This window comes from Candidatus Dormiibacter sp. (assembly GCF_050999135.1).
Taxonomy (GTDB): Bacteria; Chloroflexota; Dormibacteria; order Dormibacterales; family Dormibacteraceae; genus Dormiibacter; species Dormiibacter spiritus.
In genome coordinates, this window is the sequence record NZ_JBPCPN010000004.1 from 1 (window position 1) to 45362 (window position 45362).

At 67.5% G+C, this 45362-nt stretch carries 47 protein-coding genes and 1 pseudogene; 20 read left to right on the plus strand and 28 right to left on the minus strand.

Annotated elements, in window-relative coordinates:
• Nucleotides 1–171 precede the first annotated feature (171 nt).
• The gene (locus ACR2MZ_RS00985) at nt 172–729 is read left to right on the plus strand and encodes a YceI family protein (RefSeq protein WP_434003213.1); all 558 of its coding nucleotides are present in this window, start codon (nt 172–174) and stop codon (nt 727–729) included.
• Nucleotides 730–791: 62 nt separating this feature from the next.
• Here the strand turns inward: ACR2MZ_RS00985 and serC are convergent, their stop codons facing one another.
• The 3 genes from serC to ACR2MZ_RS01000 are packed head-to-tail and all read right to left on the minus strand — an operon-like array spanning nt 792 to nt 3361.
• Nucleotides 792–1925, minus strand: coding sequence for a phosphoserine transaminase (serC, locus tag ACR2MZ_RS00990; RefSeq protein WP_434003214.1), 1134 nt, complete (start codon nt 1923–1925; stop codon nt 792–794).
• Nucleotides 1926–1973: 48 nt separating this feature from the next.
• Entirely contained in the window at nt 1974–2375 is a 402-nt protein-coding gene (locus ACR2MZ_RS00995) for a VOC family protein (protein ID WP_434003215.1), read from the minus strand.
• Nucleotides 2375–3361, minus strand: coding sequence for a uroporphyrinogen decarboxylase family protein (locus ACR2MZ_RS01000; protein WP_434003216.1), 987 nt, complete (start codon nt 3359–3361; stop codon nt 2375–2377). Before ACR2MZ_RS01000 ends, ACR2MZ_RS00995 begins: the two co-directional genes overlap by 1 nt.
• A gap of 282 nt (nt 3362–3643) precedes the next feature.
• Between ACR2MZ_RS01000 and ACR2MZ_RS01005 the strand changes: the two genes are divergently transcribed.
• From ACR2MZ_RS01005 to ACR2MZ_RS01020, 4 genes are read left to right on the plus strand one after another with little or no spacing between them, the layout of a single operon-like run.
• On the plus strand, nt 3644–4129 hold the full coding sequence (locus ACR2MZ_RS01005; RefSeq protein WP_434003217.1) for a hypothetical protein: 486 nt from the start codon (nt 3644–3646) through the stop codon (nt 4127–4129).
• A complete protein-coding gene (locus ACR2MZ_RS01010; protein ID WP_434003218.1) occupies nt 4119–4496 on the plus strand; it encodes an SDR family NAD(P)-dependent oxidoreductase in 378 nt (125 codons plus the stop codon). Before ACR2MZ_RS01005 ends, ACR2MZ_RS01010 begins: the two co-directional genes overlap by 11 nt.
• 2 nt (nt 4497–4498) lie before the next feature.
• The gene (locus ACR2MZ_RS01015; protein ID WP_434003219.1) at nt 4499–4945 is read left to right on the plus strand and encodes an SDR family oxidoreductase; all 447 of its coding nucleotides are present in this window, start codon (nt 4499–4501) and stop codon (nt 4943–4945) included.
• Nucleotides 4946–4983: 38 nt separating this feature from the next.
• Complete coding sequence (locus ACR2MZ_RS01020; RefSeq protein WP_434003220.1) at nt 4984–5367, plus strand: hypothetical protein; 384 nt, start codon at nt 4984–4986, stop codon at nt 5365–5367.
• Nucleotides 5368–5373: 6 nt separating this feature from the next.
• Here the strand turns inward: ACR2MZ_RS01020 and ACR2MZ_RS01025 are convergent, their stop codons facing one another.
• The 4 genes from ACR2MZ_RS01025 to ACR2MZ_RS01040 form a co-directional block, all read right to left on the minus strand.
• Nucleotides 5374–5703, minus strand: a complete 330-nt coding sequence (locus ACR2MZ_RS01025; RefSeq protein ID WP_434003221.1) for a MoaD/ThiS family protein — start codon at nt 5701–5703, stop codon at nt 5374–5376.
• Nucleotides 5700–6815, minus strand: a complete 1116-nt coding sequence (locus ACR2MZ_RS01030) for a WD40/YVTN/BNR-like repeat-containing protein (protein WP_434003222.1) — start codon at nt 6813–6815, stop codon at nt 5700–5702. The genes ACR2MZ_RS01025 and ACR2MZ_RS01030 overlap by 4 nt, the downstream gene beginning before the upstream one ends.
• Before the next feature lie 76 nt (nt 6816–6891).
• The gene (locus ACR2MZ_RS01035; RefSeq protein WP_434003223.1) at nt 6892–7662 is read right to left on the minus strand and encodes an ABC transporter permease; all 771 of its coding nucleotides are present in this window, start codon (nt 7660–7662) and stop codon (nt 6892–6894) included.
• Complete coding sequence (locus tag ACR2MZ_RS01040) at nt 7659–8627, minus strand: ATP-binding cassette domain-containing protein (RefSeq protein ID WP_434003224.1); 969 nt, start codon at nt 8625–8627, stop codon at nt 7659–7661. Before ACR2MZ_RS01040 ends, ACR2MZ_RS01035 begins: the two co-directional genes overlap by 4 nt.
• A 161-nt stretch (nt 8628–8788) precedes the next feature.
• Here ACR2MZ_RS01040 and ACR2MZ_RS01045 point away from each other — a divergent pair, with 161 nt between their 5' ends.
• From ACR2MZ_RS01045 to ACR2MZ_RS01055, 3 genes are read left to right on the plus strand one after another with little or no spacing between them, the layout of a single operon-like run.
• Complete coding sequence (locus tag ACR2MZ_RS01045) at nt 8789–10228, plus strand: FAD-binding oxidoreductase (protein ID WP_434003225.1); 1440 nt, start codon at nt 8789–8791, stop codon at nt 10226–10228.
• Nucleotides 10229–10279: 51 nt separating this feature from the next.
• Nucleotides 10280–11392, plus strand: a complete 1113-nt coding sequence (locus ACR2MZ_RS01050; RefSeq protein WP_434003226.1) for an FAD-binding oxidoreductase — start codon at nt 10280–10282, stop codon at nt 11390–11392.
• A complete protein-coding gene (locus ACR2MZ_RS01055; protein ID WP_434003227.1) occupies nt 11392–12621 on the plus strand; it encodes a (Fe-S)-binding protein in 1230 nt (409 codons plus the stop codon). The genes ACR2MZ_RS01050 and ACR2MZ_RS01055 overlap by 1 nt, the downstream gene beginning before the upstream one ends.
• Nucleotides 12622–12906: 285 nt before the next feature.
• Here the strand turns inward: ACR2MZ_RS01055 and ACR2MZ_RS01060 are convergent, their stop codons facing one another.
• From ACR2MZ_RS01060 to ACR2MZ_RS01075, 4 genes are all read right to left on the minus strand, one after another.
• Nucleotides 12907–13848, minus strand: a complete 942-nt coding sequence (locus ACR2MZ_RS01060; RefSeq protein ID WP_338176589.1) for an alpha/beta hydrolase — start codon at nt 13846–13848, stop codon at nt 12907–12909.
• 45 nt (nt 13849–13893) lie between these two features.
• Nucleotides 13894–14550, minus strand: a complete 657-nt coding sequence (locus tag ACR2MZ_RS01065) for a cob(I)yrinic acid a,c-diamide adenosyltransferase (protein ID WP_434003228.1) — start codon at nt 14548–14550, stop codon at nt 13894–13896.
• 54 nt (nt 14551–14604) lie between these two features.
• Nucleotides 14605–15588: a hypothetical protein gene (locus ACR2MZ_RS01070; RefSeq protein WP_434003229.1), complete on the minus strand. Its 984-nt coding sequence runs from the start codon at nt 15586–15588 to the stop codon at nt 14605–14607.
• Between the two features lie 73 nt (nt 15589–15661).
• Nucleotides 15662–16072 (minus strand): VOC family protein, encoded by a 411-nt coding sequence (locus ACR2MZ_RS01075; RefSeq protein ID WP_434003230.1) that lies wholly within the window; start codon nt 16070–16072, stop codon nt 15662–15664.
• Nucleotides 16073–16280: 208 nt separating this feature from the next.
• Between ACR2MZ_RS01075 and ACR2MZ_RS01080 the strand changes: the two genes are divergently transcribed.
• Genes ACR2MZ_RS01080 through ACR2MZ_RS01095 form a run of 4 tightly spaced genes read left to right on the plus strand, consistent with a single transcriptional unit; the run spans nt 16281 to nt 20000 of the window.
• Nucleotides 16281–16874 (plus strand): TetR/AcrR family transcriptional regulator, encoded by a 594-nt coding sequence (locus ACR2MZ_RS01080; protein WP_434003231.1) that lies wholly within the window; start codon nt 16281–16283, stop codon nt 16872–16874.
• Entirely contained in the window at nt 16871–17809 is a 939-nt protein-coding gene (locus tag ACR2MZ_RS01085; RefSeq protein WP_434003232.1) for an ABC transporter ATP-binding protein, read from the plus strand. The genes ACR2MZ_RS01080 and ACR2MZ_RS01085 overlap by 4 nt, the downstream gene beginning before the upstream one ends.
• Nucleotides 17809–18903, plus strand: coding sequence for an ABC transporter permease (locus tag ACR2MZ_RS01090; protein ID WP_434003233.1), 1095 nt, complete (start codon nt 17809–17811; stop codon nt 18901–18903). The genes ACR2MZ_RS01085 and ACR2MZ_RS01090 overlap by 1 nt, the downstream gene beginning before the upstream one ends.
• A complete protein-coding gene (locus ACR2MZ_RS01095; RefSeq protein WP_434003234.1) occupies nt 18900–20000 on the plus strand; it encodes an ABC transporter permease in 1101 nt (366 codons plus the stop codon). Before ACR2MZ_RS01090 ends, ACR2MZ_RS01095 begins: the two co-directional genes overlap by 4 nt.
• Before the next feature lie 136 nt (nt 20001–20136).
• On the opposite strand, the gene ACR2MZ_RS01100 is transcribed toward ACR2MZ_RS01095, so the two are convergent.
• From ACR2MZ_RS01100 to ACR2MZ_RS01155, 12 genes are all read right to left on the minus strand, one after another.
• Nucleotides 20137–20445 carry a YciI family protein gene (locus ACR2MZ_RS01100; RefSeq protein WP_434003235.1) on the minus strand — a complete coding sequence of 103 codons (309 nt, stop codon included), beginning with the start codon at nt 20443–20445 and terminating at the stop codon, nt 20137–20139.
• Between the two features lie 174 nt (nt 20446–20619).
• Nucleotides 20620–21123: a hypothetical protein gene (locus ACR2MZ_RS01105; RefSeq protein WP_434003236.1), complete on the minus strand. Its 504-nt coding sequence runs from the start codon at nt 21121–21123 to the stop codon at nt 20620–20622.
• Entirely contained in the window at nt 21120–21800 is a 681-nt protein-coding gene (locus tag ACR2MZ_RS01110) for an HAD family hydrolase (protein ID WP_434003237.1), read from the minus strand. Before ACR2MZ_RS01110 ends, ACR2MZ_RS01105 begins: the two co-directional genes overlap by 4 nt.
• Before the next feature lie 50 nt (nt 21801–21850).
• Nucleotides 21851–22792 carry an ABC transporter permease gene (locus ACR2MZ_RS01115; protein WP_338176578.1) on the minus strand — a complete coding sequence of 314 codons (942 nt, stop codon included), beginning with the start codon at nt 22790–22792 and terminating at the stop codon, nt 21851–21853.
• Nucleotides 22793–22797: 5 nt separating this feature from the next.
• Nucleotides 22798–23895 (minus strand): ABC transporter permease, encoded by a 1098-nt coding sequence (locus ACR2MZ_RS01120; protein WP_434003238.1) that lies wholly within the window; start codon nt 23893–23895, stop codon nt 22798–22800.
• Between the two features lie 17 nt (nt 23896–23912).
• The gene (locus ACR2MZ_RS01125; RefSeq protein ID WP_434003239.1) at nt 23913–25388 is read right to left on the minus strand and encodes an ABC transporter ATP-binding protein; all 1476 of its coding nucleotides are present in this window, start codon (nt 25386–25388) and stop codon (nt 23913–23915) included.
• 91 nt (nt 25389–25479) lie between these two features.
• Complete coding sequence (locus ACR2MZ_RS01130; RefSeq protein ID WP_434003240.1) at nt 25480–26520, minus strand: BMP family ABC transporter substrate-binding protein; 1041 nt, start codon at nt 26518–26520, stop codon at nt 25480–25482.
• Between the two features lie 144 nt (nt 26521–26664).
• Entirely contained in the window at nt 26665–26895 is a 231-nt protein-coding gene (locus ACR2MZ_RS01135; RefSeq protein WP_475392952.1) for a hypothetical protein, read from the minus strand.
• Nucleotides 26892–27068, minus strand: a complete 177-nt coding sequence (locus ACR2MZ_RS01140; RefSeq protein ID WP_434003241.1) for a pyridoxamine 5'-phosphate oxidase family protein — start codon at nt 27066–27068, stop codon at nt 26892–26894. The genes ACR2MZ_RS01135 and ACR2MZ_RS01140 overlap by 4 nt, the downstream gene beginning before the upstream one ends.
• 40 nt (nt 27069–27108) lie before the next feature.
• Nucleotides 27109–28413 (minus strand): amidohydrolase family protein, encoded by a 1305-nt coding sequence (locus ACR2MZ_RS01145; RefSeq protein ID WP_434003242.1) that lies wholly within the window; start codon nt 28411–28413, stop codon nt 27109–27111.
• A 219-nt stretch (nt 28414–28632) separates the two neighbouring features.
• Complete coding sequence (locus ACR2MZ_RS01150; protein ID WP_434003243.1) at nt 28633–29898, minus strand: adenosylhomocysteinase; 1266 nt, start codon at nt 29896–29898, stop codon at nt 28633–28635.
• A complete protein-coding gene (locus tag ACR2MZ_RS01155; protein WP_434003244.1) occupies nt 29895–31157 on the minus strand; it encodes an adenosylhomocysteinase in 1263 nt (420 codons plus the stop codon). The genes ACR2MZ_RS01150 and ACR2MZ_RS01155 overlap by 4 nt, the downstream gene beginning before the upstream one ends.
• Before the next feature lie 59 nt (nt 31158–31216).
• On the opposite strand from ACR2MZ_RS01155, the gene add reads away from it, so the two are divergent.
• A complete protein-coding gene (gene add / locus ACR2MZ_RS01160) occupies nt 31217–32170 on the plus strand; it encodes an adenosine deaminase (RefSeq protein WP_434003245.1) in 954 nt (317 codons plus the stop codon).
• On the opposite strand, the gene ACR2MZ_RS01165 is transcribed toward add, so the two are convergent.
• Nucleotides 32160–32954, minus strand: coding sequence for a nucleoside phosphorylase (locus ACR2MZ_RS01165; protein WP_434003246.1), 795 nt, complete (start codon nt 32952–32954; stop codon nt 32160–32162). The genes add and ACR2MZ_RS01165 overlap by 11 nt on opposite strands.
• 255 nt (nt 32955–33209) lie before the next feature.
• Between ACR2MZ_RS01165 and ACR2MZ_RS01170 the strand changes: the two genes are divergently transcribed.
• The 3 genes and pseudogenes from ACR2MZ_RS01170 to ACR2MZ_RS01180 form a co-directional block, all read left to right on the plus strand.
• Nucleotides 33210–33929 (plus strand): SDR family NAD(P)-dependent oxidoreductase, encoded by a 720-nt coding sequence (locus ACR2MZ_RS01170; RefSeq protein ID WP_434003247.1) that lies wholly within the window; start codon nt 33210–33212, stop codon nt 33927–33929.
• Nucleotides 33926–34993 (plus strand): S-adenosylmethionine:tRNA ribosyltransferase-isomerase, encoded by a 1068-nt coding sequence (locus tag ACR2MZ_RS01175; RefSeq protein WP_434003248.1) that lies wholly within the window; start codon nt 33926–33928, stop codon nt 34991–34993. The genes ACR2MZ_RS01170 and ACR2MZ_RS01175 overlap by 4 nt, the downstream gene beginning before the upstream one ends.
• 77 nt (nt 34994–35070) lie before the next feature.
• Nucleotides 35071–35199: pseudogene (locus ACR2MZ_RS01180) on the plus strand (ArsR family transcriptional regulator); the annotation flags it as partial.
• Between the two features lie 261 nt (nt 35200–35460).
• On the opposite strand, the gene ACR2MZ_RS01185 reads toward ACR2MZ_RS01180, so the two are convergent.
• Nucleotides 35461–35637, minus strand: coding sequence for a hypothetical protein (locus ACR2MZ_RS01185; protein WP_434003249.1), 177 nt, complete (start codon nt 35635–35637; stop codon nt 35461–35463).
• 99 nt (nt 35638–35736) lie between these two features.
• Nucleotides 35737–37233: a purine-cytosine permease family protein gene (locus ACR2MZ_RS01190; RefSeq protein ID WP_434003250.1), complete on the minus strand. Its 1497-nt coding sequence runs from the start codon at nt 37231–37233 to the stop codon at nt 35737–35739.
• Nucleotides 37234–37330: 97 nt separating this feature from the next.
• Here ACR2MZ_RS01190 and deoC point away from each other — a divergent pair, with 97 nt between their 5' ends.
• From deoC to ACR2MZ_RS01205, 3 genes are read left to right on the plus strand one after another with little or no spacing between them, the layout of a single operon-like run.
• Nucleotides 37331–38254 (plus strand): deoxyribose-phosphate aldolase, encoded by a 924-nt coding sequence (deoC, locus tag ACR2MZ_RS01195; RefSeq protein WP_434003251.1) that lies wholly within the window; start codon nt 37331–37333, stop codon nt 38252–38254.
• Entirely contained in the window at nt 38254–39726 is a 1473-nt protein-coding gene (locus ACR2MZ_RS01200) for an aldehyde dehydrogenase family protein (RefSeq protein WP_434003252.1), read from the plus strand. The genes deoC and ACR2MZ_RS01200 overlap by 1 nt, the downstream gene beginning before the upstream one ends.
• On the plus strand, nt 39726–40538 hold the full coding sequence (locus tag ACR2MZ_RS01205; protein ID WP_434003253.1) for an aldehyde dehydrogenase family protein: 813 nt from the start codon (nt 39726–39728) through the stop codon (nt 40536–40538). Before ACR2MZ_RS01200 ends, ACR2MZ_RS01205 begins: the two co-directional genes overlap by 1 nt.
• A gap of 11 nt (nt 40539–40549) precedes the next feature.
• Here the strand turns inward: ACR2MZ_RS01205 and ACR2MZ_RS01210 are convergent, their stop codons facing one another.
• On the minus strand, nt 40550–41842 hold the full coding sequence (locus ACR2MZ_RS01210) for a thymidine phosphorylase (RefSeq protein WP_434003254.1): 1293 nt from the start codon (nt 41840–41842) through the stop codon (nt 40550–40552).
• 132 nt (nt 41843–41974) lie between these two features.
• Here ACR2MZ_RS01210 and ACR2MZ_RS01215 point away from each other — a divergent pair, with 132 nt between their 5' ends.
• Nucleotides 41975–44257, plus strand: coding sequence for a xanthine dehydrogenase family protein molybdopterin-binding subunit (locus ACR2MZ_RS01215; protein ID WP_434003255.1), 2283 nt, complete (start codon nt 41975–41977; stop codon nt 44255–44257).
• Between the two features lie 27 nt (nt 44258–44284).
• Here ACR2MZ_RS01215 and ACR2MZ_RS01220 read toward each other — a convergent pair.
• Nucleotides 44285–45362, minus strand: a 1078-nt coding sequence (locus tag ACR2MZ_RS01220) for a lactate racemase domain-containing protein (RefSeq protein WP_434003256.1), incomplete at its 5' end; no start/stop codon positions are given.

Below are 45362 nucleotides of genomic sequence, written 5' to 3' on the forward strand. Positions count from 1 at the left end.
GAACCTGCGACCAGCCGATTATGAGTCGGCCGCTCTGACCAACTGAACTACGGGCCCGAGAGTGCCAAGTCTAGGTGGCCCGGCGGCCCCCGAGCGCCCGGAGCATGGAATACCAGGGCGGGCCACGGTGTATGCAGGGACAACATCCCAGTCATTGGAGGAGAGCAGTTCATGAGCGAGCGTTACCAGTTGGATCCGGCCCATACAGTCATTGGCTTCAAGGCCAAGCACCTCGCTGTCACCACCGTGCGTGGCAACTTTCAGAAATTCGACGGCTGGGTCGCGGGCGACCGCAGCAACCCGGCTTCACTGACCGGGGAGGTCACGGTAGACATCGCCAGCCTCACCACCAACAATGAGCAGCGTGACGGCCACCTGAAGTCCGGTGACTTCTTCGAGGCCGAAGGCCACCCGCAGGCCGTCTACCGCCCCACCCGGGCCGAGCAGACCGGAGCCGACACCTTCAAGGTGTATGGCGATCTGACCATCAGGGGCATCACCAAGGGACTGGTGCTCGACGTCACGGTGTCAGACGAGATGGATCACCCCTTCCAGCCCGGCGGTAAGATCGTCTCCATCGAGGCCACCGGCTCGCTCAATCGCAAGGACTTCGGTCTCAATTGGGACGGCCTCGCCGGCACCATCCCGCTGGCCAGCAACGAGATCAAGCTGGAGATCGACTCCGAACTGGTCAGGACGGCTCAGACCGCCGACGCCGCGACCGTCTAAGTCGAGGTCTTGGCAGAGGAGCGCCACCGCGGCGCTCCTCTTTTTTCACGATCGGGCCCATTTCAGGTTCGGAGTTGCTCAGCGACGTATTCAATGCAGCCGGTCAGTGCTTCCACATCCGCCGGCTCGATGGCTGGGAAGAGAGCTATCCGCAGCTGGTTCCGGCCTAGCTTCCGGTACGCCTCGGTGTCGACAATCCCGTTCTGGCGCAGAATCTGTGAGACGCGCGCGGCATCGATGCCTGGGGCCAGGTCGATGGTCGCCACGACGTGGCTGCGGTCCTCCTGCCGCATCACGAACGGCTGGGTCCATGCGGTTCGCTCCGCCCAGCCGTAGAGAATTCGCGCTGACTCGTCGCAGCGGCCGGCCGCCCATTCCAGGCCCCCGTTGTCGTTCAGCCAGCTGACCTGCTCGGCCAGCAAAAAGAGCGTGGCCAGAGCTGGAGTGTTGTAGGTCTGCTCCAGGCGCGAGTTGTCCAAGGCCAGACCGAGGTCGAGAAAAGCTGGTGTCCAGCGGCCGCTTCGACGGATCTCCTCAATGCGCTCGATGGCGGCCGGCGAACAGGCCGCAAGCCAGAGGCCGCCATCGGAGGCGAAGCACTTCTGCGGCGCGAAGTAGTAGACGTCGAACTGCCGCGGGTCCACGCGCAGACCGCCCGCGGCTGAGGTCCCGTCCACAACCACCAGCCCCCCGGCGCCGACGGGTCGCTGGATAGGCATGGCCACGCCGGTGGAAGTCTCGTTGTGGGTGAGTGCATAGACGTCGACGTCTGCCCTGGCGATCGCGTCCGGCCGTGTGCCCGGCGGCGAAACGATGACCTCCGGCTCGCTCAAATGCGGCGCGGCCTTCGCCGCGGCGGCGAACTTCGCCGAGAACTCGCCGAAGGACAGATGCTGGCTCTTCCGCTCAATGAGGCCGAACGTGGCGCAGTCCCAAAAGCACGTGCTGCCGCCGTTGCCCAGAAGCACCTCGTAGCCGTCGGGCAGCTGGAACAGCTCGCTCAGACCGCTGCGAACGCGGCCAACCACTGTTCGCACACCTGACTGACGGTGGCTGGTGCCGAGGAACGTCGCAGCCTGACGCTGGAGCTGCTCCATCGCCTGGGGCCGGATCTTGGAGGGGCCGCAACCGAAGCGGCCGTCGGCGGGCTTCAGCTGTGGCGGGATCTTGATCTGGGGTTGGAGCTGGGTTGACATACACAGTCCAGTCTCGGCGATGAAGGGCCGACCGCCGGTGGAGGCGCTTCAGGCGGGGCCGATGACTTCGACCTCATTGCCGGCCGGATCGTCGACGTAAAAGGTGCGCACGTCGGGAAGCACTGGATGCACACCGCCGCGCACTTCCAGTCCTGCGGCCCGGCAGCGCTGCTCGAGGTCGTCGTATTGGGCGCGGCTGACGTTGAAGGCCAGATGGTGCAGCACGCGCTGCGCTTTGTCAGCCGGGAACTCGCCCTCCGGCTCGGGGTGGGGCACCAGCACTATCATCTCCGGCACCGGGCCCTCGCCTGGGCCGGCGCGGAGGAAGCGGTTGCGCAGCTCAGGTCCGGAGATCTGCTCCAGCCCGAAGAGGTCACGGTAGAAGGCCAGCGCGCGATCCATGTCCCGCACCCAGAGCACTATCTCCGCCAGGTGCAGAACCCTGGCCATCAGCCAGCGAGCGCCTGCATCATCACGTCCAGGCGCTCGGGCTTTGCCCTGGGTGGCACGGAGCAGCCGGGCCCGAGGAGAAAGCGGCGGCCGCCCGTCTCCCGCACTGCCTCGCGCACCTGCTCGCGAACTGCCTCGTCGGGGCCGGCCAGCAGCGTTTTGCGCTGCTCCACCCCGCCCAAGACCGCCTTGCCTGAGCGCTCCTGCGCCTCCGCCAGAGAGGGGTTGCCGCGCCCGTGACGCGAGTAGCTGAGCACCTGTACGGGCAGCTCGCGCGCGATCTCAACCGTCTGCCGGCCGCCGCAGAGATGCAGCACGTTGAACCATGCCTCTTTGGGCAGTGCGCTGAGCACCTTTTCATCGAGGGGCAGCAGCAGCTGCCCGTACACCTGACGCGGCATGGCGTCAGGGGTGGCCAGATGCGAGATGGCGTAAAAGACGCCGGCCGCGCCTGCTTCCACGCTGCGGCGGCTGAAGTCGATCAGCGCTGTGGCGATCTTCTCCAGGCCCGGCAGCACGAGGTCGGGACGCTGACGGAGCTCCCGGATCAGGCGGCGGCTGTCCCGATCCACCAGGTAGGACGCCGCCGACATCGGGGAGAAGACAGTCTGGATGACGGGCACGTCGGGACCCAACTCCTTGACGACAAGCTGAAGCGCTTTGATCTGGTCGCCGAACGCGCTCTGGTTGACCAGCTTGAGCTCAGCCCAGTCCTCCGGGCTGCTCACCGCGGCGTGATCCAGCACAGGACCCTTGAGCCTGTGGCCTGAGGGGTGATAGCGGTTGCCGAAGGCTTCGGCAAAGAAGGTGGCGCGGGGCTGAAGCTTGACGAAGTCCCAGCCGTGGCGCCTCGCTCTCTCGATGGTTACGCCGGCCAGCTCCTCTGGCGACCACTCCTCTCGGTAGGTGTGGCCCCAGGCCCCGCCCGGCGGCCTGTCGACAGCTTCCCCTGCAATGGCCGCCTTCACGCGATCGATTGATCTCACGAAGGTCGAGTCTAGGCTCTAGGCAGGGTGATGAAAAAGGGTCGGCGAGTGATTTGGCGATCCAGGTGGTCCAGATTCGGGTGCATTTTCGAGCACCGGAGTGAGCGCATCTGAACGATGCGTGAACGAGGAGCACAGAAAATAAGCCCGAAGATGGGCCGCATGGGCGCCAAGGCGCCGCCGAGGCCGCCGGCCCGAAGCCCTTTTTCATCGGCCTGCTAGCTGAGGTTCAACTAGCATCGGGCCCGAGACAGAGTCAGGTCACCAGCTGTGGAGGAAGCCATGCCCGCGAACGAACAGGTCGGGATCTACCTGAACGACCATCTTGGCGGCTCCGCCGCGGGCCGGGATCTGGCGGAAAGGATTCGGAAGCAGCACGAGGGCACAGCGCTCGGGGAGGCGATGGCGCCCATCGTCCGCGAGATCGAGGAGGATCAGGAGACGCTATCAGCCTTCATGCGCCGGCTTGGCGTCGGCGAGAGCAAGGTGAAGGTCGTCGCCGGCTCGACACTCCAGAAGCTGAGCAGCCTGGTCTTCGAGCTCGGCGTGGAGGGCGACTCCCCGCTCAACCGATTCCTCGAGCTGGAAGCTCTGCTGCTCGGCGTGAGCGGGAAGCGCGAACTCTGGCTGGCCCTGCGGGAAGCCGCCGCCCACCGACCCGACTGGCCGGAGCTCGACTTCGGAGCGTTGATCGAGCGAGCTGACAAGCAGCTGCAGGAATTGGAGCGACAGCGCCTCCAGCTCGCCGTGACTGCCTTTGCCAGCTGAGTCGCCGGGGTACCTGCCGCTGGCCGGCAGGGTGGCCGTCGTCACGGGCGTCAGCCGGCGCATAGGGATCGGGTTCGCGATCGCCCGGCGTCTCTTGGGGGAGGGCGCCGACGTCCTCATCCAGGGCTGGCCGCAGCACGATCGGGAGCAGCCCTGGGGCTTGGACGAAGCCGACTGGGCACGCCTGGCGGCGGAGCTGCGAGAAGGGCTCCCGGCAGGGGCAGGCCGCATAGAGTGGTTGGCGGCCGACTTTGCCGAAGCGACAGCTGCGGCGGCCGTCATCCAAGCGGCGGCTGAGCGGCTCGGCCGGCCTGACATCCTGATCGCGAATCACGCGCGCAGCTCGGCTCAAGACCTGGTTCACTGACCGTGCGGGAACTGGATCTGAGCTGGGCGGTGAACGTTCGAGCGACGCTGCTCCTGGTCCAGGCCTTCGCCCGCCTGCGTTCCGCTGCCGATGGCCGCAGGCCGCCAGGTCGGGTGATCCTCCTCACATCAGGACAGCATGTCGAACCGATGCCTGAAGAGATCCCCTACGCCCTGACCAAGGGCGCGCTGCAGCAGATCACAGCGACGCTGGCCAAATCACTTGCGGACCGGGGGATCACTGTGAACTGCGTCAATCCGGGTGCCACTGACACCGGCTACGCAACCGAAGAGGAGCGAGCTGACCTGGTTCGGCGGCACCCTGAGTGGCGGTGGGGAGAGCCGGACGACGCTGCCCGGCTGATCGCTTGGCTCTGCTCCGATGAAGGACGCTGGGTCACCGGACAGACCCTGGTGTCGGACGGGGGCATGTACCTGAACCGCTGTTGACCTGGCTGCCCCAACGATCCTCGCCTACCATCAACGCCATGGATCTCGCCAGCGAGGCCGCCCGGCTGCGGGAGGCAGCTCAGGCAAAACCGCTGAAGCTGCCGGTCAATCGCCGCATCGACGAGCGCAACCGGGCAGTGACCGAGGAAGGCCTCACCGTCTGGTTCACCATCCAGCACGCTGCCCAGGCCCGGATCCACGAGGTGCTTTTCGAGCGCTCCGACCGGCCTCCCACCGATGAGGAGATCAGGCCGTGGCTGGCGGAGCTGCTGCCCGGCGAGGCGGCTGTCGAAGCGCCCGGCCTGCCAGGCGCAAAGGTGCGCCGCTTTGAAGTCTTTGACCGGGTCTCGTCGCCGGGCGAGGCGCGGCGAGCTGCCGAGTTCGACTCTGTGCGGATCGACGCCGACAGGGAAGGCAGCTGAGTACTGTCAGGGCTTGACGGCGCAGGCAGACTCGCTGGCGCAGCCCCCGGCTATGGCGCCCACGACGACCAGCGGCTCCGCGCCCGACGCGACAGCGCCGGGCAGGAGGGCGTCAGGCGCCTCATGGGACAGGTCCTGCTCGCAGGCGAAGAACCTCACGAACGGCCTGCGGCGCTGCGTGACGTGGTCGCGGATCGTGCCCCGCAGCATCGGATACCTCGCCTCCAGAGCATCGAGGACCGAGCTCTGCGTGTACGGCGCCTGAACCTCCAGCCCGATTTCTCCGTCGAGGAGAGCCAGCCTCCGCAGATGAGTTGGGAGCACCACTCGGATCACTGCAGCGTCTGCACCTCGACTGACAGAACCGACGGCAGGTCTCTGACGATGGGTGCCCAGCTGTCTCCGGCATCGGCCGAGGCGTAGACCTGGCCGCCTGTGGTACCGAAGTAGACGCCGCAGGAATCAAGTGAGTCAGTGGCCATGGCATCGCGCAGTACGTTGACGTAGCAGTCGCCCTGGGGCAGACCCTTCGTAAGTGCCTCCCACTGGTTGCCGCCGGTCCGGCTGCGGTATACCCGCAGCTTCCCCTCCGGCGGAAAGTGCTCCGAGTCGCTCTTGATCGGCACGACGTAGACGGTTTCCGGCTCGTGCGCATGCACGACGATCGGGAAGCCAAAGTCTGACGGCAGGTTGCCGCTCACCTCATGCCAGGACTCACCGGCGTCGTCGCTGCGCATCACGTCCCAGTGCTTCTGCACGAACAGCACCCCCGGCCGCGTCGGATGTATGGCTATGCGATGAACGCAGTGTCCGACCTCAGCGGTTGGATCGGGAATGCCAACTGACTGCAGCCCCCGATTGATCGGCCGCCACGTCGCGCCTGCGTCGTCGGTTCTAAAAACGCCCGCAGCCGAGATGGCTATGAAGATCCGTTCTGGTTCAGTCGGATCGAGGACAATGGTGTGCAGGCACAGCCCGCCGGCACCCGGCTGCCAGGACGGGCCAGAGGTGTGGAGGCGGAGCCCGGACAGTTCGGTCCAGGTCCAGCCGCCGTCCTGGGTCTGGAAGAGCGCAGCGTCCTCCACCCCGGCGTAGACGGTATCGGGATCGGTCAGCGACGGTTCGAGATGCCAGACTCGGGCGAACTCCCATGGGTGCTGGGTGCCGTCGTACCACTGGTGAGTGCCGGGGACTCCGTCGTACACGAATTTGTTACCGACGGGCTGCCAGGTCGCGCCGGCGTCGTCGGAGCGCTGGATCGTCTGTCCGAACCAACCGCTGGACTGGGAGGCATAGAGACGGTTTGGGTCGGCTGGTGAGCCCTTCAAGTGGAAGATCTCCCAGCCGGCGAAGTAGGGGCCAGCGACTTCCCAGCTGTCGCGCTTGCCGTCCGCTGTTAGGACGAAGGCTCCCTTGCGGGTACCGACGAGTACTCGTACCAGGCTCATTCGTTGGTCCTCTCGATCCAGATTTCGTCCCGCAGCGCAGACAGCTGCGCAGCTGCGCGATCTACGAGCAGGTGCACTAGTTTGCCACCACGCGGCGGTAGCGGGCAACCGCCACCGGGGCGAAGACGGCTATCAGCCCGATGGACCAGGCCAGGGCCGCCCAGATCGAGTTGCCGGGCGTGCCGAGGAAGAGCGCCCGCGCGGCGTCCACCACTATGGTGAACGGATTGGCCTTGGCAAAAGCCTGGAGCAGGCTCGGCATCGACTGCACAGGTACGAACGCTGAGGAAACGAATGTCAGCGGAAACACGATCAGGAACCCGATCGAGCCAGCTGACTCGGCAGAGCTGGCGAGCAGGCCCATGAGCGCGAAGATCCAGGAGAACGCGAGGCCGAAGAGCAGCAGCAGCAGGATCCCAGCCAGGACCTGGGGGACGCTGGTGGCGAAGCGGAAGCCGATCGCCAGGCCTACAGCCACCATCAGAGCAGTGGCCAGGAGGTTCATGATCACGTCAGCGAGAGTCCGGCCCGCCAGGACCGCGGACCTCGCCATCGGGAGCGAACGGAAGCGATCGACCAGGCCCTTGCGAAGGTCCTCGTTCAACCCGACGGCCGTCAGGTAGCCACCGAATGCGATCGTCTGGGTGATGATTCCCGGCATCAAGTAGTCGACGTACTTGAAGCCGGGCGTCTTGATCGCGCCGCCGAACACGTAGACGAAGAGCAGCACGAACATCACCGGCTGGACTGTGAAGCCGATGAGAAGGTCGGGCGCGCGAGGGATGCGGATGAGATTCCGCCGCGTGATCACCAGCGTGTCTCCGATGCCCGCGAGGAGTTGACTCATTCCGCCTCCCCGGCGGCCGACTCCTCGGCCTTGTGTCCGGTCAAGGTGAAGAAAACGTCATTGAGGGTGGGCCGGCGGATGGCCACGTCCACGATCTCGACCCTGGCGGTATCAAGTCGCCGGACCGCTTCGACGATGGCGCCTGGGCGCCGGCCGACGCTGACGCTGATGACCTGGCCCTCGACCCGTGGTTGCTGTCCGTCTCCCATCACCGCGAGGGCCTGAAGTGCGACGGTGGGATCGGCGCCCTCGCCGAGGACCACCTCGAGGCGCTCGCGAGCGACCTGGTGCTTCAGCTCGTCAGAGGTCCCCTCTGCGATGACCCTGCCATGGTCGATCACTGCTATGCGGTCCGCCAGGCGGTCGGCCTCGTCTAGGTACTGCGTGGTCAGCAGGACTGTGCTCCCCTCTGCGACCCGTCGTTCGATGGTCTCCCAGAGCGAGACCCGGCTTCGCGGATCGAGACCCGTGGTTGGCTCGTCGAGGAAGATCACTGGCGGACGCGCGACGAGCGCCGCCGCCAGATCGAGGCGTTTGCGCATCCCGCCGGAATAGGTCTTCACAGGCCTCCGACCCGCCTCTTCCAAGTCGAAGTGCTGGAGCAGCTCATCGGCTCGGCTCTGAGCGACCCTGCCGCCCAGGTGGTAGAGCCGGCCCACCATCTCCAGGTTCTCGAAGCCGGTGAGGTTCTCGTCCACCGCCGCGTATTGACCGGCGACTCCGATCTGGGTGCGCAGGCGGCCGCCTTCCCGAACCACGTCGTAGCCGGCAACCCGAGCGGTGCCCGCGTCGGGCTTGAGCAGCGTCGCCAGAATCCTTACGAGCGTCGTCTTACCTGCGCCGTTGGGACCGAGCAGGCCGAAGACACTGCCCGGCGGCACCACGAGGTCGACGCCTGTCAGAGCCCGCACGTTCTTGTACGACTTGCTCAAGCCCTGGGTGACGATTGCAGGCTCATCGCTCACCGCGCGTGCCAGGCTCTGGCTTGGTTGGAGGGTCTGCATCGCGCAGTCATTAAAAGGAATGTCCAAGACCTGAGCCGGCGCTCGGTTTCCGGCTGTCCAGTGTCCTGCGCCAGAAGTTCACTAGGATCGGATCATGGGCCTGCCTTTTCGGTGAGCATCTGATGGCGCTACCGGCAGCCGTTCTCCATGACCTGGAGCGAATCGTCGGCAAAGGCCAGGTCATCGCTGATCCGCTCGACCTGCGCATCTTCGAGCGCGACGCGTCCATCACAGGCGCCCTGCCCGACGCTATCGTGCTGCCCGCGACCCATGACGAGGCGCAGCAGGTGGTCAAACTGGCTGCCCGGCACGGTCTGCCAGTGGTGCCTCGCGGAGCCGGCACAGGGCTTTCCGGCGGGGCCGTCACCCTGCATGGAGGCATCGCGCTGCAGCTGAGCCGAATGCGCCGCGTGATCAAGATCGACCCTGAGGAGAAGACCGCGCTGGTCCAGCCGGGAGTCGTCAACTCCGACCTGCAGCATGCAGCGAGCCATCACGGCCTCTTCTATGCTCCCGATCCCTCCTCCCAGAAGGCCTGCACGATCGGCGGCAACGTGGCTGAGAACTCGGGCGGTCCCCACTGTCTCTACTACGGGGTGACGACCAACCACGTCCTCGGCGTGCGGGCGATCTTCGCCGACGGCTCGTCCGCCTGGCTGGGCGGTGACTCCCTGCACCAACCTGGTTACGACCTGCTGGGCGTGCTGGTCGGCTCCGAGGGAACCCTGGCAGTGATCACCGAGGTCAAGCTGCGCCTGGTCTCCATCCCCGAGCACATAGTGACCCTGATGGCTGCCTTCCCCACCATCGAGACGGCCAGCCACGCAGTCTCCGACGTGATCGGCCACGGCATAGTCCCGGCGGCGCTGGAGATGATGGACCAGGTCACCATCGGAGCTGTGGAAGCTCACTACAAGGCCGGCTACCCGACCGAGGCCGGAGCCGTCCTGCTGGTCGAGATGGACGGCCTGCGGGAGAGCTGCACCGAGCTGACCGGAACCGTGCGCTCGCTCTTGGAGCAGAACGAGGCTACAGGGCTGAGAGAAGCTGCTGACGCCGCCGAACGGGAGCTCCTCTGGGCGGGCCGAAAGGGAGCCATCGGCGCGCTGGGCCGGATCAGGCCCAACTACTACCTCCATGATGGAGTGGTGCCGCGCAGCCGGCTGCCGGGCGTGCTGCGCAGCGTGAGCGAGATAGGCGAGCACTACCAGCTGCCGGTGGCCAACGTCTTCCACGCCGGCGACGGCAATCTGCATCCGAACATCCTCTTCGACCTGCGCGACAAAGGCGTGCTGGAGCAGGTGGAAGAGGCGGGCGAGGAGATGCTGCGAGCGGTGGTGGAGGCGGGCGGCACCCTCTCCGGGGAGCACGGCATAGGCATCGAAAAGAACTCCTTCATGCCCTGGATCTACAGTCCCGACGACCTGGCGGCGATGCGGCAGGTGAAGGAGGTCTTCGACTCAGCCGGCCTGCTCAACCCCGGGAAGATATTCCCCGACCCGGACCGGGAGCCGCGCCTGCTGGCGCGGGCGGGACTCTGCGCGGAGGCGCGGTGGTGGTGAGTCGCCGCCGGCTGTCCAGCGCCGTCGACGTTGCTGAACGATGACATGGTGATGGATCTGACCGTCGACGACCAGGTCCCGGCCCGGACCGAGCGGCCTGATTCACCCGAGCAGCTGGCGGAAGCTCTCCAAGCGGCCGCCGCCGCGGCCGAGAAGGTTGTCCCCATTGGAGGAGGCAGGCTCCTCGGTCTGGGCAATCCTCCGGCTCGGTTCGATGTCGCTCTGAGCACGCGGGGGCTGAACCGGATAGTCGAGTTCAGCCCCGCCGATCTAGTTGTGAGCGTGGAGGCAGGGGTGACGCTGGAGGAGCTCGACGCCGAGCTCAGCCGGGCCGGCATGTGCCTGCCGCTCGATCCGCCGGCCGGTCCCGGTCACACGGTCGGGGGTGTGCTCGCGAGTGCGATGAGCGGGCCGCTGGCGCTGCGCTTCGGCCGCTCCCGCGAGTTCGTGATAGGGCTGCGGGTGGCGCTGCCCGACGGACGCCTCGTGGCGAGCGGCGGCCGGGTGGTGAAGAACGTGAGCGGCTACGACATGAACAAGCTTCACCAGGGTGCGCTGGGCACACTAGGCGTGATGGTGGCGGCGTCCTTCAAGGTGTTTCCTCGGCCCCTGGCCGAGTTGACGCTCGAGTCGCAGCCCGAGGATCCCTGGGCGGAGGCTGAGCGAGCTCTGCGGCTCCCCCAGCAACCTGTCGCGCTCGAACTTGACAGCGCAGGCGGCCTTCTCGCTCGCTTCTGGGGAACCCAAGAAGGCGTCGCGCGCATGCATCGTGAGCTGGGCTGGCAGGAGACGGCGGCCGGACGCTGGGAATCGCGCGGCGCGCGGGGAGCGGGCTGGGCAGAGACCGTCTGGGCCTGGCTCTCGGTGCCCCGAGCTCAGCTGCGGCTAGTGCTGGACGGCCTGCCGGCCGGCGCGCGCTGGCTTGCCTCGCCCGGGCTGGGAGTCGCTCACTGGCTGGGCGCTTTGGGACTGCCTGAGCTGCGTTCGGCGCGGACGGCTGCCGAGTCAACCGGTGGAACTCTGGTCCTGGTCGCGGCGCCTCGGAGTCTGAAGGACGAGTTCGACGCCTGGGGCGCTCCACCGCCCAACCTCGATTGGATGCAACGCCTGAGGACGGCTTTCGACCACCAGCACACGCTGTCGCCGGGTAGGTTCGTCGTCTGATGGCTGTCGACATCCGCGATCCGAAAACGTTTCAAGGTCCTGACGCGCCCAGCGACGACGACCTGGCCACCTGTGTCCACTGCGGGCTCTGCCTCAATGCCTGCCCCACCTTCCGGGTCACCGGGCTGGAGACGGAGTCGCCCCGCGGCCGCATCTACCTCATGACCCAGTGGCAGCGGGGCGAGCTCCCCTACAGCGAGGATCTGGCCCGCCACATCGATCTCTGCCTCGGCTGCCGGACCTGCGAGGCGGTCTGCCCCTCCGGCGTCCCCTACGGCCGCATCATCGAGCACGGCCGGGCCGAGCTGGAGCGGATCCGCCGCCCCAACCCGAAGAGCATGGTGGTCAAGCAAGCCCTGCGCCAGCTGCTCGGCCACCCGCGCCGGCTGCGCTTGGCCGGCGGCGTGACGCGGCTCGCGCAGCGACTCCGGCTGACGGGCATCGTGGGCCCTGGCCGCCAGCTGCCGAGCCTGGCCAAAGCCTGGCGGCCGCCGCCCGGGAACGTGGCTCCCGCCATCGGGGAGCGCCGCTACCGCGTCGCCTTTCTCAACGGCTGCGTGATGCCCATCTTCTATCCCCACGCACACGATGCCTCCGTCCGTTTGTTGCAGCTGGCCGGTTGTGAGGTCTGGTTCCCGCCTGGGCAGCGCTGCTGCGGCGCCCTCCATGCCCATAACGGCGATCTCGAAGGAGCTCGCGAGCTGCGCGGGCATAACGCTGCCGCCTTTGGTCTGGAGTCGTTCGATTACCTGGTGGTGAACTCGGCCGGCTGTGGCTCACACCTGAAGGACTTCTACGCCAACCTGGGTGCTCGGGTGCGGGATCTCTCGGAGTTCCTGCTCGAAGCCGGACTGCCGCCGCCCGAGCAACCTGTGAACGTTCGCGTGACCTACCAGGATGCCTGCCATCTGGCTCACGCCCAGCGCATCCGCAAGCAGCCGCGAGAGCTGCTCCAGGCGCTACCGGGGATTGAGCTGGTCGAGATGGAGAATCCTGACATCTGCTGTGGCTCCGCAGGCATCTACAACGCCGTGCAGCCCGAGATGTCGCAGCGCATCCTGGCTGAGAAGCTGGACGACCTCCTGAGCCGGAACCCGCAGGTGGTCGTGACCGGCAACCCTGGCTGCCAGATGCAAATCGAAGCAGGTCTGCGGGAACGCGGCCGCGGCGACGTTCGGGTGCAGCACCTGGCCGAACTGCTCGTCGCCGCCTACCCGAAGGTCAGCTGAATCCGGCGCTTCCAGCGGCTTTGGGCCGCGCCCCCATAAGCGGCTGAGGCCGACCGATTCCGGGGTCTACGTGGCACCTTCCTGAGGCCCAATCCCAGGCCGCGAACGGGGCGCGGTCCGAGCGCGCCCGTTGCGCGCGCCTAGTCCTGAGAAAGCTGCTGCAGCAGCTGGCCCGCCTTGTCAAGCGACAGATGCTTGGCCAGATCCGCCTGACTCACGATGCCCACCAGGTCGTGTCCGTCGATCACGGGCAGCTGCGTCGCCTGTCCGGGTCCTGAAGCGAGCTCAGGAAACCTCCTCGTCGTCCTCCAAGAGCCGGAGGTGAGTGGAGGCCTTGAGTCCCAGATTGCGAGCGAAGAAACCGGCGACCCGTTCCACGTAGAGGCTTCGATCCGCGAAGTAGGCGCCTGCGTGGGGAGCGCCCGGGACCACCCAGATCTCGCGCGGACCGCGGTAGGCGTCGTGCAGGCGCCGTGAGTGCTCCACAGCAGTGACCGCGTCCTCTCCCCCGTGGATGAAGAAGAGTGGTCGCCGCTCGAGCCCTTTCAGGACGGATATGGGACTCGCCTCCTTCAGCCGCACTCGATGGCGGAGCTGCAGCCAGAGCGCTGAGAGCCAGATGATCGGACCACCCGGCAGCCACGTGCGCCGGCGAACATTCTCCCGGACCACCTGTCGGGCGTCGGCGAACGGGCTGTCGAGCACCAGCGCCTCGATGCCTGGGTCGCCCGCAGCCGCGAGCATGCTGACCGAAGCGCCCATCGAGTAGCCGAGCAGGCCGATGCGCGCGCTCTTCACCCGCTTGCGGATGAACGCCACCGCGGCTGCCAGCTCCTGCACCTCGCGAACGCCCAGGGTGACTGTCGACGGGTCGGACCCCGCCATGCCGCGGTAGGAGTAGGCCAAGACGTTGAAGCCCTTGCGCCAGAGTGCCATGGCGATGCCTAGGAGGTCCTGGCGCCGGCCCTTGTGGCCGGGGCTAATGACTATCACCTGGGGCGAGCCCGCCTGCCGGAAGAACCACGCTCCGAAGCCGACCCCGTCGGCGGTGAGCAGGTCCACGTCTTCGTAGTCCGCCTGGAACTCCCAGGGGGTAAACATGAAGTCGTCCAGATAGGCCGGTCTCAGAGGAAGGAAGAGGCGACGGTAGAGGATCGCGCCGCATCCGACCAGAATGACGAGGGCCAGAAGAACTACAGCCGAAACGATCGCGAGCGCGGCAGCCATGCGGTGCTTACCAGTCTAAGCTGGAGCCATCCGGCCGACAGGACTTCACTCGCTGGGCTCTCCCGTGACCGTTCGGCCACTCTTCGCGAGAGTCGCGCCGAGACCTGCGCGGGCCTCGTCAAAGCGGCCCAGCGCATAGAGGACCAGGCTCAAACGATTCAGATAGCCACCGATGTTCGAATATGCGGTAGGTAGTTGGGCCTCGGTGCCGGCCGAAGCCGGCAGCTCGGGCTGGGTGTAGCCGGGCGCCTCGGGCGACGGCTTCGCCAGGCGGAGCCAGCGGCGCTCTGCGCGGCGCACTATGGTGCGGGCAAGATCGAGAGCGCCTGAGGCGGCGGTCTGGCCGGGCAGGATGAACCCGTCAGGCATCGGCGCTTCAGCTTCCAGCTCCCCGAGCATTGCGTTCAGTCTCTCCACATCTGACTGCGTCATGGCACCAAAGCTGCCTTCTTTACCTGGCGCGGTGGCCAGTTCAGCGCCGAGCCTGTAGAGATCCCTCTGAAGCTGCTCGCACAGCTCCCGCACTCGGGAGTCAGCCGTGAGGCCCTTGGCCAAGCCGAGTGCGCTGGAGGCCTCGTCAACAGTGCCGTAAGCCTCGATGCGCTCGTCGGTCTTGCTGACGCGACCACCGCCCAGTAAGCCTGTCGTGCCGTCATCGCCGCGGCCTGTCAATTCCAGCATCGACTTCTTGCGGCCCGCCATGAGCTCGACTTTACTTGCCCAGGACCCGCGCCCGTGGGCCGGGCGCGGTATGGGCTACTGGTACATGACCAGGAGCGGCTGCGGACTCAGGGCAAGTACTTGGGACTCCGACATCAGGGGCCTGTCAGATGTGAAGAACAGCTTGACGCCCGGGTGCTGAAGCGGCGGCTGATTGGCCAGGGCATAGCTCGCGATCTTCGCCTGTGGCGTGCCGACGCCGTCCGCGCAGATCACCAGCGCCACCTCCGGCGGAAGGTGGATGCGCGCGCGGTCGGGCAGCATGTCAGGGCGGAACTGATGCACGACCAGCATCTTGGGCGGCCCACCGCTCTGGCGGACCAGCGCCGCCAGGCGGTCGACAACAGGATTGATTTCATCCGCCGTCATCCTGCCGATCTGACGACCGGGCAGCCCTCCGCCATTGAGGTCGAACTCCGGATCGAGCGCCAGGTTCACTCCGGGCCGCTGCAGCCAGGGCCAGAGGGCATCCACCTCAGCGCTCGGCGACGCCCTACCGACCTGCAGGTCGAAGAAGAACAGGAGGTGGTGGCTGAGCGCCAGATCGACATAGTGCTGGATGCTCTCGGCTGGCATCCGGACTCGGTAGGTCCCGTCCCCGACCGAGGACTGAGCGACAGGGGTGACGTAGTCGAGTCCGTTCACCACCGGGTGGCTGGGGTCCAGGCGTTGGTAGGCGTCCCCCTGGGCGTTCAGGCGAGCGAGAAGGTCGCCATCAGAGTAGGCGCCGATCGGTCCCAGCTCTCGACTGAAGGGATTGCCGTAGTAGAGAACCAGCCGATGGTCGGGCAGGGAGGCGTCCCTGACCCAACCATCGCCTCGCTCGCGCTTGCGCTCGGCTTGAGTCTGAGCTCGCTCCTCTCGGAACTGGGCGCCAGCCGCACCCATCCCCGGCGCCAGCCCCGTTCCCACTCTGGACGCCGTGGCCGCCGGGTGCGATTGTGGGGGCGCCGCCGGGTCGTGGAAGCCGCAGGCGACGAGGCAGAGCATGCCCGTCAGCAGCAGGCAGAACCGCTGCACTGGGCCAGTTATACCCGCCAGCCTGGTTCGACTCGGATGCTGACGAGCGGGCATGTCGCTGCCTTTGACTTGTCTAAGGGCTCGCGGGCAAAATCTCGAAGCCGCCGCCGAGGTACTCGCTGCCGGCCTCCACGATGCAGAACGGGTTGCCCCAGGGGTCGCGGGCATAGAACGAGCGCTCGCCCCATGGTCGGCTCGCGATGGTGCCGCGCCACGGGTCAGGGACGGCGCCCGCGTCAATCGCGCGCTGCCGAACAGCCTCCAAGCGCTCGTCGGTGGTCAGATATACGTGGCCGGGATTAGGCCCGGGGAATGTCGGGTCGCCGTCAGCGAGTGGGTCCCAGCAGGCCAGCAAGATCCCGCCGCAATCGAAGTAGTGGCGGCCGCTCGTGACGCGTTCGCCGTGGGTTTCGAGCAGCGTCCCGTAGAACTGTGTCGCCCGCTCGAGGTCATCCACCGGCAGGATAACGCGGAAGATTCGCACCGGATGACGATAGCCGAGGCGTAGTCAAGTATTCGAAGCCAGGCTGGTGGCAGACCGGCGACCTAAGCATCAGGCTTCGGCGCGGTTTCCTCCGCTTCCCTCCGCTGCTGCTTCCAGGATCGGTCGATTGCCGGGGAACTCCCCCCACCTGGCCGCCAGTCCATGGCACGCTTGACAGGCATTGTGTGCAAGCACATACTTTCATCTCATGACCGAAGCCGCCGAGACGCGCATCGTGCGGGCCTTCTTCGACCTGGCGGGCCGGAGAGGTATTGATGGAACCACAACGCGGGAGATCGCCCGCCGGGCGGCCGTCAACGAGGTCACGCTCTTCCGTCAGTTTGGCGACAAGGCGGGGCTGACTCGCGAGGCGCTCCGCCGGCTCATGCCGGTGGGTCTGATCGAGGCCTACCCGGCCGAGGTCGACGCCTCCACCCCGGAGCGCGCTGCCGGCGACCTGGTTGCGTGCCTCCGCTTCCTCCGCGACCTGATTCGGGATCGGCCGGAGGTCCTGGCCTTCGCGCTGGGCGAATGCCTCCGGCACCCTGAGCTGGCGGCGGAGATCGCCCCCACCCCGCGCGCCGCCAAGGTCCTGCTAGAGCGGGCCCTCCTGACGGCAGCGCCTCAGCTCCGACCCGAGGTGGATCCCACGGCGGCTGTGCTCTGCCTTCAGGGTCTGGTGTTCATGACCGGTCTCTGGCACCAGACCGGAATGGTGACGCTGCCGGAGGCGGAGTGGGACGCGCTCCTCGCGGCCGCGGTCCGACCGCTCATCGCCTGGGAGACGGGAGGCGCAAAGTGAGCGAACCGGCTATCGAGTTGGTCGAGATGACCAAGCGCTTCCGGAACTTCACAGCCGTCGACAGGCTGAGCCTGACCGTCCAGCGGGGCGAGGTCTTCGGCTTGCTCGGCCCCAACGGATCCGGCAAGACGACCACAGTAAACGTGATCAGCGGGCTCTCGCGGCCGACCTCGGGCACTGTCCGCGTGCTCGGCCGCGACATGCTTACCGAGCCGCGCTCGGTCCGCCGCCTGCTCGGCACCATTCCCCAGGAGACAGCGCTCTACGAGGAGCTCAGCGCGGAGGCCAACCTGCGCTTCCACGGCGACCTCTTCGACGTGCCCCGCAGCCGGCTGTCCTCGCGGATCGATGAGCTGCTCCGGCTGGTCCAGCTGGAGGACAGGCGGCGCGACAGGGTCAGCACCTATTCCGGCGGCATGAAGCGGCGCCTGGCGCTCGCTCGCGCGCTGCTCCACGACCCCGAGCTGCTCTATCTGGACGAACCGACGCTGGGCGTCGACGTGCAGAGCCGGCGCGCGATCTGGGACCACGTGCTCGATCTACGCACTCGCGGCAAGACTGTCCTCATCACGACCAACTACTTGGAGGAGGCGAGCGCCCTGGGCGACCGTCTGGCCATCATCGATCGCGGCCGTCTGGTGGCGCTCGACAGCCCGCAGGAGCTGAAGAGTAGGTACGGCGACACGGTGCTCGACCTCGTATTGGAGCTCGCGCCCTCGCCGGCCCTGCTCGTCCGGCTGCGAAGCATCGACGGAGTCACGGCGGTAAATACTGCCGACGGGACCCTGAAGGTCAATCTGACCGGCGACCCGGAGGCGACCGGTCGGGTGGTCACAGCGGTTACCGGTGAAGCCAAGCTGCTCCGGATCAACCAGCACGAGCCGGATCTGGACGAGGTCTTCCTCCAGCTGACCGGCCGCGAGCTGCGGGACTGATGCGGAGCGCCCTGCGTGTCATCGGCGCCGTCTGCGTGAAGGACCTCCGTATCGCACTCACCGAGCGCGTCTTTCTCGTGATCGGGGTAATCATCCCTGTCAACTTCCTCTTTCTGTTCAGCCTCTTCGCGCTGACTGGAGGCGAGGCGCCGATCGCTGTGGTCATGCAGGGGCAGGGACCGCTTGCCCGACAGTTCGTCTCCTCACTGGAGCACGCCCACTCGTTCCAGGTCCATGTCATGTCCACCTCCGACGCGGAGCGCCAGCTCCAAGCCGGCCGCATCGTCGGCGTGCTCACGGTCCCCGCAGGTTTCGACGACGACCTGCGGGCGGGCCGCCGGATCGAGCTGGCGGTCGAAGTCAACAACCTGCAGGTCGACTTCACCAACGACATCCGCCGGGCTGTGCCGCTGGCGATCACCTCCTTCTACGCCCAGGCCTTCCCCGATCAGGTGGTCGTCCAGGCGAGGGAGGTCGACGTCCAGGCCGGCGACACCGGTTACATCCCGTATTTGGCGGTCAGCATAGTGGTCGCCGGGATGTTCATCGAGGGCCTGCTGCAGTCGGTGGTCCTGACCGCCCGCGAGTATGAGGAAAGCACCATCAAGGAGCTGGAGCTCTCGCCGGCCAGCCGCTGGGCGGTCGCGCTGGGAAAGGTCGCGGCCGGCCTGGTCCTCACCGCCGCGGCGGCCGCGATCGTCACAGCGGTTGTTGTCTTCGTTGTCGGTGTCCACCCTGTGCACCCTCTCGAGGTGCTGCTGTACGGCGTGCTGATGATGGTGCCGGCCGTGGCCCTGGGCGTGCTGGTCGGCACGCTGCTGAAGCGCCGGCAGGCGGCGATTCCACTGGCCCTGGGCAGCTTCCTTCCGCTCTTCTTCCTGAGTGGACCCTTCGGGCCGCCCAACTGGGGCGGGACGGCCGCGATCTCCTTGGTTTCGCCGCTGACCTACGCGATTGCACTCTTCCAGCATGCGTTTCACGGCTACCTCACAGCCCAGACACCGCTGGCGGTCGACGTGGCTGTGCTGGTCGGCTTCGCGGTCGCGGCGGTGGTCGCCGCTACGACTGTGCTCAGGCGGGGCATGATGGCGTGAAACCCTATCTCCGCGCCGTCCTGGCGATCGCCTGGAAGGATATGGGGGTCTGGGCGAGGCGACCGAGCACGATAGTGGCCACGGTGCTGCCGGCCGTCGGTTTCATGATCATCATCCTGATCTCGGCCCAGGCGGTCGGCCGGAACCCAGTCGCGCTGGTGGTGCTGGACCGCGGCCCGCAGGCGACCCGCCTGGCGCACTCTCTGGAGACGTCGAATTCGTTCAGAGTGAGGACGGAAACTCCGGAGCGCGCCCGCCAGCTCCTGCACGACCTGGACGTGGCGGCTGTGATCACCATTCCCGCCGGCTTCGACGAAACCTACAGCGCGCATAGGTCGGACCCGGTCACCATCGAGATCAACAACCTGAACCTCGACTTCACCAATGATCTCCGCCGCTCGCTGCCGGCTGCCATCACCGACTTCTACGCCGGCCAGAACGACTCGCCGGTTCTGGTCCAGGTCCACGAGCACGACCTTCGCAGTCAGGACGTTAGCCTCGTGCAGTTCGACCTGATCCCCCATCTCGCCCTGCTCCTGACGGTGGCAGGGGTGGTCAACTGCGGTCTCGCCACGGCGCGCGAATTCGAGGACCTGACGATCAAGGAGCTCACCCTCGCTCCCATCGCGCGGTCCGCGCTGGTCGGGGGCAAGCTGCTGGCCGGCTGGACCACCACCATGAGCCTGGCCGCGATAGTCCTGGTGGGAGGTGCGGCGGCAGGCCTGCTGCGTCCTGCCGGTTGGTACTGGCTGCCGGCGCTGGTGGTCGTGGCGCTCTTCGGCCTGGCGGCGGCGGGTCTGGGCGCCCTGCTCGGCGCCTCAATCCGCCGTTTCCAGCCCGTCATCGCGATCGGGATCAATCTCTCCCTCTACCTCTTCTTCCTGTCCGGGGGGATCTCGGTGGCGGCGTTCCTGCCCGACTGGGTGCAGACGGTGGCGCGCTTCACGCCCACCTACTACGGCGTCCACGCGCTGCAGCAAACGATCTTCTACCAGTCGACGGATCAGCTGGGGCTGGATCTGCTGGTCCTGGGCGGCACTGCTGCATTCACGGTCGCCGCCGGTGCGCTCGCTCTCAGGCGCAGCATCGCCGCGTAGCCCCGCGGTTGCGGCGGCGGTGTTCCAGGCAACGCCTCGACCCATGGCCGGGCACTACGGTCCGGGGAAAGAACCGACAGCGGCCACCCGGACATCACCCGTGATCCAGACGTTGGTCCTCTTCCCCTCCGCTTGGTCAGTGGGTAGGGCTGCTTTGCCTGCCGTCGAGCCAGATAGTCCAGGGCTGAATCGCACCAATCTGGAGCAGCCCCATCGACGCCCATGGATCCTCCGCCAGGCGCGCCTTGATTTCGCGCTCGTCCCCGGCTTCGACCGCCAGCAGGGTCCGCTCGCCGTCGCCGATCGGTCCGCCGAGGATCACGAAGCCCTCCTCGACGAGTCGGTCCATGAACGTCGCGTGCTCGTCCCAGCCATGCTGCTCCCGTCGCTGGCGCGAGGTATCCCAGCTCGGGCCGTTGACCATCGTCAGCGCGAAGAAGGCCATTCGCTGAGAGTACTCTCCGTGTCTGGTTTCGGCCCGGGCCACCGCAAAGGCCGGGCAGGGTCGGTGGTGGTAGAGCGCATCCTCCTCCTCGTCACAACTCCTGGCAGGCTTTCCCGAATTCACAGGTATGGCCACAGGCGCCTGCTTCACCGCGCCGTTCAGGAGCCCGCGGCCTCAATGCACCAGCAGCTTCAGGATCACAATCGCGACGCCCAAGCCGCCGAAGAGAAGGCTGGAGCCAAGTCGCCGTCTCCTCCCCCCGCTCAGCGGGGTGATGTAGCCCCACCACAACAGCTGCAGGACCACGAGCCCGAGGGCCAGGACGGCTGCAGTCTGCACACCGGCGCCCAGCGCCTCCGCGATGATCAGCAGCGCCACCGGCAGGGCGCAGGCCGTGACCATCGGTAGCGAGGTGGCGAGCTCGTGTCGGGCCGAAGCCCAGGTTCGGGCAGGCCCTTCCACCCGACCTAGCACCTCCGCGTAGGCGTGAGCTATCCAGTAGACGACGACTGTCGTCAGCACTGCCAGCACTATCTCGAGCAGATCGTGGCTGGCGTCCGCCACGCCCGCTATGGTCGCCGCGGCCAGGAGAGTCCCGTAGATCTCGACCGAATGCGGCCGCCGGGCGCTGAACGGGCGGGCCAGCCAGCCACCCAAGGCCTGTCCGGAGCGGCTCACCGGACTCTACAAAGTGTCGAGGCGCCGCGCAGGTCGACCATGACCTGGGCCAGAGATCGCTCTTTCAACGAGCCCAGGACCAGATCAGCCGAGCTGAGGTCGTGACTACTGGTCAGCGGACAGGGCACAGCAAGAGCCATGAGACCAGCAGCTTTGGCGGCTGCCACCCCGTGCTCGCTGTCCTCGATGGCCAAGGCTGCCCCGGGTGTAACACCCAGGCAGGCGACGGCTGCCTGGTAGAGGTCCGGGGCAGGCTTTGCCTGGCGCACGTGCTCCCGGCAGCGGATGCAGTCCCAACCTCCGAGGCCCAGCCGCTCCAGGTGGCCTGTCACCCAGCTGGCGCTGGAACTGGAGGCAACCCCCAACTTCAAGCCCATTCGACGAGCGTCGCGATGCCATTCCCGCACGCCGGGTAATACAGGCTGCGCCTCCACCAGCTCTCGTTCGCGAAGCCTGCGCTCGTCCTGCAGCGCATCCCGGTCCAGCGAGTGGCCGACCAGCTTTTCCAAATCCGCGAAGGGATCGAAGAACCCTGGACTGCGACCGATGATGGTCACCCAAAACGACTGGGACAGCTCCTGGCCGTGGCGGCGATAAACCTCCGACCAGGCTTCAAACACGGGCCCCTCCGAATCCAGGATCAGGCCGTCGAAGTCAAAGACGAGCGCGCGGATCACGTTTCTCAATGATGGCTGGCCGGCCGCCTCGCGCGGAGCCGGGCGGCCGGTCAGCTCCTGCGGTAGGGCTTGCCGACGGCGGCAGGCGCCACCGCCCTGCCCACGGCGCCGGCGACCACAACTATCGTGAGCACGTACGGGAGCATGCCAAGAACCTGATACGGGATGTGAACCCCGTAGATCTGCAGCCGGCCCGCCAGCGCGCCGGCGCCCGCGAACAAAAGCGAGGCGAGGAAGGAGCCGAGCGGCGTCCAGCGGCCGAAGATCATAGCCGCCAGCGCTATGAAGCCCTGGCCGCCAGTCATGCCGGGCAGGAAGTTACCCACCTGCTGGAGCGAGAAGTAGCAGCCACCGAGCCCGGCCAGCGCGCCCGAGGCGATGACGTTGACGTAGCGGACCAGGTAGACGTTGATGCCGGCGGTTTCGGCGGCCCGAGGATGCTCGCCCGAGGCACGCGTGCGCAGCCCCCAGACCGTGCGGAAGAGGACCAGGTGGACCACGACTATCAGCGCCAGGGCGGCGTAGGTGACGAAGGCCTGCTGGAAGAAGATGGGTCCGACGATGGGAATGTCGCCGAGGCCGGGCAGCTTCCAGACGGGTAGGACGCCGGGCCCGCGGACCTCGGCCTGCTGGATGTAGGCGCGGTAGAAGACGCCGGTGATGCCCACCGCCAGGATGTTGATCACAGTCCCGCTGACTATCTGGTCGACCACAAACGCTATCGAGAGCACGGCATGGAGGCCCGCGATCGCCATCCCGGCCAGGACGGCGGCCAGAACCCCCAGCGTCAGGTTATGTGTGTTAAAGGCGACCGCGTAGCCGACGAAAGCACTGGTCAGCATGATGCCCTCGAGGGCGATGTTGACCACCCCCGAGCGCTCGCACATGAGGCCGCCTAGCGCGGCCAGCACGAGGGGGGTCGAGGCGACCAGCGTCGCGGCCGCCAGGTTGACCAGGTCGCCCCGTTGCAGGACGTGGAGGAAGGCGTCCACTAGCTCTAGGTCTTCGGCGCGGCGCCGACGCCCTCCGGCTGAGTGATCTGGAGGCTCTCCGCGGGGACCTCGCGCAGGCGCAGCAGCCAGCGCACTATGACCGGGGCCGCGACAAACATGATCACCGTCGCCTGAACTATCGAGATCATGTCGGCAGAGACCTGCGTCTGCAGCTGCATGAACCCGGCACCATTGCGCATGGCGCCGAAGAGGAAGGCCGCCGGCAGGATCCCCCAGGGGTTGCTGCGGGCCAACAGGGCCACAGCTATGGCGTCGAAGCCATAACCGATCGAGAAGCTGGGGGGCATGAAGTGCGAGACGCCCAGCACTTCGTCGGCCCCGGCCAGGCCGGCGAGACCGCCCGAAATCGCCATTACCAGGACCATGGTCCGCGCCACCGAGATACCTGAGGACCGCGCCGCCTCCGGATTGAGCCCCACTGCCCGGATGCGGAAGCCGATGGTGGTGCGCTCGATCAGGAACCAGATCAGGGGCACCGCCAGCAGGGCAAGCACCAGACCCAGGTGGAGGCGGCTGTCGGCAAAGATGATCGGGAGCTGCGCTGAGGGATCGATAAACGGCGTCTTGGGCGCCGAGGAGTGGGGGTCGCCCAGCGGTCCGCGGTTGATCAGGTAGTCGGAAAGGCTGTAGGCGATGTAGTTGAGCATGATCGTGGTGATCACCTCGTGGGCTCCGAACCGGGCCTTGAGGAAGCCAGGCAGGCCGCCGTAGACAGCCCCGCAGGCGATTCCGGCCAGGATCGCCAGCGGAATGTGCACCACGCCGGGCAGGCCGTGGATCGAGAACCCGACAAAGACGCCGCCCAAAGCGCCGAGGTAGAACTGGCCGTCGGCCCCGATGTTGAAGAGCCCGGCGCGGAACCCGGTGGCCACTGCCAGTCCCAGGAAGACGTAGGGCACCGAGGCTATCAGCGATTCGGTGAACGCGTGCTTGTTGGTGAAGGCGCCCTGGAAGAGACCCAGGTAGGCCTGGATCGGGTCCGCTCCAGTGATTGCGACAGCCACGCCGGCGACCACAAACCCGAGCAGGATGGCGACCAGCGGCACCGACGCCTGCTGGGCGATCCGAAGCGCAGCTCTCACTCAGTGACCCGCTTCACTCACCCGCCCTCACCCGTGGCGGCCACTTCGTCAGTCTTGGCACCGGCCATCAGAAGACCTATGCGGTCGCGATCGATCTCGTCGCCCTCGAGCACGGCCGCGATCTGCCCGCGGTAGATGACTGCCACCCGATCGGCCAATGAGAGCACCTCATCCAGCTCGGAGGACACCAGCAGAACCGCCAGGCCGGCGTCCCGCTGCTCGACTATCTGCCGGTGGATGAACTCGATCGAGCCAACGTCGACCCCCCGCGTGGGTTGGGCGGCCATCAGGACGCGCGGACCGTTCGACAGCTCGCGGGCGACCACCACCTTCTGCTGGTTGCCGCCCGAGAGAGCGCCCGCCACCTGCTGGGGGCCCTCCGCGCGTACGTCAAACGACTTGATCAGCTGCGCGGCGTGGTCGCGCACCTGGGCCAGCAGCCTGACGATTCCCCGGGCGAAGGGCGGTCGGTCGAAGTCTCCCAGGACCAGGTTGTCGGAGATGGGCAGCTCCAGGATTACCCCCATCCGGTGCCGGTCGGCCGGGATGTGCCCGAGGCCCGCCCGGAGCCGGCGGCGCGGGCTCGCGGCGGTCACCTCACGATCGCACAGCGTGACCCGGCCCGAGCGGGTGGGCCGAAGGCCCGCGATCGCCTCCACCAGCTCGACCTGGCCGTTGCCCTCGACACCGGCCAGGCCCAGGATCTCGCCGGCTCTAACCTCCAGGCTGAGCCCGTCGACAGCCAACTGGCGGCGGTCGTCAAGAACGCTCAGCTCATCAACCTGGAGCAGGGGCAGACCGGGCTGGGCCGGGCCCTTGTCCACCCTGAGCAGCACCGGGCGCCCGACCATCAAGCGAGCCAGGTCAGCCGGGCTGGATTCAGCGGGTGTCGTGGAGGCGACCACCTTGCCCCGCCGCATGACAGTGATCCGATCGGCGACGGACATCACCTCACCCAGCTTGTGGGTGATGAAGATGACAGCGCTTCCCTCAGCAGTGAGCCCCCTGACGATCTGGAACAGGCCCTCGGTCTCCTGCGGGGTGAGGACCGAGGTCGGCTCGTCCAGGATCAGCAGCCGGGCGCCCCGGTACAGAGCCTTCAGGATCTCCACCCGCTGCTGAACCCCAACTGAGAGGTCCTGGACCCGTGCGTCGGGGTCGACCTGGAGGCCGTACCGGTGCGAGAGCTCACGGACCGTCCGGCGGGACGCCCGGCCGTCGATCACTCCCGCAGCTCGCGCTGTCTCCTGGCCCAGGATCACGTTGTCTGCCACGGTCAGCGGCGGAATCAGCATGAAGTGCTGATGCACCATGCCGATGCCGAGCCCGATGGCGTCCTGGGGACTGTGGACCTGGACTTGGGCGCCGTCGAACCGCATCTCGCCGGAGTCGGCCCGGATCAGCCCGTAGACGACGTTCATCAGCGTCGACTTGCCGGCGCCGTTCTCACCCAGCAGGGCGTGGACCTGACCCCACTCCACTGTCAGGTCCACGCTGTCGTTGGCGCGAAGCGCGCCGAAGGTCTTGACGATCCCGGCGAGCTGAAGCGCCGCCGGGCGCCGCTGGGCAGCTATTGGGGGACCGCTAGATCGTGACCCCGGTCTGCAGCGAACCGTCGGCCAGTTTCTTCTCGATGTCGCTGATCTTGGTCTTGACGTCCGTCGGCACCTTGGAGTCGTAGTCGTGGTAGGGGGCGATGCCGACGCCGTTGTTCTTGGCGTCAAAGGTCAGGGTGGCCGCCGGCCACTTCTTCTGGACCGCGTCCGTGATGATGGTCTTGACAGCGACCGAGAGGTGTTTTTCGGCCGACGTCACGAGGCACTTGGCGGCGTCTGGATAGCTCAGGTACTGGTCGACATCGACGCCTATGCACATCTTGCCCTTCTGAAGCGCACCGATCAGGGCGCCGTTGCCTGTGTTGCCGCCGCCGCCAAAGACGATGTCCGCCCCCTGGTTGATCTCGTCGTTCGCGCGGGCCTCGCCCCAGGCCGGATTGTTGAAGGCGGCGCCGTCACCAGGCCCCTGGTAGACGGTCAGCACCTTGGCGTTGGGGTTGGTGGACTTGACGCCGGCGAGATAGCCGTCGGCATAGCGCTGCACAGGCGGGATCTTCAGGCCCAGCACCTGGCCGACCGTGTTGGTCTTGGTCAAGAGCCCGGCGAGAGCTCCTATCAGATAGCCCGCCTGGTCCTCTTTGAAGACCAGCCCCACCAGGTTGCTGGGTGCGGCGTCGTACGCGTTGTCGACGATGGTGAACTTGACGTTGGGGTGCGCCTTGGCCTCGGCCAGCGTGTCGTCGGCCATCAGGAAGCCGACCGCCACGATCATGTCGTAGCTCTGGTCGACGAACGTCTCCATGTTTTTCCTGTAGTCGGTCGGCTGATTGGACTCGATGTACTTGGCGGTTACGCAGAGGCTCTTGTCGGAGGCTGCCTGCTGCACGCCCTGCCAGGACGCGGCGTTGAACGACTTGTCGGTCAGCTTGCCGACGTCGGTGACCAGGCCGATCTTGTAGGTCTTGGAGCAGCCGTTCGCCGCGGTGCTGCTGCCTGAGCTGCCGCCGCAGGCGGTGGCGACCAGCGCGACGGCCATCACCCCAACCATCCACGCCCGAAACGCTCTCATCGAAACCAAGCTGTCCTCCTCAAAAACTGGCGCCCTTCGCGCGGCGCGAGTGAAGTCTAGGGCAACAACGGCGGGGCGGCAAGCCTGAGATACGCGGGCTGGTGACGCGGCTGCCGTTCCCAGCTCTCGGGGCCGCCGACTTTGCTAGCTGTCGAGGCGGGTCTCCTGGATGCGGAACGAGCCGGGCCGGTAGTCGCTGTGACGAACCCAGGAGGGCCGGACGCGAATGTGCGCGATGTCGGGGTCCTCGGCTCGCCGCCGGCCGTCAGGGTATTGCTCGAGGTAGGCGCGCACGCACCTAAGGCGATCGGCTCCGATCAGGATGTCGGCGATGCCCTCGCACTGCACAGTGACCTCATCCTCCCAGCCGATCACGAGCGCGACCCGAGGGTCCGCTTGAATGTTGCGGTACTTCCGGGAGCGGATGCTGTATCGAAGACGATCTCCAGCTCGTCGGTGGCCGCGACCCCGACCAGGGCCGCCTCCGGGGCTCCGTCCGGCCCGCGGGTGGCGACCACCGCCAGACCGTGCTGGCGCACGAACTTCACCAGCTCAGCGCCCTCGATCGTGACACCTCCGCTCGTTGGTTCAGCCCGCCAGGCGGACAGCTCGCAGCTGGACCTCGCGCTGCGCCCTCTCCCTGTCGACCGTCAGGCACTCACCATTGGCCACCACCTGCTGCCCAGCCACCCAGACGTCAGAGATCAGCCGGCTCGACGCCGACCAGAGGAGGTGCGAACAGACATCCCGAGGCTCCACCAGCGGGACGAAAGCCGGGTCGTCCAGGCGCACGAGAACCATGTCCGCCAGCCGGCCAGGCTCGAGGGTTCCGATGTCGTCGCGCCCGAGCGCCGCAGCGCCTCCGCTCGTCGCCAGGCGGACGGCCTCCGGCGCGGGCAGGGCCTGCGCCTCGCCTGTCTTGAGACGGGCGAGAAGCGGTGTCAGCCGCATCTCCTCCCAGAGGTCCAAGTCGTTGTTGGAGGCAGGACCATCGGTGCCCAGGCCAACGCGCAGCCGCAAGCGCAGCATGTCGGTGAGACGCGCGATGCCCGCCCCGAGCTTCGCGTTGCTCTGGGGACAGTGGGCCACGGCCACATCATGCTCGGCGAACAGCTGGAGATCGGCGTCGGAGAGCCAAACGCAGTGGGCGGCGAGCACCCGGCCGTCAAAGCAGCCTTGATCGGCGAGGAGTGCAGGAACAGTCTTGCCGTGCTGGCGCTCGAGCTCCTGCGCCTCATCCCGCGTCTCCGCCACGTGGATGTGAAAGAGGGCGCCCACTTCCTGGGCGGCCCGGGCCACCGCGGTCACGCCTTCCAGCGGAAGGGCGTAGGCCGAGTGCGCGGCGACGCCCACCTCGACGCGCTCATGTGCAGCTGCGTGTTCGGCGCGGAAGGCGAGAACGTCGGCGAGCCGCCGACGCCAGCTCGGGAAGCGAGGCCACGAAGGCATCTCCAAGACTCCGGGAGTGAGCAGGCAGCGCGTTCCGGCGTCAAGCACCGCCGCGAGGATGGCCTCCTCCTGCATGTACATCTCGCAGGTGGTGGTGACGCCTGCGCGCAAGAGCTCGGCACAGGCCAGCGTCATGCCCCAGTAGACGTCGTCCCTTTCCAGGCGACTCTCGCGTGGCCACAGTAGCTCGCGGAGAAAGACTGCGAGCGGCACGTCCTCAGCAGCGCCGCGGAACAGCGTCATCGGTGAGTGACAGTGCACGTTCACAAGTCCTGGCATGAGCAGGCCGGCCAACCGATGCTCCGGTCCGGAGGTCGGGGGCGCGTCGGCGGCAGAGCCCACCCAGCTGATCCGGCCCCGCTCCACCTCGACCACGCCGGGCCGGTGGACGCTGAAGGCTGGATCGCAGGTGACCACTGCGTCGGCTCGGTAACGGATCGACAAGTTAGTGTCCCACGCCAGGGGTTCGTTGAGTAGATTGTGGCAGGCGCCCGGAGGACGCCGGTCCGGGCGCCGAGGCCAACGAAGGGGTGGAACTAGGAGGAGCGCATTTTCCAGCCGGGGGCCCCGCGGAGCGGGGGCGTGCGACGACGGGCCGGGCCCCATGACGCTGGCATCGGTGTCGGGAGCCGCAATATGCCAACGAATCTCTGGCGCGGGACACTAAGCGTGAGCCTCCCAGTCGCTGAAGAAGCTCTCCTGCTCAGGGGTCAGGTGATCGATGCTCACACCGAGGCTTTCCAGCTTTTGCCGCGCCACCCATTCGTCGATCTCAGGGGGCGGCAGGTGAACACCAGAGTCCATCTCACTGCCGCGGAGCAGCAGGTGACGAGCTGAGAGAGCCTGCACCGAAAAGGTGAGATCCATGATCTCCACCGGATGGCCCTCGCCGGCCGAGAGGTTGACCACCTTACCGTCGCCGATGACAAACACCGACCGGCCCTCGGCCAGCCGGAACTCCTCCACGTTCCGCCGCACCAACCGCGCCCCTGGCGCCCGCTCGCGCAGCCTGAGCATGTCGAACTCATCGTCGACCGCCCCCGCGTTCGCCAGCAGCGCCCCGTCGGGCAGGCGCTCGATCGCCTCTAGCGGAAGCGCGTTGGGTACGCCTGTGGCCGTCATGACGATCTCGGCCGTCTGGCACGCCTCCGTGACCGGCGCGACTCGGAAGCCATCGTGAAGGGCCTCGAGCGCAGCTATCGGGTCGACCTCGCTGACTGTGACCTTGGCTCCCATGCCGCGGGCTCGCGCCGCAATCCCTTTCCCCACCCAGGAGTAGCCGATGACCAGCAGAACCTTGCCCGCCAGCAGCAGATTGGTCGAGTCAAGCACGGCTGTGATGGTCGACTGGCCTGTTCCGTAGCGGTTGTCGAAGAGGTGCTTGCACCTGGCGTCGTTGGCGGCGATACAGGGGATCCGGAGCGCTCCGGCTCTTGCCATCGCCCGCAGCGTTACGACGCCCGTGGTGGTCTCCTCGGAGGCGCCGATCAGGTCCTGGAGCGCCTGCGGGTGGGTCGTGTGGGCCATTCGAATGAGCGCTGCCCGGTCGTCGATCACCACCTCCGGCCGGCGATCCAGCACCTCCGAGTAGAACTCGAGCTCCTCCTCAGGAGTCGAGTCGCTGCGGGCGAACACCTGGACCCCGCGCTCTGCCACACCGGCCGCGACGTCATCCTGGGTGAGCGCCCCGGGGGCGGCCAGCGCCACCTGCGCGCCGGATTGGGCCAGCATCACGGCGAGGTAGGCGGTCTTGGGCTCGACCGGCAGGATGATCCCGATCCGACGGTCCCGCACGCTGCCCTCGGCCAGCAGCCGCTCGCGGACGCGGTTCAAAACAGGCGCCCAGGTGCCCGCCAGGTCGAGCTTGCGCCCGCCCCCGGGGGCGAGCTGGGGATCCTTGACCACTGACCGCAGGCTGTGCCGCCTCACGCCTGCCACTGCTCGAAGAAGGCGCGCTGGGAGGGCGTCAGCTCGTCGAGCCTGATGCTCAGGGCCGCCAGCTTGGTCCGGGCGATCTCACTGTCCAGCTCGGCAGGCAGCTTGTGCAGACCAGGCTCGAGCCTCATAGAGGCAAGGTGGTGCACGGCCAGGGCCTGGACGGCGAATGACAGATCCATGATCTCGACCGGGTGACCGTCAGCGCCGGCGATGTTGACCAGTCGCCCTTCGGCGAGCAGGTAGCAGCGGACGCCGCCGGCCAGACTGTAACGGCGAACGCCCGGCCTGACGTCCTCCACGCGGTCGGCGACTGCGTCCAGGGTCTCCACATCGATCTCACGGTCGTGATGGCCGGCGTTGGCGAGCAGGACGTCGTCCCGGAGCAGCGCCCAGTGCTCGCGGCCCACGGCCTCGACCCCACCCGTGGCGGTGATTACGACGTCGGCGTCAGGCAGTGCATCTGCCAGGCGCGCCACGCGATGACCGTCCATGTGCGCTTCCAGGGCGGGGATCGGATCGACCTCCACCACTGTCACCCTGCCCCCGAGACCTGCGGCGTAGCGGGCAAGTCCCTTGCCCACCCAGCCGTAGCCCACTATGCAGAACTCCTTGCCGGCGGCGCTGCGGTTGGTGAGGCGCAGGATCGCGGTCAGGGTTGACTGGCCGGTCCCGTAGCGGTTGTCGAAGAGGTGCTTGCAGAGGGCGTCGTTGGCGGCGATCGCGGGGAAGCTGAGCCTGCCGGCGGCCGCCAGAGCACGCAGGCGGTGGACGCCGGTTGTGGTCTGCTCAGTCACTCCGCGCAGCCCGGGGACCAGGTCGGATCGATGCCTGACCAACCGCGTAGTGAGCTCCGCGCCGTCGTCGATGATGAGCTCGGGTCGGCTGTCAGCAACGGCCATCAAGTCGGCCTCGAAGGCGTCTGGCTCGGAGTCATGGACGCCATGCACCTCGATCCCGCGCCCGACCAGGGCCGCCGCCACTGAGTCCTGGGTCGAGCCAGGGTTGCTGCCCGCGACGACCACCTCGGCCCCTGTCTCCGCCAGCAGGGTCGCCAGGTAAGCGGTCTTGGCCTCCAGGTGCACGACCAGCGCGATCCGCTTACCGCTGAGCGCACCGTCGCCCAGGCGAGCTCGGGCCAAGCGGTTCAGAACCGGCGAATGCCTGGCCACCCATTCGATCCGCTGCGCGCCCTCCGGAGCCAATCCCGGATCGGCGATTCGGGATCGTTCGGCCGCTTGCGTGCGCTCCACTCTCTCAATACTCTCCTCTCGAGGCCATGTGGGACAGCCCCATGATGGCGTGGTGAGACTTGATCAACACGGGGCGGAAGACCATCTCGGCGTTTCCTGAGTGGCCGAAGGCCGAGCTGCACTGTCATTTGGACGGTGCTGTTCGGCCACGCACCGCGCAGGAGCTGGCAGACGCTCAGGGCCTTGATGTGCCTCGTCCCCTCCGCCTCGTGGCTCCTGGCTCCTGCTCCTCTCAGGCGGAGTACCTCGGCTACTTCGACGATGCGCTCGCCGTCCTCCAGACAGAGGAGGCGCTGGAGCGATCGGCACGGGAGCTCTGTCTCGACTCGGCCGCCGACGGCATCGACTATCTGGAGGTCCGTTGGGCGCCGCTGCTACACCGCCGCGCCTGCCTGACGGTCGGGCGCGTAATCGAGGCGGTGCTCCGGGGTCTGGCTCAGGGTCCCATCACAGCCGTTGCGATCGCCTGCGCCATGCGCCATCACCCTGTCGAGGAGAACGTCGACCTCGCGCGCACGGCTGGCTCGTTTGCGGGCCGGGGCCTGGTCGGCTTCGATCTCGCTGGAGACGAGGCAAGATATCCGGTCGAGCCGCACCGCCCGGCCTTCCAGGCAGCCCGCGCTGCCGGCCTGCACCTCACCTGTCACGCCGGCGAGGCTGGTCCTCCGGAATCAGTCCTGGCGGCCCTGGACCTTGGGCTGGAGCGGATCGCGCACGGCGTCATCGGTGCCCGCCGCCCCGAGATAGTGGAGCGGATACGGGCGGAGGGGGTGGTTCTCGACGTCTGCCCGACAGCCAACTGGAAGTGCAAGGCTGTCCCCTCCGTGGCGGAGCACCCCCTCCCCGCGCTGCTGCGGTCAGGCGTCCGCTGCACTATCAGCACCGACTCCCGGACGGTGGCGGACACGACGCTCTCCAGGGAGTTCGAGCTCTGCCTGAGCGAGATGGGTCTCAGCGAGGCAGAGCTGGCGGAGGCCGACAGGATCGCGCGGGCGGCAGCCTTCAACCGCTGAGCGTGCCGTCGGGCTGCTGTCTAGCGGCGCTCCGATCGCGCTGGACCAGGCGGCGGACGGCGTCGACAGCCACTCCCAGCATCCTGTCCATGTAGGAGGGGTCAAGGTGCTGGATCTCGCCCGCCCCGAGCTCGTCGACACAGAGCAGGATGACGCCGGCCCGGCACTTACGAAGGGCGCTGACGACCAGGACGGTGGAGGACTCCATGTCGTTGGCGACGACGCCCGCTCGGGACCAGACCTCCAGCTCCTGCTTCAGCTGCTCGCGCTTGGGCATCCGGTCGGGGAGGAGCTCCGGGTAGAGCGCGTCCACCGAGCGAACCACTCCCAGGTGGTAGGGGGCTCCGGCCGCCTCGGCGGCGTCGCGAGCGGCCACCACCACATCCAGGCTGGCGATGGCCGGGTATTCCAGAGGGACATAGTCGTTGGGGGTACCCTCGCTCCTTACGGCGCCGGTGACGATCACCAGGTCGCCCATCTTGATCTCGCGCTGAGCGCCGCCGCAGGTACCGACCCGGAGGAAGGTGTGAACGCCGAGATCGCTCAGCTCCTCAATCCCGATCGCCGCCGAGGGGCCGCCGATACCGCTCGAGACGGCCGAAATCTTGGCACCCTCCAGGGTCCCCGTGAAGGTTCGGTACTCGCGGCTGAAGGCCATCTCCCGAGCGTCCTCAAAGTAGCCCCCGATCAGCGGCGTCCGGAAGGGATCTCCGGGGTAAAGGACGTACTCGCCGACCTCGCCCGCGGTCAGCCCCACGTGGTACTTCCGCTCGGCTTCGGCCATCGGCGGGTAAGTCTAAGGCTGTGTGATCGTCACCATTGGGAGTTCCCGGCTCGCTGGGGCCAACTGGCTGGCGACGGCGAGGTGACTCTGGTGGGGCCGCCACAGCAAACAATTGGAGGCGGCGCGGACGATCGGCCTGGCGACCGCCTAGCAATCGACTGAGGTCGCTGGCTTGAGCCGGCCTCCCCGAATAGACTCAGTCAATGCTATGTTTATTCGAGTAGCTGTCCTCAGGGCGGCAAGTTAGGAGGATCGATGAGCGTCGGACTTGTCACCGGAGCCTCGCGCGGACTGGGCCGCGCTCTCGCTCTCGGTCTTGCCCGCCAGGGCTGGTCTCTGGTCATCGACGGTCGGAACGAGGAAGCTCTAAACAGTGCCGGGCAGGAGATGCGCCTCCTGCAGCCGCCGGGAGCGCAGCTGGTTGCCATCCCGGGCGACGTCACCGAGGCGCGACACCGAACGGAGCTGGCCAGCGCGGCCTACGCCCTGGGCCGCCTGGACCTGCTGATCAACAACGCGGGCAGCCTCGGGCCCAGCCCGCTGCCGCCTCTCGCCCACTTTCCACTCGAGGGCCTGCGCCAGTTGTTCGAGGTCTACCCGGTCGCCGCCTTGGGACTCATCCAGGAAACCATCGACCTCCTCCGTGCCACCCCCACGGGTGGCCGCGTGATTCTGGTCAGCTCGGATGCCGCCATCGAGGCATACCCGGGTTGGGGAGGCTACGGCGCGGCCAAGGCGGCGGTCGACCACATCGCCGCAGTGCTGGCTGTCGAGGAGCCAGCGCTGCGCGTCTGGGCGCTGGACCCTGGGGATCTGCGGACTCAGATGCACCAGGAGGCTTTCCCGGGGGAGGACATCTCCGATCGGCCGGAGCCGGACTCGGTGGTACCGGCGATCTTGGGGCTGATCCAGTCCGACCGTCCCGGCGGCAGGCTGCGCGCGGCCGACCTCCACTCCCGCACTCCAGCGCCATGACTGCCTTAGCGCCAGCGCTGCTGGACTTCGAGCTGCCGGCCAGGCTGGAGGCCGCGACTCCGCCGGAGGAGCGAGGCCGGGGCCGGGATGACGTCCGCCTGCTGGTAACCCACCGAGCGGCGGGGCGAATCGAGCACGGTCGCTTCACTGATCTGCCGGACCTCTTGAGCGCCGGCGACCTGTTGGTGGTCAACCGGTCGGCGACCATTCCCGCCGCATTGTCGGCCGAGGTTGGGGGCGAGGCAGCCCTGCTTCATCTCTCCAGCCCGCGTGGGGACGGAACCTGGGTCGTCGAGCTTCGGCACCGGGATCGGGACGGCCGCAACTCGCCGTGGCTGGACGCGGCCCCGGAGACCACCCTGATCCTGCCCGAGGGAGCGACCGCGAGGTTGCTTCGACCCACGGCGCAGGGGATCGATCCCGGCCAGAAGGTTCGACTCTGGCTGGCGGAGCTCGATCTGCCCTCGTCGCCCACCATGTTCCTGAACCGGTACGGCGCACCGATCCGCTATGGCCACGTGGATAGAGATCGGCCGCTCGCCGCCCACCAGACAGTGTTCGCGACCGAGCCCGGCAGTGCCGAGATGCCGTCTGCCGGCCGGCCCTTCACCTGCGAACTCGTCACGGCGCTGGTTGCCCGCGGAGTCGCCATCGCACCACTCCTGCTCCACTGCGGCGTGTCGTCGATGGAAGCCCACGAACCGCCGGCAGATGAGCGCTTTCTGGTTCCCGCGGCGACGGCGGAACGCGTGAACGCCACCAGGCGGCTGGGCGGTCGCGTGGTCGCGGTCGGCACGACTGTGGTGCGTGCCCTCGAGAGCGCGGCACTTGCGCCGGGCCTGGTCCTACCGGCGGACGGCTGGACGGAGCTGGTGATCGGGGCCCACCACGCGATGACGGCAGTCGACGGGCTTCTCACCGGCTGGCATGAGCCGCGGGCGTCACACCTTGCCGTGTTGGAGGCATTCGTCGGGAGCGAGCTCTTGGAAACGTCGTACCGCGCAGCGCTCGACCGGGGATACCTTTGGCACGAATTCGGCGACAGCCACCTCCTACTGCCATGAACTCGAGCCGCCGGCCTTCCGAGCCGGTTGAGCTGGCTCCCGCGGAAACTGCTGGCGCGACTGTCGCCCTGGACGCCATGTCTGCCGGCCGCCGCGCGGTGGTGGAGTTCATAAAGACAGCGGGCGAGGCAGGCGTGAAGCAGATCGCGGCGGCCCTGGGCGTGACAATCGGTGGCGTGCGCCAGCATCTAGCTGCCTTGAACGAAGAGGGCTTGATCGCCCATCGCGACGAGCGCGCCGGCCGGGGCCGACCCCGGCGATGGTACTGCCTGACGCCCGCTGCGGAGACGCTCTGGCCCAAGCGTTACGGGCAGCTCGCGAACCAGCTGCTCGGGTTCATCGAGCAGGCCGAGCCGGCACTGGTCGAGCACGCCTTCGAGAGCCGAGGCCGCGATCGGGCTGAGCGGGCGAAGAGCCGGCTCCAAGGTCGCGCTTTCGACCAGCGGGTTCGAGAGCTGGCCAGGATCCTACAAGAGGACGGCTATCTGGCCGACTGTGAGAAAGTCGGCGACGATGGCTGGCGGATCGTCGAGCACAACTGCGCCATCCTGGATGTGGCCATTCGTTACGGCGCGGCTTGCAGCAGCGAACTCGCGTTTCTGCGCGAGGCCATGCCCGATGCGGAGATCGAGAGAATCCGGCACAAGATGGCGGGGGACTTCGTCTGCGCTTACAGCGTGCGTCCATCTCCGGCGAGATCACTCGCGTGGAACCCCAGGGCGCCCACCCCGAGGCTTCTGACTTCAGCGGTCTTCGGATCCAGCCCAAACACCTCCGGGCGGGCGGCCGAAATCCTGGGCTCGCAGCCGCGAGCGGCCCAGCAGGGACTGGCCGGCGAAGCCGACGGCGATGGCAACCAGGACGCCCAGGTTGGCGGAGGACCATTGCCCGTTGAGCTTCGGCCCGAGGTGCAGCGGCTCGAGCAGATAGCCCTGCCAGGCGAGAGCGCTGGCAAAGGTGTTGGTGACAAGGCCCCAACCGAGCAGCGTCGCCATCACCGTGACGCCGATCGCGACAGGGTTGACGGCGCCATAGCGGCCGCCCACCCGGTACAGCTCCGCATCGGCGTAGTCGGTCCGGCGCGAAAGCAGGTCGGCCAGGAAGACTCCACACCAGGCGGAGATCGGGACGCCCAGCGTGATCAGAAAACCCTGGAAGGGACCTATGAAGCTGCTCGCGAACCAGACGACGTAAATGGTGCCCAGGATCATGATCACGCCGTCGATGGCCGCCGCGACCCAGCGGGGAACCCGCAGCCCAAGCGTGAGCAGGGCGAGGCCTGACGAGTAAATGTCCAGCGCCGCGCCGGCGATGAGGCCGCCGATCGCCACGACGGCGAAGGGGATCAGGTACCAGGTCGGCAGCAGGGCTGTCAGAGCGCCGATGGGGTCGCTCCCGATTGCCTGGTTGAGCTTTGCGTCAGAGCCCGCCAGCAGCAGGCCGAGAACTATCAGGATGACTGGCGCCACGCTGGCCCCGAACGTCGTCCAGCCCACAACCCCCCGGCTCGACGATGTGCGTGGGAGGTAGCGCGAGTAGTCACCGCCACTGTTGACCCAGCCGAGCCCGAAGCCGGTGGCCGCGAAGATCAGCGCTCCCAGGACCGCCTGCCAGGATCCACCTGGCAGCGCGGCCACCTTGTCCAGGTGGATGTGCTGGAAGGTGAGCGCCACGTAGCCGACCGTGAGAATGGCGAGGCCGACGGTCAGCACCGTCTGCAGGCGCATGATCAGCTCGAAGCCGAAGATCCCCGCGGCGACCACCACCGCGGCAACCACCACGAAGGCGACGATCTTGGTCGTATTGCCACCTCCCACGCCGAGCCGCCCGAAGACAGTCGCCGTCGCCAGTGTGGCGAGGGAGACGAGCACTGTCTCCCAGCCGACCAGCAGGATGTAGGAGAGTGTCGCCGGCAGGGCTCCGCCGCGCACGCCGTAGGTCGCCCGGCTGAGCACCATGGTCGGCGCGGAGCCGCGCTTGCCCGCCAGCGAGATGTAACCGACGAGCAGGAAGGACAGCGCCGTGCCCACCACCCCCGCCACAGTGGCCTGCCAGAACGACACGCCGAAGCCTAGCAGGAACGACCCGTAACTGATTCCCAGCACTGAGATATTGGCGGCGCACCAGGGCCAGAAAAGGTCGAACGGGCGTCCCTTGCGCTCTCGCTCCTCGATGACGTTGATGCCGTTCTGCTCGACCTGAAGTGCGGTCCCGGCGGGGACCTCGAGCTCAGTTGCCATGCCTGTCCTCCCAATCTTTGCTAGCCACTGGCCGCCGCTCGGGCGACATCCACCATCATGGGCCGCCGGAGAAGAGGCACAATACGTTGTCCCTGCCATGGCTACGGCGATGTCTCTCACCCACCTCGGCTCACTTATGCGCGGGGTGCGCAGCGTCGACCAGGTGGGTGTGGAGGAGCGGGCGGCCGCCCTCGCCAAGCGGTCGATCAAGAAGGCCTCGAAACTCTGGGCCCTTGACCTGGCCATCCGCTGCATCGACCTGACGACGCTGGAGGGCGCCGACACCCCGGGCAAGGTGACCGCTCTCTGCGCCAAGGGCGTGCGGCCCCAGCCGGGCGACGCCAGCATCCCGTCGGTGGCCGCCATCTGCGTCTATCCCAGCCTGGTCGCCACTGCAGTTGCGCACCTGCGCGGGAGTGGAGTCAGGGTGGCCTCGGTTGCCACGGCATTTCCCTCCGGCCAGAGCTTCACCTCGATCAAGGTCGCGGAGACGCGCGAGGCGCTGGCTGCCGGAGCTGACGAGATCGACATGGTGATCGACCGCGGCGCCTTCCTCTCGGGCGACTACCAGAGGGTGTACGACGAGATCGGCAGCGTGAAGGAAGCGTGTGGCTCGACCCCTCTGAAGGTGATCCTGGAGACCGGCGAGCTCGGCACCTACGACAACGTGCGCCGGGCCTCGATCCTGGCCATGGCGGCGGGGGCTGACTTCATCAAGACCTCGACCGGCAAGATCACGCCGGCCGCCACCCTGCCGGTGAGCGTGGTGATGATGGAGTGCATCCGCGATTTCAGCCGGGAGACAGGTAAGCAGATAGGGTTCAAGCCGGCCGGCGGCATCCGGACCTCGAAGCAGGCGATCGCCTACCTGGTGGTCCTCTACGAGACGCTCGGCCCCGACTGGATGACGCCCGAGCGCTTCCGGCTGGGCGCCTCTAGCCTCCTGAACGACATCCTGATGCAGATCCAAAAGGAGCGCAGCGGCGCCTACCAGGGCGCTGACTACTTCAGCGTCGATTGATGGCCATCGCCAAACGACCGAGCACAGAGATGCGCGAGCGGCGCTTCGAGTACGCCGCCGCCCCCGAGGCAACCGACCACCTGAAGATCGCCGACTCCTACTCGCTCTTCATCGGCGGCAGGTTCGTCGAGCCACACTCCCGGCGTCGGTTTGCCACAGTCAATCCCGCCACCGGGCAGACGCTCTCCGAGGTCGCTGAGGCAGACGACGCGGACGTCGACCGCGCGGTCACCGCCGCGGCCGACGCCTTCCGCTCCTGGTCACGCCTCTCGGGCGCCAAGCGAGCGCGCCACATCTTCAGGCTCTCGCGGCTCATGCAGGAGCGGGCGCGAGAGCTGGCGGTGCTGGAGACTATGGATGGCGGCAAGCCGATCAAGGAGTCGCGCGACGTGGACGTTCCCCTGGCGGCTGCCCACTTCTTCTACTACGCCGGCTGGGCTGACAAGCTGGAATGGGCGTTCCCCAACCGGCGGCCCCGCCCGCTCGGGGTGGCAGGCCAGGTCATCCCCTGGAACTTCCCGCTCCTGATGCTGGCCTGGAAGATCGCACCGGCGCTGGCGGCGGGAAACACTGTGGTGCTGAAGCCGGCCGAGACGACGCCGCTCTCAGCCCTCGCCTTCGCCGACATCTGCCAGCAGGCGGACCTGCCACCGGGCGTGGTCAACATACTGACAGGCGCCGGCAGCACGGGGGCCTCTCTGGTCGGTCACCCGGATGTCCGAAAGGTGGCCTTCACGGGGTCGACCGAGGTCGGCAAGGAGATCCAGCGAGCCACCGCCGGCAGCGGCAAGCACCTGACCCTGGAGCTGGGTGGCAAGGCGGCCAACATAGTGTTCGAGGACGCTCCCCTGGACCAGGCGATCGAGGGCATCGTGAATGGGATCTACTTCAACCAGGGCCACGTCTGCTGCGCGGGCTCGCGGCTGCTGGTTCAGGAGTCGATCCTGGAACCGCTGCTGGCCAAGCTCAAGAGCCGGCTGGGGACGCTCAGGGTGGGCGACCCGCTGGACAAGAACACAGACGTGGGCGCCATCAACTCCAGAGCGCAGCTGGAGAAGATCGAGGGCCTGGTCAACTCAGGCATCGAAGAGGGGGCTGAGATCTATCAGCCCGCTTGCGACCTGCCGGAGCGCGGCTACTGGTTCCGACCCACCATCTTCACCAACGTCGCCCAGTCCTATCGGATCGCGCGCGAGGAGATCTTCGGCCCCGTCCTCTCGGTGCTGACCTTTCGGACGCCTGACGAGGCGGTGGAGAAGGCGAACAACACGCCCTACGGCCTTTCCGCCGGCGTCTGGACCGACAAGGGCTCGCGCATCCTCTGGCTGGCCGAGCGGATGCGGGCGGGGGTGGTCTGGGCCAACACCTTCAACCGCTTCGACCCCACCTCACCCTTCGGCGGCTACAAGGAGTCAGGCTTCGGCCGCGAGGGGGGTCTGCACGGACTGGCGGCGTACGTGGAGCTGGACTGATGGACGTGAGAAAGACCTACAAGCTCTTCGCGGCAGGCGAGTTCGTCCGCTCGGAATCCGGTCGGACCTATCAGCCGGATGGACCCCACAACGTGCCGAGAGGGTCGCGCAAGGATCTGCGCGACATGGTCAAGGCGGCGCGCGGGGCGTTTCCCGGGTGGTCTCGCCGCACGGCGATGAACCGGGGCCAGGTGCTGTACCGGGCGGCCGAGATGCTGGATGGGCGCCGGGCCGAGTTCAGGGACCTGCTGGGCGGCGGCAGGCCCGCCGGGGGCCAGGTCGACGCTGCTGTCGAGACGTGGGTCTGGTACGCGGGCTGGACTGACAAGCTGCATCAGTTCGCGGGGACCGTCAACCCGGTGGCGGGTCCCTACTTCAACTTCACGCTGCCCGAACCGACAGGTGTGGTGGGGGTGGTGGCGCCAGAGGAGCCTGCGCTGCTGGGTTTGGTGAGGCGGCTGGCCCCGGCGCTGTGCGGCGGGAACACAGTGGTCGCGCTGGCTTCGGAGCGGGCGCCGCTGGCTGCTCTCACCCTGGGCGAGGTGCTCGCCACCAGCGACTTGCCGCCCGGCGTGGTGAACGTGCTGAGCGGGAAGCGCCAGGAGCTGCTGCCCTGGCTCGCGGCACACATGGACGTGAACGCCATCGACGCGGCTGGTTGCACGGCCGCGCAGCTGGCGCAGGTGCAAGAGGCCGCTGCCGGAAATCTCAAGCGCGTGGTCCAGTCCGGACCTGGCGCTGAGGCGCTGAGTCCGCACGCGGCGCTGGACCTGATGGAATTCAAGACTGTCTGGCACCCGATAGGAGTCTGACTCCAGCCCGCCTACGACAGGGTGGCGACGCCTTCGCGGTCCACCCTGGCCAGAATGTGCCGCGGTCGGACGACGTCCTGGCTGACGATGCGCCAGGCGGCCTCCAGCCGCGGCGCCACCTCCCTGATCAGCTCCTCCGAGCGCGCGTGCACGATTGCCAGCGGTTCGCCTGCCCGCACGTGGTGGCCGACCGGTGCCTCGATCAGAATTCCGGCTCCAGGGTCGATGACGTCAGTTTTCTTCTGGCGACCGGCGCCGAGCTGCAGGCAGCCCAGCCCGATTTGGAGAGCGTCGATGGCGGCCACGTACCCCTCGGTGGGCGCGGACAGCGGCAGCGTGCAGGCCGCGACCGGGAGTCCTTCCTCGAGGCGGCCGCCCTGGGCGGCAAGCAGCCGCCGGAAGCGCTCGAGGCCGCTCCCATCTCTGAGCGCGGCAGCGGGATCAGCTTCGACGCCTGCCAGCCGGCACATCTCGCGCGCGACGCTGACGCAGACCTGCAGCAGCTCTTCGTCGCCCTCGCCCTGAAGCGCGTCCAGCGCTTCCTGAACCTCGAGCGCGTTCCCGACGGCCCGACCCAGGGGGTTGTTCATGTCGGTGACCAGCGCCACCACCCGGCGACCGGCCGCCTCGCCGAGCCAGACCATCTCCTCGGCCAGCGCCGCAGCGCTCTGGACGTCTGGCATGAAGGCGCCGCGGCCGCACTTGACGTCCAGCACTATGGCGTCGGCGCCGGCGGCCAGCTTCTTCGACATCACGCTGGAGGCGATGAGCGGCATCGAGGGGACTGTGGCGGTGACGTCGCGAAGCGCGTAGAGCGCCTTGTCGGCGGGCACAAGCTGGGGCGATTGAGCTGCCACGGCCAGACCGATCTGGCGGACCTGGGCCAGGAATTGCTCTGGCTCCAGCTCGACGCTCAGCCCGGGGACCGACTCAAGCTTGTCAAGGGTGCCGCCGGTGTGGGCCAGGGCGCGGCCCGACAGCTTGGGAACCGGCACCCCGCAGGCGGCGGCCAGCGGGCCGGAGACCAGGGTCACCTTGTCCCCCACGCCGCCGGTGGAGTGCTTGTCGACCTTGACGCCCGGGATGGAGGAGAGGTCCAAGCTCTCGCCGCTCGCCACCATCGCCTGGGTCAGCGCCAACGTCTCGGCCCGCGTCATACCCCGCGTGCAGACGGCCATCAGCCAGGCCGCGAGCTGGTAGTCGGGGATCACGCCCTCCAGGTAGCCGGAGAGCAGCTCCTGGATCTCTTCCGGGGTGTGCTCCAGGCCGTCCCGCTTGCGGCCGATGATCTCCAGAGCCTGCACCGGCAGCGATGCTAATACTTCAACCCGCGGTACGCTTCCCCGCTCTCGAAAAGCACGGCGGTCGCACTCTTCCTCAAGGCGCTCCTACAATCTTCCGAACCCGCCGGTTCTTCCGATATGCTTCGGCCCGACTTGGCAGACCTGGGAGCGCCGGCCGGCCTCGGAGCTGCGATCAGGCGGCGCGAGGACCCTGAGCTGTTGCGCGGAGAGGGTCGGTTCCTGGCTGATCTGGAGCTGCCGGGCGGTTTGTTCGCCTGCTTCGTGCGCTCACCCATCGCCCACGCTCGCCTCAAGGATGTCGACTTGGGCAATGCCCGCACCCAAGCCGGCGTGGTCGGCGCATTCGCCGCCGAAGATCTCGGGCTTGGACCCCTGCCTATCTTCCCCGGCCTGGCCGACGCTATGGCCCGTCCTGTCCTCGCCCAATCGGTAGTGCGCTTTGCCGGGGAAGCCGTGGCGGTGGTCGTCGGTCGGAGCGAGGCGGCCGCCGCGGACGGCGCGGCGGCTGTGGCTGTGGACTACGAGCCGCTCAGCTCAGTCGTCTCACCGGAGGCAGCCGCGGCGAGCGGCGCTCCCCTTCTCTTCCCTGAGCATGGCTCGAACCTGGCCTTTCAGGGGCTCATCAGGGCCGAGGAGGACGCGCTGGCGGAGGCCCAGGTGATCGTCAGCGCTCGCTTTCGCAATCAGCGCCTGGCGGCGGTGCCGATGGAGCCAAACGGTTTTGCGGCCGCTCCGGAAGCGAGCGGCGGGGGGCTTCGGGTCTGGGCCTCGACGCAGAGTCCTTTCCAAGTTCGGGACGCCATCGCCGAGAGCCTGCACCTACCTGAGAAGTCAGTCCACTGCCTGGTGCCACACGTGGGCGGCGGCTTTGGCGCCAAGCTGGCCGTCTATCCCGAGCAGCTGGTGGTGGCGGCGCTGGCTCTCCGCCTCGGGCGGCCTGTTCGCTGGCTGGAGACGCGCTCGGAGAGCTTCGTCGCCCTGAACCAGGGCCGCGGTCAGATCCAGGACGTCCAGCTGGGCTCGGATGGGAGCGGCAGGCTGGTGGGGCTGAGAGCGCGAGTCATCGCTGACGCCGGCGCCTACCCCGGTCAGGGCGCTTTCCTCCCCTACCTCACTGGTCAGATGCTGTCAGGCGTTTACAGGATCCCTCGCATCGACTATCAGGCTCGCTCTTACTGCACCAACACAACACCCACCGGCGCTTACCGCGGCGCCGGTCGCCCGGAAGCGACAGCCCTGCTCGAGCGGGCCATGGACCTGCTTGCGGCTCAACTCGGCCTCGACCCGGCGGAGGTGAGGCGGTGCAACCTCATCCCGGCCGACGCCTTTCCCTACGAATCGCCCACCGGCGCCATCTACGACTCCGGCGACTACGAGCGAGCCTTGCGACGAGCCCTGGAGCTGAGCCGGTACGCCGAGTTGCGCTCGGAGCAAGCGGCGAGACTCTCGACCGGAGCTCGGAAGGTGCTCGGCATCGGAATCTCCGCCTATGTCGAAGTGACGGCTGTCGGCTCACCCACCGAGTACGCCGCCATCGAAGTCGAGGGCGGCGGGGATCTGGCAGTAAAGGTGGGGACCGCGAGCTCCGGTCAGGGTCACGCGACCGCTTACGCCCAGATCCTGAGCGGACTGCTCGGCGTTCGTTCGGAGCGCATCACCGTGACCGAGGGAGACACCTCCCTCGTCGAGCGCGGGGACGGCACCGCCAGCTCCCGCTCCATGCAGCTGGGCGCAAGCGCCGTCTTCGGCGCCGGCGAGGAGCTGCTTCAGCAGGCTCGAGAGCTCGGCGCCGAGATGCTCGAAGCGGCCGAGGTGGACCTCGTCAGCAGCAATGACGGCGTCGGCGTGCGCGGCTCGCCCCAGCGGGCGGTCAGCTGGAGCCAGCTCGCCGCCCGGGCGGCGGAGGGCGGCAGCGCGCTCCGAGCGGAGTTCGACGCCTACGCTGACTCCAGCTATCCTTTCGGCGCCCACGTGGCGGTCGCCGAGGTCGACCTGGAAACAGGAGAGGCGGGGCTGCTCCGCCACGTGGCGGTCGACGACTGCGGCACTGTCGTCAACCCCCTCCTCGTCGACGGCCAGGTTGCTGGTGGGATCGCCCAAGGGGTGGCCCAAGCCCTCTTCGAGGAAGTGGTGCACGACGCGGAAGGGATTCCACGAACCACCAGCCTGCTGGACTATTGCGTGCCGGGGGCGTCCGAGCTGCCGCCGCTGGATCTCGAGCACACGGTCACCGCCTCGCCGAACAACTCCCTGGGAGTGAAGGGCATAGGTGAATCGGGGACGATCGGCGCGACTCCCGCGGTTCAGAACGCGATCCTCGATGCGGTGAAGCATCTCGGCATCTCGCATCTGGATATGCCGCTGCACCCTGAGCGGCTGTGGCGCGCCATCAGCAACGCGCAGACCGGTCGTTAGGGCGGACCAGCTTCGAGGTTGGCGGCCTCAGCGGCCCGCCAACCTATACAGCTGCTCGCCGGCGTGTCGCACCAGCAGCCGGTCGTCGTGACTTTCCCAATCCTCGGGCCGGATGGTGGCCGGGTCGCGGTAGCCGAGGTTGATCCGGCGGCAGCGCTCTTCCGGGATCCCGGTCGCAAGGGTGACTTCGATGCGCGGTCGTTCAATTCCAGACGCCGCATCGAAAGTGCCTGTGCCCTTCACATGCGTCGAGTGCGCCAGGATGGTGCCAGGCACGCGGGCGAACCGGTCCCATTGCTTCAGGAAGTACTCGCTGACGTGATATCCCACTTGGTCCAGAAGGCGGCCGTGCGTGAACGAGACCTCCTTCAGGAAAGGCGCATAGATGATCACCTCGCCCCCGTCAGCCACCACCGCCTCGGTCTTGTACATGGCCTTGGCCGCCGTCCAGAGATCGTCATAGCGCTCGGACGGCATGGACAGCACGCTCGTCACCGGCTGTGGGAGTCTCACGACATTGAGCTGCGCCGACAGGCGCGCGGCTTCGCTGAACGCGACGTCGGGCTCGCCCAGCCAGAGGCCGTGAAGGTCCGAGCCATGGATGGCAAGGGTCAGGCAGGTGAGCGGCGTCGGCACCATCGCGGCAGCCCTGTCGATAACTCTGCGCACAGGGGTGTCGACGATCCCGATGGTGCCGAGGTTGGTCACCAGAGCGCCGAGCCAATGCGTGAAGTCGATGATCTCGGGCCCCGCGATGCCCGGGAACAGGTACTTCGTGCCGCCGGAGAACCCAGCCACCTCATGTGGGAACACAGGCCCGCAGGCGATGATGTGGTCGTATTCAGTCACCCTGCGGTTCAGGCGCACGGGCACCCGATGGTTGATCCGGCCACCGGTTAGCTGGAAGGCCTCCTCCGCCGAGATCTCACCGACCGTGGTGAGGCTCGCGGGGTTATGCCAACTGTGATTGAACACGCGCAGCCGCGGGCAGCGCTGGCCGCGCTCCCGAGCAGCACAACCGAGCATGGCGTCGATGGCGGCATCTGTCATCGGCGTGTGAGTGCCGCGAGTTATCAGGTAGTCAAGCTGGACGGCAACTCCGACA

What these genes read in the sequence shown, in the direction of transcription:
- ACR2MZ_RS00985 (WP_434003213.1), top strand. Translation starts at nt 172, where the DNA reads ATGAGCGAGCGTTACCAGTTGGATCCGGCCCATACAGTCATTGGCTTC.
- serC (WP_434003214.1), bottom strand. Translation starts at nt 1,925, where the DNA reads ATGTCAACCCAGCTCCAACCCCAGATCAAGATCCCGCCACAGCTGAAG.
- ACR2MZ_RS00995 (WP_434003215.1), bottom strand. Translation starts at nt 2,375, where the DNA reads ATGGCCAGGGTTCTGCACCTGGCGGAGATAGTGCTCTGGGTGCGGGAC.
- ACR2MZ_RS01005 (WP_434003217.1), top strand. Translation starts at nt 3,644, where the DNA reads ATGCCCGCGAACGAACAGGTCGGGATCTACCTGAACGACCATCTTGGC.
- ACR2MZ_RS01020 (WP_434003220.1), top strand. Translation starts at nt 4,984, where the DNA reads ATGGATCTCGCCAGCGAGGCCGCCCGGCTGCGGGAGGCAGCTCAGGCA.
- ACR2MZ_RS01030 (WP_434003222.1), bottom strand. Translation starts at nt 6,815, where the DNA reads ATGAGCCTGGTACGAGTACTCGTCGGTACCCGCAAGGGAGCCTTCGTC.
- ACR2MZ_RS01035 (WP_434003223.1), bottom strand. Translation starts at nt 7,662, where the DNA reads ATGAGTCAACTCCTCGCGGGCATCGGAGACACGCTGGTGATCACGCGG.
- ACR2MZ_RS01045 (WP_434003225.1), top strand. Translation starts at nt 8,789, where the DNA reads ATGGCGCTACCGGCAGCCGTTCTCCATGACCTGGAGCGAATCGTCGGC.
- ACR2MZ_RS01050 (WP_434003226.1), top strand. Translation starts at nt 10,280, where the DNA reads ATGGATCTGACCGTCGACGACCAGGTCCCGGCCCGGACCGAGCGGCCT.
- ACR2MZ_RS01055 (WP_434003227.1), top strand. Translation starts at nt 11,392, where the DNA reads ATGGCTGTCGACATCCGCGATCCGAAAACGTTTCAAGGTCCTGACGCG.
- ACR2MZ_RS01060 (WP_338176589.1), bottom strand. Translation starts at nt 13,848, where the DNA reads ATGGCTGCCGCGCTCGCGATCGTTTCGGCTGTAGTTCTTCTGGCCCTC.
- ACR2MZ_RS01065 (WP_434003228.1), bottom strand. Translation starts at nt 14,550, where the DNA reads ATGGCGGGCCGCAAGAAGTCGATGCTGGAATTGACAGGCCGCGGCGAT.
- ACR2MZ_RS01080 (WP_434003231.1), top strand. Translation starts at nt 16,281, where the DNA reads ATGACCGAAGCCGCCGAGACGCGCATCGTGCGGGCCTTCTTCGACCTG.
- ACR2MZ_RS01090 (WP_434003233.1), top strand. Translation starts at nt 17,809, where the DNA reads ATGCGGAGCGCCCTGCGTGTCATCGGCGCCGTCTGCGTGAAGGACCTC.
- ACR2MZ_RS01100 (WP_434003235.1), bottom strand. Translation starts at nt 20,445, where the DNA reads ATGGCCTTCTTCGCGCTGACGATGGTCAACGGCCCGAGCTGGGATACC.
- ACR2MZ_RS01130 (WP_434003240.1), bottom strand. Translation starts at nt 26,520, where the DNA reads ATGAGAGCGTTTCGGGCGTGGATGGTTGGGGTGATGGCCGTCGCGCTG.
- ACR2MZ_RS01165 (WP_434003246.1), bottom strand. Translation starts at nt 32,954, where the DNA reads ATGGCCGAAGCCGAGCGGAAGTACCACGTGGGGCTGACCGCGGGCGAG.
- ACR2MZ_RS01170 (WP_434003247.1), top strand. Translation starts at nt 33,210, where the DNA reads ATGAGCGTCGGACTTGTCACCGGAGCCTCGCGCGGACTGGGCCGCGCT.
- ACR2MZ_RS01175 (WP_434003248.1), top strand. Translation starts at nt 33,926, where the DNA reads ATGACTGCCTTAGCGCCAGCGCTGCTGGACTTCGAGCTGCCGGCCAGG.
- ACR2MZ_RS01190 (WP_434003250.1), bottom strand. Translation starts at nt 37,233, where the DNA reads ATGGCAACTGAGCTCGAGGTCCCCGCCGGGACCGCACTTCAGGTCGAG.
- deoC (WP_434003251.1), top strand. Translation starts at nt 37,331, where the DNA reads ATGGCTACGGCGATGTCTCTCACCCACCTCGGCTCACTTATGCGCGGG.
- ACR2MZ_RS01200 (WP_434003252.1), top strand. Translation starts at nt 38,254, where the DNA reads ATGGCCATCGCCAAACGACCGAGCACAGAGATGCGCGAGCGGCGCTTC.
- ACR2MZ_RS01205 (WP_434003253.1), top strand. Translation starts at nt 39,726, where the DNA reads ATGGACGTGAGAAAGACCTACAAGCTCTTCGCGGCAGGCGAGTTCGTC.